43 protein-coding genes and 1 pseudogene (1 of these 44 running past the window's edge) are annotated in these 57,671 nt (G+C 60.9%); 33 read left to right on the top strand and 11 right to left on the bottom strand.

Annotation, left to right across the window (positions count from 1 at the left end):
• The 10 genes and pseudogenes from NKK47_RS23365 to NKK47_RS23320 all read right to left on the bottom strand — a co-directional run.
• Positions 1 to 77: the 5' portion of a nuclear transport factor 2 family protein gene (locus NKK47_RS23365; RefSeq protein WP_352578387.1), read on the bottom strand. Its footprint begins 361 nt before the window's first position; only the first 77 of its 438 coding nucleotides appear in the window; the start codon lies at positions 75 to 77; the stop codon falls past the left edge of the window.
• 66 nt (positions 78 to 143) lie between these two features.
• Positions 144 to 1,127, bottom strand: coding sequence for a VOC family protein (locus NKK47_RS23360; RefSeq protein WP_352578386.1), 984 nt, complete (start codon positions 1,125 to 1,127; stop codon positions 144 to 146).
• 60 nt (positions 1,128 to 1,187) lie between these two features.
• Positions 1,188 to 2,988 (bottom strand): annotated as a pseudogene (locus tag NKK47_RS23355) (FAD-dependent oxidoreductase).
• A gap of 57 nt (positions 2,989 to 3,045) precedes the next feature.
• Positions 3,046 to 3,903 (bottom strand): fumarylacetoacetate hydrolase family protein, encoded by an 858-nt coding sequence (locus NKK47_RS23350; RefSeq protein WP_352578385.1) that lies wholly within the window; start codon positions 3,901 to 3,903, stop codon positions 3,046 to 3,048.
• A gap of 717 nt (positions 3,904 to 4,620) precedes the next feature.
• Positions 4,621 to 5,139, bottom strand: a complete 519-nt coding sequence (locus tag NKK47_RS23345; RefSeq protein WP_352578384.1) for a Dps family protein — start codon at positions 5,137 to 5,139, stop codon at positions 4,621 to 4,623.
• 113 nt (positions 5,140 to 5,252) lie between these two features.
• Complete coding sequence (locus NKK47_RS23340; RefSeq protein ID WP_352578383.1) at positions 5,253 to 5,933, bottom strand: YoaK family protein; 681 nt, start codon at positions 5,931 to 5,933, stop codon at positions 5,253 to 5,255.
• 184 nt (positions 5,934 to 6,117) lie between these two features.
• The gene (locus NKK47_RS23335) at positions 6,118 to 6,567 is read right to left on the bottom strand and encodes a DoxX family protein (protein WP_352578382.1); all 450 of its coding nucleotides are present in this window, start codon (positions 6,565 to 6,567) and stop codon (positions 6,118 to 6,120) included.
• A 15-nt stretch (positions 6,568 to 6,582) separates the two neighbouring features.
• Positions 6,583 to 8,472: an amidohydrolase gene (locus tag NKK47_RS23330; protein ID WP_352578381.1), complete on the bottom strand. Its 1,890-nt coding sequence runs from the start codon at positions 8,470 to 8,472 to the stop codon at positions 6,583 to 6,585.
• Positions 8,473 to 8,498: 26 nt separating this feature from the next.
• Complete coding sequence (locus NKK47_RS23325; protein WP_352578380.1) at positions 8,499 to 8,786, bottom strand: XapX domain-containing protein; 288 nt, start codon at positions 8,784 to 8,786, stop codon at positions 8,499 to 8,501.
• A gap of 72 nt (positions 8,787 to 8,858) precedes the next feature.
• Positions 8,859 to 9,506 (bottom strand): hydrolase, encoded by a 648-nt coding sequence (locus NKK47_RS23320; RefSeq protein ID WP_352527368.1) that lies wholly within the window; start codon positions 9,504 to 9,506, stop codon positions 8,859 to 8,861.
• Between the two features lie 581 nt (positions 9,507 to 10,087).
• On the opposite strand from NKK47_RS23320, the gene NKK47_RS23315 reads away from it, so the two are divergent.
• The 23 genes from NKK47_RS23315 to NKK47_RS23205 all read left to right on the top strand — a co-directional run bounded on the left by NKK47_RS23315 (position 10,088) and on the right by NKK47_RS23205 (position 46,910).
• Entirely contained in the window at positions 10,088 to 11,329 is a 1,242-nt protein-coding gene (locus NKK47_RS23315) for a patatin-like phospholipase family protein (protein ID WP_352578379.1), read from the top strand.
• A 79-nt stretch (positions 11,330 to 11,408) separates the two neighbouring features.
• The gene (locus tag NKK47_RS23310) at positions 11,409 to 12,578 is read left to right on the top strand and encodes an HlyD family secretion protein (RefSeq protein ID WP_352578404.1); all 1,170 of its coding nucleotides are present in this window, start codon (positions 11,409 to 11,411) and stop codon (positions 12,576 to 12,578) included.
• Positions 12,578 to 14,920 carry an ABC transporter permease gene (locus NKK47_RS23305; RefSeq protein ID WP_352578378.1) on the top strand — a complete coding sequence of 781 codons (2,343 nt, stop codon included), beginning with the start codon at positions 12,578 to 12,580 and terminating at the stop codon, positions 14,918 to 14,920. The genes NKK47_RS23310 and NKK47_RS23305 overlap by 1 nt, the downstream gene beginning before the upstream one ends.
• Complete coding sequence (locus NKK47_RS23300) at positions 14,910 to 15,887, top strand: HlyD family secretion protein (protein ID WP_352578377.1); 978 nt, start codon at positions 14,910 to 14,912, stop codon at positions 15,885 to 15,887. The genes NKK47_RS23305 and NKK47_RS23300 overlap by 11 nt, the downstream gene beginning before the upstream one ends.
• A gap of 311 nt (positions 15,888 to 16,198) precedes the next feature.
• Positions 16,199 to 17,713 (top strand): cyclic nucleotide-binding domain-containing protein, encoded by a 1,515-nt coding sequence (locus NKK47_RS23295; protein ID WP_352578376.1) that lies wholly within the window; start codon positions 16,199 to 16,201, stop codon positions 17,711 to 17,713.
• A gap of 179 nt (positions 17,714 to 17,892) precedes the next feature.
• Positions 17,893 to 18,252, top strand: coding sequence for a hypothetical protein (locus NKK47_RS23290; RefSeq protein WP_352578375.1), 360 nt, complete (start codon positions 17,893 to 17,895; stop codon positions 18,250 to 18,252).
• Between the two features lie 31 nt (positions 18,253 to 18,283).
• Positions 18,284 to 18,865 carry a MotA/TolQ/ExbB proton channel family protein gene (locus NKK47_RS23285; protein ID WP_352578374.1) on the top strand — a complete coding sequence of 194 codons (582 nt, stop codon included), beginning with the start codon at positions 18,284 to 18,286 and terminating at the stop codon, positions 18,863 to 18,865.
• Positions 18,858 to 19,445 carry a DUF2135 domain-containing protein gene (locus NKK47_RS23280; protein ID WP_352578373.1) on the top strand — a complete coding sequence of 196 codons (588 nt, stop codon included), beginning with the start codon at positions 18,858 to 18,860 and terminating at the stop codon, positions 19,443 to 19,445. Before NKK47_RS23285 ends, NKK47_RS23280 begins: the two co-directional genes overlap by 8 nt.
• Positions 19,442 to 19,927: a hypothetical protein gene (locus NKK47_RS23275; protein WP_352578372.1), complete on the top strand. Its 486-nt coding sequence runs from the start codon at positions 19,442 to 19,444 to the stop codon at positions 19,925 to 19,927. Before NKK47_RS23280 ends, NKK47_RS23275 begins: the two co-directional genes overlap by 4 nt.
• A gap of 523 nt (positions 19,928 to 20,450) precedes the next feature.
• Positions 20,451 to 21,212, top strand: coding sequence for a sensor histidine kinase (locus NKK47_RS23270; protein ID WP_352578371.1), 762 nt, complete (start codon positions 20,451 to 20,453; stop codon positions 21,210 to 21,212).
• Positions 21,213 to 22,093: 881 nt separating this feature from the next.
• Entirely contained in the window at positions 22,094 to 23,449 is a 1,356-nt protein-coding gene (locus NKK47_RS23265) for an NAD(P)/FAD-dependent oxidoreductase (protein ID WP_502905032.1), read from the top strand.
• 301 nt (positions 23,450 to 23,750) lie between these two features.
• The gene (locus NKK47_RS23260; RefSeq protein WP_352578369.1) at positions 23,751 to 24,191 is read left to right on the top strand and encodes a hypothetical protein; all 441 of its coding nucleotides are present in this window, start codon (positions 23,751 to 23,753) and stop codon (positions 24,189 to 24,191) included.
• Between the two features lie 428 nt (positions 24,192 to 24,619).
• A complete protein-coding gene (locus tag NKK47_RS23255) occupies positions 24,620 to 25,840 on the top strand; it encodes an acyl-CoA dehydrogenase family protein (RefSeq protein ID WP_352578368.1) in 1,221 nt (406 codons plus the stop codon).
• 61 nt (positions 25,841 to 25,901) lie between these two features.
• Positions 25,902 to 26,705, top strand: a complete 804-nt coding sequence (locus tag NKK47_RS23250) for an enoyl-CoA hydratase-related protein (RefSeq protein ID WP_352578367.1) — start codon at positions 25,902 to 25,904, stop codon at positions 26,703 to 26,705.
• Positions 26,706 to 26,746: 41 nt separating this feature from the next.
• The gene (locus tag NKK47_RS23245; RefSeq protein ID WP_352578366.1) at positions 26,747 to 27,973 is read left to right on the top strand and encodes a CaiB/BaiF CoA transferase family protein; all 1,227 of its coding nucleotides are present in this window, start codon (positions 26,747 to 26,749) and stop codon (positions 27,971 to 27,973) included.
• A gap of 54 nt (positions 27,974 to 28,027) precedes the next feature.
• Positions 28,028 to 28,813 (top strand): enoyl-CoA hydratase, encoded by a 786-nt coding sequence (locus NKK47_RS23240; RefSeq protein WP_352578365.1) that lies wholly within the window; start codon positions 28,028 to 28,030, stop codon positions 28,811 to 28,813.
• Between the two features lie 69 nt (positions 28,814 to 28,882).
• Complete coding sequence (locus tag NKK47_RS23235; protein ID WP_352578364.1) at positions 28,883 to 29,827, top strand: 3-hydroxyacyl-CoA dehydrogenase; 945 nt, start codon at positions 28,883 to 28,885, stop codon at positions 29,825 to 29,827.
• Between the two features lie 2 nt (positions 29,828 to 29,829).
• Entirely contained in the window at positions 29,830 to 30,810 is a 981-nt protein-coding gene (locus tag NKK47_RS23230) for a 3-hydroxyacyl-CoA dehydrogenase NAD-binding domain-containing protein (RefSeq protein WP_352578363.1), read from the top strand.
• A gap of 102 nt (positions 30,811 to 30,912) precedes the next feature.
• On the top strand, positions 30,913 to 32,562 hold the full coding sequence (locus tag NKK47_RS23225) for a fatty acid--CoA ligase (RefSeq protein WP_352578362.1): 1,650 nt from the start codon (positions 30,913 to 30,915) through the stop codon (positions 32,560 to 32,562).
• Positions 32,563 to 32,847: 285 nt separating this feature from the next.
• The gene (locus NKK47_RS23220; RefSeq protein WP_352578361.1) at positions 32,848 to 33,402 is read left to right on the top strand and encodes a helix-turn-helix domain-containing protein; all 555 of its coding nucleotides are present in this window, start codon (positions 32,848 to 32,850) and stop codon (positions 33,400 to 33,402) included.
• Positions 33,403 to 34,155: 753 nt separating this feature from the next.
• Positions 34,156 to 37,017 (top strand): ATP-binding protein, encoded by a 2,862-nt coding sequence (locus NKK47_RS23215; RefSeq protein WP_352578360.1) that lies wholly within the window; start codon positions 34,156 to 34,158, stop codon positions 37,015 to 37,017.
• A gap of 858 nt (positions 37,018 to 37,875) precedes the next feature.
• Positions 37,876 to 41,391 carry a PAS domain-containing sensor histidine kinase gene (locus NKK47_RS23210; RefSeq protein WP_352578359.1) on the top strand — a complete coding sequence of 1,172 codons (3,516 nt, stop codon included), beginning with the start codon at positions 37,876 to 37,878 and terminating at the stop codon, positions 41,389 to 41,391.
• The gene (locus NKK47_RS23205) at positions 41,388 to 46,910 is read left to right on the top strand and encodes a trifunctional serine/threonine-protein kinase/ATP-binding protein/sensor histidine kinase (protein WP_352578358.1); all 5,523 of its coding nucleotides are present in this window, start codon (positions 41,388 to 41,390) and stop codon (positions 46,908 to 46,910) included. The genes NKK47_RS23210 and NKK47_RS23205 overlap by 4 nt, the downstream gene beginning before the upstream one ends.
• Here NKK47_RS23205 and NKK47_RS23200 read toward each other — a convergent pair.
• On the bottom strand, positions 46,873 to 47,265 hold the full coding sequence (locus NKK47_RS23200; RefSeq protein WP_352532602.1) for a response regulator transcription factor: 393 nt from the start codon (positions 47,263 to 47,265) through the stop codon (positions 46,873 to 46,875). The two genes, NKK47_RS23205 and NKK47_RS23200, sit on opposite strands and share 38 nt — an antisense overlap.
• 346 nt (positions 47,266 to 47,611) lie before the next feature.
• Here NKK47_RS23200 and NKK47_RS23195 point away from each other — a divergent pair, with 346 nt between their 5' ends.
• The 10 genes from NKK47_RS23195 (at position 47,612) to cyoD (ending at position 57,569) form a co-directional block, all read left to right on the top strand.
• The gene (locus tag NKK47_RS23195; protein ID WP_352578356.1) at positions 47,612 to 48,247 is read left to right on the top strand and encodes a response regulator transcription factor; all 636 of its coding nucleotides are present in this window, start codon (positions 47,612 to 47,614) and stop codon (positions 48,245 to 48,247) included.
• Between the two features lie 239 nt (positions 48,248 to 48,486).
• Entirely contained in the window at positions 48,487 to 49,041 is a 555-nt protein-coding gene (locus NKK47_RS23190; protein ID WP_352532598.1) for a helix-turn-helix domain-containing protein, read from the top strand.
• Positions 49,029 to 50,405 carry a glucoamylase family protein gene (locus tag NKK47_RS23185; protein ID WP_352578355.1) on the top strand — a complete coding sequence of 459 codons (1,377 nt, stop codon included), beginning with the start codon at positions 49,029 to 49,031 and terminating at the stop codon, positions 50,403 to 50,405. Before NKK47_RS23190 ends, NKK47_RS23185 begins: the two co-directional genes overlap by 13 nt.
• A 170-nt stretch (positions 50,406 to 50,575) precedes the next feature.
• The gene (locus NKK47_RS23180) at positions 50,576 to 51,601 is read left to right on the top strand and encodes a thiamine pyrophosphate-binding protein (RefSeq protein ID WP_352578354.1); all 1,026 of its coding nucleotides are present in this window, start codon (positions 50,576 to 50,578) and stop codon (positions 51,599 to 51,601) included.
• 39 nt (positions 51,602 to 51,640) lie between these two features.
• Positions 51,641 to 52,288 carry a thiamine pyrophosphate-dependent enzyme gene (locus tag NKK47_RS23175; protein ID WP_352578403.1) on the top strand — a complete coding sequence of 216 codons (648 nt, stop codon included), beginning with the start codon at positions 51,641 to 51,643 and terminating at the stop codon, positions 52,286 to 52,288.
• Between the two features lie 372 nt (positions 52,289 to 52,660).
• Positions 52,661 to 53,692 (top strand): heme o synthase, encoded by a 1,032-nt coding sequence (locus NKK47_RS23170; RefSeq protein WP_352578353.1) that lies wholly within the window; start codon positions 52,661 to 52,663, stop codon positions 53,690 to 53,692.
• Position 53,693: 1 nt separating this feature from the next.
• Positions 53,694 to 54,572, top strand: a complete 879-nt coding sequence (cyoA, locus tag NKK47_RS23165) for a ubiquinol oxidase subunit II (protein WP_352578352.1) — start codon at positions 53,694 to 53,696, stop codon at positions 54,570 to 54,572.
• A 2-nt stretch (positions 54,573 to 54,574) separates the two neighbouring features.
• The gene (gene cyoB / locus NKK47_RS23160) at positions 54,575 to 56,554 is read left to right on the top strand and encodes a cytochrome o ubiquinol oxidase subunit I (protein ID WP_352531445.1); all 1,980 of its coding nucleotides are present in this window, start codon (positions 54,575 to 54,577) and stop codon (positions 56,552 to 56,554) included.
• Positions 56,551 to 57,177 (top strand): cytochrome o ubiquinol oxidase subunit III, encoded by a 627-nt coding sequence (cyoC, locus tag NKK47_RS23155; protein WP_352578351.1) that lies wholly within the window; start codon positions 56,551 to 56,553, stop codon positions 57,175 to 57,177. The genes cyoB and cyoC overlap by 4 nt, the downstream gene beginning before the upstream one ends.
• Positions 57,174 to 57,569, top strand: a complete 396-nt coding sequence (cyoD, locus tag NKK47_RS23150) for a cytochrome o ubiquinol oxidase subunit IV (RefSeq protein WP_352578350.1) — start codon at positions 57,174 to 57,176, stop codon at positions 57,567 to 57,569. The genes cyoC and cyoD overlap by 4 nt, the downstream gene beginning before the upstream one ends.
• Positions 57,570 to 57,671 lie beyond the last annotated feature (102 nt).

Raw genomic sequence — 57,671 nt, 5'->3', positions numbered from 1 at the left:
CGTTCGTCCGAAGTCGAGCCACGATCGAGGGACTTCAGATACTCAAGAGCTACCGACTTTCGCTGCTCGTCGGTCATTGTCGTGTGAACGGCTTCTCCTGCGAGTTTTCTGACGTCTCAAGTCGAACACGTCTGCCTGCCCATTCAGACGGGCAGTCTAGCGTCCGAATCCATCTCGTAGTTATGGACGAAATCCGCCGGTGGCTGCGGCCCCCAAAAGGCGAGCCCGTCCTCGTCGGCGAAGTCGCGCGCATCCCAAAGATAGCCCTTGGGGATGTAATCGATATCGCAGGAATATTCGGAGAAGCCGCCCCACGGATCCTGGACGTAGTGGAAATAGTTGGAGCCGATCGTGTGACGGCCGACACCCCAGCCGCGCTTGTAGCCCTTGTCGGCCATGTAGAGCGCGCCGCGACCGATGTCGTCGATGCTGCCGACATCCCATGAGCAATGGTGCAGGCCGGGGCCGCTGGAACGCGCCAGCGCCAGCAGGTGATGATCGGAGCCGTGAACACCATGCATGAAGGCGACATTGCCGCCGGAGTGATCGGAAAGCCGCAGCCCGAGCACTTTCTCGTAATAGCCTATGGCGCCGTGCACATCGCTGGTGAAGATCAGGCAGTGCGCGAGCCGCGTCGGCAGGATCTGCTCCAGCTCGATGTGGCCGAGCCCGCTGCCGCGACGTCCGGCCGGAACCGAATTGAAATAGGCCGCGGCCTTTTGGTCGGGTGAGGTCTTCAGGGCGACCTTGATCTCGGTCAGCACGCCATCGTGGCCGACGAACCACAGGCCGTTGGATTCGAAGCCCGGGGGTGCGTCGATCAACCGGATGCCGAGACCTTCGAGATGCGCCTTGAAGCGTGGCAGATCCTCTGCGTAGGCGCCGAAGGACAAGTGCTGCATCCTGCGACGCGGTCCTTCCACGACGTTCGCCCAGACGTGATCGTTGCCGAACGTTCTAAGCGTCAGCGCGGATCCTTCTTCGCGGACATCCAGGCCGAAGGAGACGAAAAAGATCTGCGCCTGCTTGAGGCTGGGAACCTGCAGCACAAAGGTGTCGAGCGAATGGATGCCGAGGTCGCCGGTTTTGCTTGCCTCGACGAAGGATCCCGTTGCGATGCCGGTCATGGTTGCATCCTCTCAAGAGACAGGAGCCTGGGCTCCGATGTTGCGAAGAAGAGCGCGCGCCTAGTTCACGCTCTCGACAGTCCGTGCCTTCGTGCTTGCGAGGCGCCTGGAACGGCCCAGGATCTTGGCAAACACATCGACGAGCGCGTCCTGAGGATCCTGCAGTATCGTCGCTGCTCGCCATGCGACGTGCTGGTCCGGCCGCACCAGCACGCAGCCGTCTTCCTCGACCTCGCTCCGCCAGTACCAGTCAGCGTAGATGTCGAGCGCGTCGCACCCCGAGGGTCCGACCGAGAGGACCTCCACGGCCACGCCAAATCGCTTTTCAATCGTCGTCGCGGCGTCGCGCCAGGCTTCGCCGCCGATTCCGATCAGCAGCGTGAACCGTCCCTTGCCGCAGAGGTCGAGCGTCGATTTGCGAACCCGATCGTGCTCGACCCAGACATGCGGCACGGTCGCACCCGGCCAGGTTGTTGCGTGGTAGTAGAGTTCGGGATCACGGGCATAGGCCGGTTCGGGACTTCCGTCCGAAACCACCGCGGCTGACCGATAGCGCTGATTGAGTTCGACGCCGTGCGTGTTGAACTCGTAGTTCTTTTTTGCGATTGCTTCGTTGAGCTTGCGCCGTCTGGCCTTGCCCTCAATGGTCGCATCCTTGCGGCCCGCGATCGCGGCATTGGCCTCTTCAGGGTTGGTCGACGCCAAAAGTCCTAACGCCTCGAAGATCGGCGGATAATCCGCGATGCTCTTGTTGGCACGCGTCACGATCTGCTTGCCGATCGGCTGGCGCTCGACGCTGTACGTATCGAGCAGGGACTCGTCCGCCTTGTTGTTAAGCACGAGCTTCAATTTCCAGGCGAGGTTGTAGGCATCCTGGATCGACGTATTGGAGCCGAGGCCGTTGAGCGGCGGATGGCGGTGGACGGCGTCGCCCATGCAGAACACGCGTCCCTCGGAATAGCGGGTGGCGTAAACTTCATTGACCGTCCAGGTGGATGTGGAGCGAATTTTGATCGGCACATCGACGTCGCCGATCAGGTTGCGGACGATGGTTTCGGCCTTCTCCCCGGTCAGCTTCAACTCGCCGCCACTGATGTCGTAGCCCCAGATGGCGAGCCGACTCATTCCACGGCCGCACCATCCGCAGAACGCCGGCGCCAATACCACCAATGTTGGCGCCCGGCTGGAGCACCCAGTAGAGCACGCTCGGCCGATGCGCGACATAACGCGACAGATCCGCCTCGAACAGGATGTTCATGGAGCCCGAAAGTCCCATCTGGCCTTCCATCGGCAGACCGATCGCCTCGGCGACCTTGCTGCGGCCGCCGTCGGCGCCGATGAGATATTTGCAGCGGATCGGATATGTCTCGCCGGTAAGCCGGTCCTTGACCGTGGCGGTCACACCGTCCCCATCCTGAATGAGCTCGAGGAACTCAGTGTTGAGCCGCAACGCCGTGCCGCGACTGACCGCTGCCTCGATCAGGATGGGTTCCATGAACGTCTGCGGCAGGTCGCAAATCTCGGTTGGGCTGGCGAGCTCATAGTCAGCTTTGCGCGCGGGATGATTGCCCCAGGACAGGATGCGGCCGAATTCCTCGCCCGTTAGGCTATAGCAGAAGACGTTGTTGGCCATCAGGTGCTGGTGGCTTGAGAATTGCTTTGCCTTGTCCTCGAGGCCGAGATCACGCAGCACTTCCATCGTACGCTGGTTGGTGATGTGGGCGCGCGGCGTATCCGACAGCCAGCCGTATTTTGTGATCTGGACGTTCTTGACCCCGTAGCTCGACAGCAACGCCGCAGCGGCCGAACCCGCTGGACCGCTACCGACCACAAGCACATCCGTCTCCAAGATCTGCGGCATCTTATTCCTCCCGATAGCCAACCCACTATGCGTGCTGTTTCCTCGCGGCTTCGCATGTCAGGCTGCAACGCCGATGACGCGCTCTTCATCGATCACCGGATTGCGCAGCAATCCAATCCCTTCAATCTCGACTTCACAGATGTCGCCATGACGCATCAGCAAGCGTGGTGTACGCGCCCAGCCGATGCCGGCCGGCGTGCCGCTGACGATTACATCGCCCGGCTCCAGCGTGATCGCTTCGCTCACGACCGCGATCACCTCGCCAACGTCGAACAGCATGTCGTCAGTCTTTGCCGACTGGACGACGACGCCATTGAGGCGGGTTTCGAGGCGCAGCCCCCTGCCGCCAGCGGGCAGCTCATCGCTGGTTACAAAGACCGGGCCGAACGCGCCTGTTCCGTCGAAGTTCTTGCCGACGGTCCATTGCGGCGACTTGAACTGGTATTCGCGCACCGAGCCGTCGTTGAAGATCGAATAGCCAGCGACATGCTCCAAGGCGCGTGCCTGCGAGATGTGCCGTCCCCCACGCCCGATGACGGCGACCATTTCTCCTTCGAAGTCGAGACTGTCGGAAACCAGCGGCCGGACAAGTGGCTGACCATGCCCGATCAGACTGGTGGCGAAGCGTGGAAACAGGGTCGGGTAGTCCGGCTGCTCGTAGGGAGATTCCTTGGTGTGGTCCGCATAGTTCAATCCAACGCAAATGATCTTGGCTGGATTGGTGATCGGAGGCATGTAGGCGATTGAGGCCGGATCGACCACAGGCGCATTGGCGAGCATCCTGCCGACACGTCGCAATTCGTCGTCGCCCAATGCGATCAACGCACTCAGTTGTGTCGGGTGCTTCGCGCTGGACCCTAGGCTTCCGCGCAGTTGTCCGTCGATCTCGACTGCGAGGCCGGATTCTTTACCCATACAAAAACCAACGAAGCGCAATTGATTCACCTTCCCTGAGCCTATCGACCCTAAAACTACGACGAACGATGCAGGCCTACTTGTCCGTGAAGCACCGGATTTTTGTCAGGTCGGAATCGATTTGGCGGCATTAGGGCTTTTGGTCGTTGATCTCTCCGGGCGCAGGTGAACTCCCCGCGGGAAGCGGCCGAAATGAAATGACTGTACGGCGCGAGCAGTCCCGGTGGCAGTTCCTTCCGGGCCCACCATTATCGTTATTTATCAATGCTTACCGGTATATTTTGGTTCGTCAGCCAATTCATAACTGGCGAACCTCCGTCCATATCGGCTCCCGAGGCCGCCCTGCGCGCCGCCGCATGGGCTATCGTGGTGCATTTAAAGCTTGTACGGCAGGCCGTCGCTGGCGACACGGCGGCCAATTGGACCAGCCGAGGTCCCATGAACCGGAGCCGCAGCCTTCTTGATTGGCATGAACGCTGCTTCGGCGGCCATCAACGGATTTGGCGGTCGGCGCGGGAGGTTGCCACTGGTTCATCCTGCCCGAAGACGACACATGCCTCCAGCCGGCGTCTTCGGGGCTCGCGACACCGATCTGCCGGGCTTCACAGGTGTGTCGTCGGCGTTGATGTTGGGCGGCATCTCGTGTTGCGCCCGCCGACGTTACCATTGCGGCGAGCTTCGGTCGGTGAAAATCTGACATCCATTGAGTTCCGACTGTCATCCGTTGGTGCCGCGCAGCGTCTCGAATAGAAACCAGACGCGCTTCTCGCTCTCGTCGATCCAGTTCTCCAGCAGGCTGCCGGTGGCCACGTCGCCATATTCGTCGCAGAGATCGTGCATCGGGCGCATGCTCGCGACGAGTGTTGCATTGTCCTGACGCAGTTCGGCGAGCATTTCGTGCGGGTGAACGAAATCCGCGTCGTTGTCCTGGAGCCGCTGCCGGCGGGAAATGTCTCCGATCGACTTGATGGTGCCGGCGCCGAGAGCGCGGACCCGCTCTGCCAGCGGATCGGTCATCGCAACGATCTCCGCGCTTTGATCGTCGAGCAGACGGTGGTAGTCGCGGAAATGCGGACCCGACATATGCCAGTGGAAATTCTTCGTCTTCAGATAGAGAGCAAAGATGTCGGCGAGTAGCACCGTCGCGGCGGCGCCGATGTCTTTCGTCGCGTTCGTACAGAGGCCGGTCGGTGTCTTCAGGTCGTAAGCTGTGTGTGACTTTACGGTCGTGTTCATGAGGCAGTTCCTGGTGTTGCAAGGGCGGACGTCCGGTCCGCCGTTCGGGGGATTGATGCGAAAACCGCTCGGTCCTTTGTTTTGCACGGCGTGCTTCCTTGAGGTTGTCGGGCTCACGCCTGGGAAGGTTGGCCGGAAGGGGTCAGCAAGCTGAGGCCGACCAGCACCGGAGGCACGACGAAGCACCAGGTCGGAGAGGCGACGAAGGCGAGTGCTGCGGCAGCGCATCCAATCGCAAAGCTGAGAAGGCTGGTTGCCATGCGCTTCAGCCGCTGCTTGACCTCGCGCGAGTGGTCGGTTGCCGTGCCGGACATGAGGTCGGCGAGATCGATCATGATCTGCGTCGTCGTGCCGGTCATCAGCGTCGTCGGCGGCAGCTTGGAAAGATAGGCTCGATGCAGCCCGTTCTGGATCGCCATGGCCGTTACGAGGATCATCCCGATGGTGATGGCGGCAGGCGAGTCGCCATTCGAGACAGGGCCGTGAACGAAGGCGGCGATGGCGGCGATCGTGAAGAGCATAAATTTCAGGGAGAGGAGCGTGACGATGGCTCTTCGTCCGGCGAGCTTGAGGCGCAAGGACAGCACGCTCGTCAGCAGGATGACGATGCAGAAGACCGGCAATGCGAGCAGCTTCGCGATAATCCCTGTCGTTCCGAAGACGAGCGCTGCCCCCAAGGTCACGAAGTTCCCCGTGACATGGGCAGTAAAGAGGCCGGCAAAGGCCAGGAAGCCCATCGTGTCGACATAACCGCCGTTGAAACTGAGGAGCACGCCGAGCGACGGTCTGGTCATGAAGATCTCCGCTTACCTTATGTTCCCTAGGCGATTCACACCGAACTCAGGGCGTGTGCAAGGACAACGATCACCCCTCACGATCCTTATCATCTGAAGCGCGCTATCCTTGATCGACGTCCGTAATAGAATCCCTTCCGAAAGAAGGGATTATAGGGAAGCGGCCCGCCGCGGGTCGGCTCGTTCATTCGGCTGGTCCTGACATCCGGCGACTGGCAAGGTCGTTTCCGGCAACAAGGACAAAGGCTCCAGCAAGCCCGACATGCTCGAAGAACGCATTCATGGCCATGGACTGCGCGAGGCCGGGCGGCAGTTCCCAGTAACGCAGGGCGATCCGTGTCGCGGCGAGGGTGAAGGCGGCAAGCGCCAGCGCTCCGATCCAACGCCAGTATCCAGTCAGAATCAGCGCCGACATCGCGAGTTCGAAGACGATAACGACGGCGGCGAAGAACGGTGCTGGCAGAAGTCCGAAATGCTCCATCTCGGCGATAGCGCCGCCGAAATCGAGGAGCTTGACGAGCGGCCCCTGGATATAGGCCGCACACAAGGCGAGCAGCGCGAATATGCGCAGGGTAGGTGCGGTGAGCAGTCTGCCGGCGAGTCCCTGTTCAATCGCGATAGTATTCGTGTTCATGAATGGCTCCCTGGATCAGACGGCCCAGCAACTGCAGCCGAGCGCGCCGAAAAAACCCTTGAGGTCGGACACCGGCAGCTTCGAAAGCCTGGCGCCGGCATGATCGTGACCGTGCACGCCGCATGCGGATGAACAGCCGCACGAGGTGATCGCGGTTCTTCGCAGCGAGTGGCGCCCGATACCGTCCGCCTCGCCCCAGGCGCCATAGCCGCCGAAGACGCGGACCGGTGACCAGTCCGGCATCGCGGGCGGAACGGCGCTCTCGTCGAGATCGGCGAAATCACCAACGCCATAGACCACCTTGCCTCCAACAATAGTGAGTTCCGAAGTAAGAAACGAAATCTCTTCCTCGGCACAGGCGAAGAAATCCTTGTCGGGGACGATGAGGTCGGCGAGATGCCCTTTTTCGATCCGGCCTCTCTTGCCCTCGTCGTTCGAGAACCAGGTGACATTCTCGGTCCACATGCGAAGAGCCGTCTCGCGGTCGAGGCAGTTGCGGCGCGGATAGATCCGCATGCCACCGACCGTGCGCCCCGTGACCATCCAGGAGAGCGAGACCCATGGGTTGTAGGAGGCGACGCGGGTGGCGTCGGTGCCGGCCGAAACGCGGACACCCCTCTCCAGCATCTTTGCGATCGGTGGTGTCGCCTCGGCGGCGCCCTGGCCGTAGCGTTCGACGAAATATTCGCCCTGGTAGGCCATGCGATGCTGAACGGCGATACCGCCGCCCAGCGCCGCGACCCGGTCGATCGATTCCTCGGAAATCGTCTCGGCGTGGTCGAAGAACCAGTTCAGGCCGTCGAGCGGAATATCCTGGTTGACCTTCTCGAAGACGTCGAGCGCCCGGCTGATGGTCTCGTCATAGGTGGCGTGCAGCCGCCAGGGCCAGCGGTTCTGTACAAGGACTCGGACGACTTCCTCGAGTTCGCCTTCCATTTCCGGCGGCATGTCCAGACGTGGCTCGCGGAAATCCTCGAAATCAGCAGCAGAGAAGACGAGCATCTCGCCCGCGCCGTTGTGACGGAAATAGTCTGTCCCCTGTTTGTATTTGACCGAGGAGGTCCAGTTGAGGAAATCGCTCTTCTCCTCCTTCGGCTTCTGCGTGAACAGATTGTAGGCGAGCCGCACCGTCATGAGTCCGTCGTCGGCAAGCTTTTGGATAACCGCATAATCATCGGGATAGTTCTGAAAGCCGCCGCCGGCGTCGAGGACGCCGGTCACGCCGAGACGGTTGAGTTCGCGCATGAAATGGCGGGTGGAATTGATCTGATAGTCGAAGGGCAGTTTTGGACCTCTGGCAAGCGTCGCATAGAGGATGCCGGCATTCGGCTTTGCCAGCAGCAGGCCGGTCGGATTGCCGGCCGCATCGCGGGCGATCTCGCCGCCGGGTGGGTTCGGCGTTTCCTTGGCGTAGCCGACGGCGCGAAGGGCTGCGGCATTGAGAAGAGCACGGTCGTAAAGATGGAGAATGAAGACCGGCGTGTCGGGGGCGATAGCGTTGAGTTCCTTGATGGTCGGCAGGCGTTTCTCGGCGAACTGGTGCTCGGTGAAGCCGCCGATCACCCGCACCCATTGCGGCGGCGGGGTGATTTCCACCTGCCGCTTCAGCATCGCCATGGCGTCGGCAAGCGATCGGACGCCGTCCCAGCGCAGTTCCATGTTGAAGTTCAGGCCGCCACGCACGACGTGAGTATGGTTGTCGATCAGCCCGGGCAGCACGCGCTTGCCCTTGAGGTCGACAATCCTGGTCCTGGTGCCGGCCAATGCCATGATATCATGGTCGCGGCCGACGGCCAGAACCTTGCCGTCCTCGATGGCGACGGCGCTCGCGGCCGGATTGGAACGGTCAAGCGTAGTGATCAGCCCATGATGCAGGATCAGGTCTGCCGTGGTATTTTTGTCCATGATTCATTGTCTCGCAAATTTGGAAATCAGCCCTGCGCGCTCGTGTCCGCACGTTGGCTTCCCGCCGACTCGGATGGCAAGCCGCCTTGCGGCAAATGCCCGAATACATGGGGGCGCACCTGATGCAGCCATGAAAGAGCCGCGGGCTCGCTGCGCCACATGTTCTTAATCAGCGGCGGAAGCTGTTCGCCGATGAGAATGCCAAGAAGACCGACAAGTGCGATGATGGGTGGGGCCGGAGAGCGGACGTTCAACAGTCCATAAATGATGCCCACCAGAAGGCCGGCGGCAAGCGAGATGACATAGGCTTTCATGGGGCGCTCCAGGAGAACGGAAGGGATTGTCGGAGTGCCGCCGGGGAAATCGCCGGCACCACTCCGGACGGTTCAGCCTTCGTGGGCGCCGAGCATGGTCTTGGCATAGATGACGCCGAGGCCGTAAGCGCCACCAAACGTCTTGGCGATGCCGGTCGTCAGGCCATAGGTCTCGCCGCGTGCCCAGTCGCGCTGCAGCTCCAGCAGGTATTGGAGCGATGTCATAGGCCGCACGCCGGCCTGGATCATCCGTTGCATGGCGCGCTCATGCGCTTCGTCGGAGACATCGCCGCAAGCGTCTGCAATCACGTAGACTTCGAAGCCCTGATCGAGCGCGGACAGCGATGGGCCGACGATACAGACGCTAGTCCAGAGGCCGCACATGACGAGACGATTTTTGCCAATCGCATTGACTTGCTTGATGACGGCGGCGTCCTCCCACGTATTCATAGAGGTACGGTCGAGCAGCGCCTGGCCGGGAAAAGTAGCTGTAATCTCGTCGAACATCGGTCCCGAGAAGGTCTTCTCGGCAACAGTGGTTAGGATCGTCGAAACTCCGAAACCGGCGGCGGAATGGGCGACCAGCGCGGCGTTGTTGCGCAGCAGGACGGCATCGATCGACTTGGTGGCAAAGGACATCTGCGACTGGAAATCGATCATGATCAGCGTGTGGTCTTTCGGCGAAATCAGCTCTGAACCGGGTGTCGGAGTGGCATTCATCGGCATGGTCGTCCTTGTCTGAAATGGATTGACGTTCGGTGCAAAGCCTGACCGGCAGAGCATTCTGCGCTTGCGCCTCTCCCTCGAGAGCGTCGGGAAGCTTCGTTTTCCGTAAGGCACATTTGATCACGGCTCGAAATTCAAGGCTTGTAGGAAGCCTCCGCGCTTTTGACGTTTCTCGCAGGATTGCCGACGGTTCAGCAGAGGCTGCTTCGAGGCATCGAAGCAGCGCGTCGCTCAAACGGCAGCGAGCTGCGCCTGCGCCCGATGACGTCAAGGCCGCTCGCCGCGGTTGGCTGGTTCAATCGCATGGGCGTTAATTCACATGTCGATCATGCATGAGACGTCAAAATGCCCAGTGCTTTGTACAAGCACCGAGCGCCGGCCCGTGATCAAAGCATGCTCTCGTAAGCAGCGCCCAGCGTCGGGAAGGTTGAACTCGCCGCAAGTCCCTCTCGCCATCTCGCAAGCTGCTTGAGAGAGGAAGATTCATGACGACAGTCCGGACCCCATGGTCACCGCAAAGCAGATTGTCTCGGTCATTCCGTCCCTGCCTTGCTCGTGCAGCCTGTTCTGCCGCCGTGCACATCCTTCTTCGTGTGTGCAACTCGATACGGCTCTCCAGGAGAGCAGGGGCGCTCGCGCGAGCAATTGCGCTTGGCCTGTTCGCAAGCCAGCTCACTGCATGCATTGCAGCCTTTCCGCGGGACAGCGTCCCACAGCAATTTGCGTCGGCGGCCGAGCCGCCCGGCTATCAAAACAACATCCGGGTCTGGGGCGATTCCTATGCCAGCTATCCGGCCGGCCGACTTGTCAGGCTGCGCGACGAGAGACTGAAAGCGTCGAAGGCCGATCCGTCCATAAAGATGAGAGAGCTCAACGCTCTTACTTTGTCGGGCGGTGGCAGCAGCGGCGCCTTCGGAGCGGGGATTCTTGCCGGCTGGGCTAAAGCTGGAACCAGACCAAAGTTCGACATCGTTACCGGGATCAGCGCAGGTGCGCTCATAGCGCCCTTTGCTTTCCTGGGGCCAGCCTATGATGGCGAGCTCAAGGATGGCTTCACCGAGGTCAGCGACGCCAATATCTATACAAAGCACAGTTTGCTCGGAGCGCTCTCCAGCGGCTCATTCACCAGCAATGCGCCGCTCGCCAAGATGCTCGACGAACACATCACCGACAACATGCTTGCGGCGATCGCCAGCGAGTACGCCAAGGGACGCCGCCTGTTTATCGGCACGACCAACCTCGATGCCGACCGGGCCGTCATCTGGGACATGGGAGCCATTGCAGCGAGTGGGCGGCCGGATCGCAGGAAGCTGTTCAACGAGGTCATCCTCGCCTCAACGTCCGTTCCCGGCATCTTTCCACCCGTCAACCTGGAGGTGACCGCAGCCGGCAGGACCTATCACGAGATGCATGTCGACGGTGGCACCGCCAACGAGGTCTTCCTGATGCCGGCCGGACTAACGCTCGGCGAACTCGACAAGACCTTCCACACCAGGGTCAAGGGGCGGCTGTACGTGATCCGCAACGGTCGAACCACACCGGAGTACAGCTCGGTCAAAGCCGGCCTGCCGAATATCGCCGAGAAGGCTGTCTCGTCGCTCATCAAGACGCAAGGCATCGGCGACCTCTATCGGCTCTACGCAGTCGCCGAACGGGATGGGATTGACTTCAACTCCATAGACATCCCCGCAGACTTCACTGTCGAAGCGAAGAGCCCGTTCGACAACAAGTTCATGCGGGCGCTGTACGCAAAAGGCTACGAAATGGGCCGCGACGGCGTCCCGTGGAAAAAGACACCGCCTGGATTTTCCAGATGAGCCTGCTGTTGAAACGACCCGATGACAATCGCCATCAGGCATTGTCCAGACCAGATGATTGGAGACCCAGGTGTCGGACATGTCGCGTGACCCGATAAGCAAGACATCGGATTCGAGTGACGAGTCATTGTCGCCCGGGACCGGCGCGCCGGTGGCGCGTCTTGACGGTCTTGGAACTCCGGACCGAAGCCTTGGAAGCCCTCAAGCTGAATTGCACCAACCGGATCTTGGCGCGTCAGTCCAACTCGCCGCCGCTGAGCCGCCCAGAACCTCGAAAATAGCGGCGATTATCGTTGCGCTCACCGCGCTGGCGACCATCGGTCTGTCCTTGTGGTATCTCGTTCAGCCGCAGCCGCTGCTGGTGCAAGGCGAAGCCGATGCCACGCGCGTTGATATCGCGGCTCGTATCGATGGCAGGGTCGGACAGCGACCGGTCTCGCGCGGCGACAATATCACGACCGGGCAATTGCTGGTGGCGATCGACAATCCGGAGCTGTTGATGAAGCTCAGCGAGGCGGAGGCAGCAAGGGCCGTCGCTCAGGCGGACTTCACGCGTATCCAGGTCGGCACGCGCGCCGAGGAGGTTGCGGAACGCAATGCTGAGGTCGCGTCGGCTCAGGCCAATTTGACGCTTGCCCAGCAGACCTACGACCGGGTCAAGCAGGTCACCGAGGGCGGCTTCGAGTCGGTCGCAAAGCTCGACGAGGCGACCGCGTCGCTGGACGTGGCGAAGCGAACACTGGAGCAGGCAAAGTTCGCCTATCAGGAAGCTGTCGCTGGCCACACCGCTGAGGAACGCGGCGTGGCACAAGCTGCCGTCGCCAAGGCCGAGGCCGCCATCGCGACCCTGCAGGCGCAGGTCAACGAGATGACCGTCAAAGCGCCGATTGCCGGGCAGGTCTATCAGGTCGGCGCAGAGGTCGGCGAATATGTCTCACCCGGAGTGCCGTTGCTCTCGCTTGTGGATCTCAGCGATGTCTGGGTGGGCTTCGATCTCCGCGAAGACCTGATCAAGGGTCTGAAGGTGGGAGACCGGTTCACGGTCAAAATCCCTGCACTTGGCGACATGCCCGTCACCGTCGAGGTGCGGACCATTGCCACACGTGGCGAGTATGCCGGATGGCGCGCAACGCGTGCGACAGGCGACTTCGATCTCAGGACCTTCGAGGTGCGGGCCTATCCGGTCGAAAAGCTCCCCGACCTCAGGCCCGGCATGAGTGCTTACGCGGATTGGAAGGGGGCGCACTGATGCCGACTGTGCGTCGTTTCGGCATTGTCGATGTCGCTCTCCGTGAGGTGGCCTGGATCCGTCGCGACAAGGTTGCCCTGCTGCTCGTCATCGTCATCCCGTTGATTGCCTTTGCGATCCTTGCCGCCACATTCAGCAATGCGGTCATCCGTGATCTTCGGGTCGACGTGGTCGATCAGGACAGGACGAAGACGTCCGAGACCTTTGTGCAGGCGATCAGCGCGGCACCGGGCGTCACTGTGGCGAGACGTTCCTCCGATCTCAATGGCGCCATGCATGCCGTTCGCTCCGGCGAGGCCATTGCCACGGTCTATATCCCCGAGAATCTCGAACGCGACATCGCAGGGGGGCGCCGGCCGCAGGTCGTGGTCTTCTTCAACAAGCAGTTCTTCACGCCTGGCAACGTCGCCTCGAGTTCGCTGCAGGCGGCGCTATCGGCAGCCATTGCCGACCTGCCGGCAGGACCACACACCGCCGCCTTCACGCTCGGTCCGCTTGTCGTCGAACAATACGTTCTCACCAACCCCGCGCTGAATTATGCGCAGTTCCTTTTGCGAGCGATCCTGCCGACGGTGCTCCATATCGTGATCGCAATCTCCGCCGGCTATGCGGTCGGCTCCGAGTTCGGGTCGCGCAACATGCGGGAATGGCTGGCGACGGCCGGCGACAGCATGCTCATCGCGCTCGTTGGCAAGCTGGCACCTTACTTCGGCATCTTCCTCGTCATGATGGCTGTCGGGCTCGGGATCATTCACGGCATTTTCGAGATACCCTTCCGCGGCGACCCTGTGCTGGTGGCCACCGGCGCTTGCCTGCTGATCATTGCCTATTTGTCGTTGGGCGCGCTGCTGCAGCTTCTCGTCAGGAATCTTGCATTCGGTCTCAGCCTGACCGGCATCATCTGTTCGCCGGCGTTCGGCTTCGCCGGCGTCGGGTTTCCCGTCTTGGCTATGAACACCTTCTCCCGCGCCTGGGGGGCAATGCTGCCGCTGCGCTGGTACATCCAGATCCTGTTCGACCAGGCGGCCCGTGGCGTATCGGCAGCGGATTCCGCCGAGCCTTTCATGATGCTGGGCGGATTGGCGGTCATCTATTTCAATCTGACCTGGCTGACGTTGCGATTTGTTGCTCGGCATCCGAGGCCAAAGCCGGTCGAATCCCCCGAACAATACAGGTCGGAAGGAAGGATCGGCATTGTTCGAGCATTCACCGACGAATATGGCCGGATTATCCGTAACCGCATGGCCTTCGGTCTTATCGTTATGGCGCCTATCGTTTACGGTGTGTTCTACCCGCAACCCTATTTAGGCCAACTTATCAAGGACATCCCCATTGCCGTCGTGGATGACGATTCCTCCGACGTCAGCCGTACGATCATCCAGGCAGTCAATGCCGACGAAGCGGTGAAGGTGCTGCTTCGGCCGACGACGTTGGCCGAAGCGCAGGCCGCGCTCGCACGCCGGGAAGTGTTCGGCATCCTGGGTATTCCGGCAGGAACTGAACGCGACATCCTGAAGGGCGATCAGACCAGACTGCCTGCCTATGTCGATTCAGCCTATTTCCTCCTCTACAATCGGACGCTGCAGGGTATTCAGGAAGGCGTGGGCGCGGTCACAGCAGATCTTGCGGCGCGCAGCGCCCGCTCGAATGGCAGCCTCTACCGCGCGGCTCTCGTGCAAAGCTCGCCTGTAGAGATTTTGAACCAGCCGCTTTTCAATCCCACCGGCGGTTATGGCAGCTACATCGTTCCAGCCGCCTTTCTGTTGATCCTGCAGCAGACGCGACTGATGGGCTCGGCCTCGGTGGCCGGGATGGCCTATGAGCAGGGCGGCCGCAGCGCTCGCCGCCGTCGTGGAACTGTGGCAGCGGTGATCGGTCAAAGCCTCGTGCATCTGCTGCTTGCGCTGCCGGGCCTGGCGCTGTTCCTCATCGTGCTGCCGAGGGCCTACGGTTTCTCGGCAAGCGATCATGTGCTCGACCTGATCGTTCTCGCCATCCCCTTCATCCTATCGGTCAGCCTGCTCGGCCAGTTCGTTGGGAACTGGTTCAAGCGGGGCGAAACGGCGGTCCTCCTGTTCGTTGCGATCAGTCTTCCGATCTTCTTTCTGGTCGGCGTCGCATGGCCGCTGGAAGCGATCCCGCCGATGCTTCGGACGGCCAGTCTTATTCTTCCAAGCACCTTCGGCATCGATGGCCTGGTGCGGGTCAACCAGATGGGAGCGACTTTGACAGACGTCTGGAAAGACTGGATGGGGCTGTGGGTGCTGACAGGCGTTTACGCTGTCCTTGCTATCGCCTCATCCAGAATCGCCGCGGGTTGGAGGGTGCCCGATGCTCGCTAGACCGCGATATGGTTTTGCAATCGCATTGGCCGCGGCAGGCACGATACTATGCAGTGCCTGGCAAGCGTCGGCAGAGCAGGCAAAGCCACCGATCGCCGGCATGGTCCGGCAGACCGAGATTCGCATCGCACCCGAGACGACGGGGCGACTGGCGACGATAGTCGTCATTCCAGGCCAGCGTGTCCACAAAGGCGATCTTCTTGCCGTGCTTGACAACCCCGAACTGACAGCAGCCGTTGGTGAAGCCAAAGCCGCTGCGTCGAGCGCCAAGGCAGAGCGGGATCGGGTGTATTCGGGCGTGCGGGCAGAAGAGGTGGCAATCGCCACCCAGGCCGTCCAGACGGCGCAAGCCAATCTTCTGCTCGCCCAGCAGCGGTATGACCGCGCATCGGCACTTGCGGGCAAGGACATCGCCAGCAAACAAACGCTCGACGACAGCACGGCCTCGCTTGCAAAGGCGAAAGCTGACCTTGATCTCAAGCAGGCGCAAGTCGCCGAAGCAACCGCGGGTCCCACCGCCGAGGAGCGTGCTGTGGCCGATGCCCAAGTGGTGTTGGCCGAGGCGACAGTCGCGGAACTCCAGGCCCAGTTGGACAAGACCAGACTGACAGCGCCGACGGACGGCACAATAGGCATTCGCGTTGGCGAGCCCGGCGAGATTATTGGTCCGGGAAAGCCGGTGATGACGATGGAGGCGGAGGGTCAGGCCTGGTTCGCTTTCACGCTGCGTGAAGACGATCTGAACGAAATGACGCTCGGCAAAACGGTAGCGCTGACGGTGCAGGGCGGGCGCCAGATCGAGGCTCGCGTAACGGAACTGCGCCCACTGGGAGAATTCGCAACCTGGCGCGCGGCCCGCGCCGTCGGGGGCCATGATCTCAATTCCTTCCGACTGCGCCTTGATCCAAACGGCAGTGCTGGAAGGCTGGAGCCCGGCATGACCGTTTGGCTCACCACCCAACCGTAAGACTTGAAGGGTCGTCGGATGAGGTCGGTCGTGGCCGCGACAAGAAGACCCGGAAAGCGGCCGTCGGCTTTGAGCGCCATATTCAGAAGGGCAATCGTCTGCGACCTTCCCATAGGGGTGGTAGATCGGAACGGATCAAAGGTGTCCGCCAGGCTCGTCTTCTTCAACAAGCAGTTCTTCGCAACCGCAATGTGACCTCCAACTCGATTCGGTCGGCAGTTTCAGTCGCCGCCGACCTCAGTGTAGGTCCGCACAGCGGCGCTCTCACACTAGGTCCTCTTGTCGTCGAACAATACGTGGCTCCCAATCCCATGGTTACCTACGCACCCCTATCCGAAATCATCGCGGATCCCATCGTCCAGACTGGCGTGCTCACCACGCTGGGCGCATTGGTTACGCGCATTCTGCTCCGCAACCGACCGACCCTCCGCTTGGTCGGCCAACTGGCGTTCTTTTTGGCGCTCACTGCGCTGCTGCTATACCACGGGATCATCCCGTATGAGGTTGATCCGGCCGACATCTCTAGGGTGCAGCGCGTATTCACTGGCATCGTCAAGGTGATCTGGTGGATCAATGCCGCATGGTCGCTGATCGGCGTGGTCCGCGTATTTCTCATCCTCGATCACCAGCCCCGTGAGGGACGGCTTCTTCAGGATCTTGTCGTAGGCATCATCTACGTGACAGCGGTCCTCTCGATCATCGCTTACGTATTCAACGCCCCGGTCGGAACACTGATAGCCACATCTGGCGCCGTCGCTATTGTCCTCGGCCTTGCCTTGCAGAACACTCTGGGGGACGTCTTCTCGGGCGTAGCGCTCAATCTCGCCAAGCCTTACGGAATCGGCGACTGGCTTGTGCTGAGCAATGGCTTCGAAGGCAAGGTTGTGGAGATGAATTGGCGGGCCACCCATCTTCTGACCGGTGCAAACGACCTAGTGGTTGTCCCCAACAGCGACCTCGCGAAGGCAAGGTTGACCAACCTCAGCAGTCCCGAGCGGAGCCACGGGGTAACACTGACGGTCCGGTTCCGGCCAACCACAGCGCCGTCCACGATGGCCGATGTGATGCACTCGGTTCTCTTGAGCAGCAATTCGATCCTGACACGACCGGAGCCGAGTGTGCAAATACTGTCGCTGGACGGAGGTGCAGCGGAACTGGAGCTTGCTTTCAGGGTTGCGGACAGGGCCCTCGCCGGCAAGGCAAAGAGCGAGGTCTTCGACCTGATTTTCCGTCATGCCAAGGCGGCCGGGCTCACTCTTGCTGCGCCCACGGAAGCTGTTGGCTCCGCATTCCCGGAATCGAACGGGGTTGAGATGCCGTTCGGTTTCCATACCACGCCACGGCGACTTCTGGACGCGATCCCCCTGTTTGCCCCGCTGACCGAGGATGAGAAGGAAGCGCTCGCTTCGACGATGACACGCCGGACCTTCCGAAAGGGAGAGGCCCTCGCAAAGCAGGGGGAGGTGCTGAAGTCGCTGATGATCGTGCGCAGCGGCGTCGTAGCCGTAAATCGGCGCGAGGGCGCGCGCGAGATGGAACTGGAGCGTCTTGCGCCGGGTGACTGCTTCGGCGAAGGCGGTCTTCTGACGGAAGCCGGCGAGTTCGGCGGCATCAAGGCTCTCACTTTCGTGGTCGTTTATGAGATCACACAAAAGAGCCTGGCGCCGCTGATGCGGGATCGCCCCGCAATCGCCGACGAGCTGGCCTTGCTTCTCTCGAAGCGGAACGCATCAGAGCTGCTTCGGCTCGGCCGAGGCGACGGGGCGAATGCCACGACGACGATGCCGCCGCTGCGGGCGCGTATCAGGCACCTGTTCAATCTCTGACTTCGACCAACCAATCCTTGGTAGATGGCGCGTCTAACCTCAAACAGCAGCAATCCTGCGAGAAGTGTCCAAAGCGCAGACGCTTCCTACAAGCTTTGAATAGTTTGCCGTGATCAAATGCTACTCACGGAAAACGAGACGGCCGAAAGGCCTGCCTTCGCACAAACTCGGAGGTCCCAATGTCCAATCAAGGTTTCAAACTGGTTAAGTCACGTCCTGATTTGGCGCGCATCAAAGTGATTGGGGCGGCACTCGTACTAGTCGCCATGTTCTCCATACCCGCGGCGGCGGAGGCTGGATCGCCTCTGTGCGCCTCGCGGCCGGAAATTCTGAAGCAACTTTCCACACGATTCAAAGAAGCGCCCGTTGCCCTCGGTCTGGCTAAAAACGGCTCAGTCGTCGAAGTGCTGACCAGCGACGACGGCGAGACCTGGACGATCATGGTCAGCCAGCCGAACGGCCCAAGCTGCCTAGTCGCGGCCGGCGAAGGCTGGGAAGAATTGAAGCGGGTCGGCGCCAAGGGCGAGCGCGGCGCCTGATCGCGTGGATCGCAAAAGAAGGAACGCTAAGATGGTTGACGTCTATTCCCGCGAAAGCGCACCGCGACATAAGTCGCGGTGCGGTATCGTCCCGATTGCTCAGCAGCTTTGGTCAGAGCAGGCATCTGACCTTGGATCGCACGCCGTTGCCCGCAGGGTGCGGGCCACGCGCCCTGACGACGCGCACGGCATCCCGCTGGCATTCCTGTCGCGGTTCATCGTTCTTCAGGCAATTGGCGCCGCCGCAATCGCCGGCCTGTGGGTCGTCGGCGTTGCCGGCAAGCCGTTCGCTGGCAACAACGGGTTTCTGTGCTGGCTGATCGCAGCCATCGGCGCCCTGGGCATTCTGTGCGTTTTCCTCCGGCGCTGGCGCGACGTCGATTGGCTGGCGACCCATGTGGTGCGGATCGGGCTGCTTGGAACCGTGGTTGGGCTCATCGTCGCCTTCTCCGCGGCGCGTACCGGCGGCTCGGCCGACCCCAATGCAATCCGGCCGATGATCGCGTCGGTCATCGACGGCATGTATGTCGCGCTCTATGCGACGCTGCTGGGCATAGCCACGAACCTGTGGCTCAAGATCAATCTTCGCCTGTTGGGGAACTTCGATGGATGAGGAAACTCTCACTGTCTGGCTCGACACCGCTCTCCTGATGCTCGGCGGCTTCGTCCTCATGACCGTGCTCATGATGACGGTGATGAACCCGCCGGCCAAGGCAAGCGAGACCGATGGCATCACGGCGCCGGGAAACGTCACCGTCGAGACGCAATGGCCCGACAAGCTCGACGCCGATGTCGATCTATGGGTCCAGGCGCCCGGCGATGTGCCGGTCGGCTACTCCAACAAGAGCGGCAAGGTGTTCGATCTGCTGCGCGACGACCTCGGCATGGCGCAGGACATGACCGACTCCAACCACGAAGTGGCCTATTCCAGGGGCGCACCCGCGGGCGAATACGTCGTCAATGTTCACATGTATCGCGGCGTCAACGTCACATATCCCGTCCCGGTGAAGATAAGCGTCAATGTAAAGCGCGACGCCAAGTCGTCAGCGCCGGTGGCCACACCGACGGTCCAGCTACGCAAGCCCAACCAGGAGCTTACCGCCTTGAGATTCCGGCTCGATTCGACTGGCCAACTGGTGCCGGGCAGCATCAACAGCATCTTCAAACCCCTACGCGTGGCGGCCTCCCAATGATGATCGCTCCCGTCATCTTCGCGCTGCTGCTCGGCGCGTTCATCTTCGTCATCCTGCCGCATGCAGGCATTGCCCGCCGCGCCCTCTCGGTCGGCATCTTCCTGACGCTGATCGCCGTCGTCTATGTCGGCGCCAGCGAGCTTCTTGGCCGTCCGAAGCCGCTGACGCTTGAGTGGCGCGACACGGCAAAAGCTCAAGTGGTGGGCGCCGTCCCGGTTGAGAACGAAGCCATCTACGTATGGCTCACCACGCCCGCCTCGACTGAGCCGCGCTTCTATGTGCTGCCATGGAGCCAGCAAGCCGCGCAACAACTTCAGGATGCGATGGGCAAGGCGGAGGCCGACGGCACTGGGGTTGAGATGAAGATGCAGACCGCCGACGCGGGTCTCGAGACCCGCGAACCGATGTTCTACGCCCTGCCGCAACCGGCCCTGCCGGCAAAGGACTATACGAGCGTCGCTAGCCCACTCGTTTCCAAGTGAGCCATTGACACGATCTCGGCGGCAAACATTCGAGCTAGGTGTTCCGCGAGTTCGTTCCGTGCGCGTGCGTCGCCAAGGCATTCAATCATATTGACGTTCAGGTCCTGCCGGAGCCGGCAGTATCGAGTAGCCAGCGGGTCCTGTTCGACTCGTGCGATGATGTCGACGCGGAGGCCGAGGTTCGCAAGATCATCGAAAGGACCTTGGCGGGCTCGAAAAGGGCGGACCACTGGCCGGGCTACCGTTCGTTCACTTGCGGCCACCAATTTCATCAAGATCCTGACGGTCAACGGTGTCGGGCCAAAGCTCGAGATCGGTCGGCCTCGGGCGCCTGTTGGCACTCCAACGGCGGGTGCGAGCTCGCCATGGGATGCTGAGGTAGGCCGAACTTGCCGAACGGCCAGAAAGATCCTGCGAGAAACGTCAAAAGACCAGATGCTTCGTACAAGCCCTGAATCTTGAGGCGTGATCAAATGCAACTCTCGGAAACCAGACTTCCCGAAGCTCTCGATGGAGAGAAGCCATGGCCGACAATCTCGATATGACGACCGGGCAGCGCGTCACTGATGACAATATTGCCCTGCCGCCAGTTCCTGACCCGCGCGTGTTGCTTGCTTCCATTGTTCACGATTTCAACATATTGCTGACGCCGATCGTGTCCGTCCTGGAGGAGATGCAAAATCGCGGGGTCGTAACTGCACGGCAACTGAAAAGGATTGACGGAGCGATTTATTGTGCTTTTCGCGCCAAGACGTTGGCGCGGCAACTGCTCGATTTTGCGAGCCCCCGACCACTCAATCTTGCTGCGGTCGATGTCGGTCGGCTTCTGGAACGGCTCGAGGCACCGTTTGCAAGTTTGTTGTCGACGCATTTTCGTCTTGACCTCGACATCGCTGAGGGTCTCCCCAAGGCTTGCATCGACCAGCAGCTGATCGAGCGGGCGTTGCTCAATCTCGTTTTGAACGCCCGTGACGCGATGCCGGCCGGCGGACGTGTGACGATCGCTGTTGCGCAGGATTGCCCGTCCAGCAGTCGGGCGTGGGGAAGCGGCTCGATGATCCGTCTGACAATCTCAGACTGTGGCATCGGCATGGATGAGGCGACCCTGAAAATGGCGGGGGAACCCCATTTCTCGACCAAAACAGACGGAACAGGCCTCGGCCTGGCGACCGTCAAGCAACTCATGGAACGCCAAGGTGGCGGGCTGTCGGTCGCCAGTGCGCCTCATTGCGGCACCACCATCGATCTGTGGCTGCCGGTGATGTCAGCGTCATTCGCCGATTAGCCTTGTCGATCAGCCGGCCTAAAGGAGACGTGCGATGGATGTCCGCATTCTAATCACCAAAGTTGCTTCGAGCACTCGTGATTTCTTCTGGCCGCGCTACCGACCAGAGCTGTACTACATGCGGGGCGCCGGGCCGGCTACTGCTCGCCGTGCCGTCATGGTTCGTTCGGGCCAAGTGCTGCCAACGCTGCGCGAAGAGCAGCGGCAGTCTCTCCTGGCGGCGCGCTGCTACTCGCCTGGACAGGGCTGCGCTTGGACCATCGGGCGCTACCCTGCGGACATTCACTTTGATCCTAGGATCCGTTGAGCCCGCCACCGTCGGAAGGCCGCAAGTGCGTTCCGCTCGATCGTGACCCAATCATTCCAAACACAAAACCAGCATTGGAGGAATAAAATGAGAATCACCACTCTTGCTGTCGCAACCCTCCTCCTTTCAGACGGAGCTGTCCTTGCTGCAAGCGATCACTAGGGATCGCAAGAAGTGCAAAGACCTGCGACAATGTCCGACCCGACATATACCTTCTCCAACGAGATCGGCATTGCTGGCGGCCAGAGCCTCCGGCAACCAAGGACGGATACGGCCGCGGTCCTTGGGGCAGGTAATCTTGAACGAACCTGAAAGGGCCGGTCACCATCGGCCCTCCTCGCCGAATAGACTACGCAAGCACGCCAAGGTACCTCGTTGGCCCCGCTAGCATCTCGTATTCCGGGGCCGCCCGCCGGGCGAACGACTTTTTGGACGGGCGCGACCGAACGCGGCAGGCCGCTTCGGGTCGCAGCAAGTCTTTACAAGAAACAGGGCATCCCACGAGCTATTCGATTTGCATGGTCGTCAGATCGGCCAGCTGCAAGATCCCCGGCTAATCATGAGGTGATGAGCGATGTTGGCTGAGACTGGTCCCGCCGAAAATGCCGCCGACGGTGGTGGCTCACGCACCATGCGGCCGCGGGTCGTTATCCTAGGCGCCGGTTTTGCCGGAGTGGCAGCGGCGCGGGCCCTTAAGAGATCCGATGTGGACGTGGTTCTGATCGATCGCCGCAATCATCATATTTTCCAGCCGCTGCTCTATCAAGTAGCAACCGCAGTGCTTGCACCATCCGAGATCGCGGCGCCGATCCGGCAGTTGGAGGCGAGGCAGGCAAATTTGAATGTGATGCTCGCCGACGTCGTTGATGTCGATACGACCCATCGTACCGTCGATGCCCTCTTTCCCGGGATTGGCATCCGCAAGGTGCGGTTCGATCTCCTCGTCGTCGCCACGGGTACGCGTCCGAGCTATTTCGGCCACGACGAATTCGCAGCCTTTGCACCGGGGATCAAGAACCTCACCGACGCCGAGGCGATCCGAACCAAAATCCTCAGCGCGTTCGAAATGGCCGAGGCGACCGACGATAAGAACGAGCGCGCCCGCCAGATGAACTTTGTGCTCGTCGGGGCCGGACCGACCGGTGTCGAACTTGCGGCATCGATTGCACAAATGGTGAGGGTCACGCTGCGTCGGAATTTCAGGAAGATCGATCCGGCAACCAGCACTATCACCTTGATCGAGGGAGGAGATCGGGTTCTTCCGAGCTTTGCTCCGTCACTGTCGAAAAAGGTCGCCAGACACCTCGCCAAGCTCGGCGTGAAGGTTGTGACCGGCGTCAAGGTGGATCGTGTCGACGCCCAGGGTGTGATCGCGGGCGGCGAAAGAATTCCAAGCGCGACCGTTTTGTGGACGGCAGGCATGGCCGCATCGCCGATCATCCAGCTGCTCGGCGCCAAAACGGACCGGGCGGGCAGGGCGCTGGTCGAACCTTTCCTCAATTTGCCGGGCCAGCCGAACTTATTCGTGGTCGGCGACGCCGCGTCCATACAGCAGGATGGGCGACCCGTGCCCGGCGTCGCGCAGGCAGCCATCCAGCAAGGGCGCTATGTGGGACGAGTGATCTCCGATCAAATCAAAGGGCGCGAACCAAAGCGGGCGTTTCGATACCGAGACAAGGGCAACATGGCGGTCGTCGGCAAGAACTTCGCCATCCTGGAGGCCGGTCATCTGAAAACGGCTGGGTTCCTGACCTGGTTTATATGGGCTTTCGTCCACCTGTTGGCTCTCCCCCAACTTCAGAACCGTTGGAGGGTTCAATCGCAGTGGCTGTGGTCGTATCTGACCGGCCAGCGCAGCTCGCGGCTGATCTCTGAACCGCCGCGACCCACAAATGCCGCGGTCACGACCAAGCAAACCACGGCGCCGTGATCCGTCTGGCGCGCGAAAGCGACGATCTCTCAAGTCAGCCACGCCGCTGTCGGACGTGACTTCGCCTGGCCAACGGCGACTTCTTTGCCTCTGCGCTTGCGGGGGTTTGCGAGGGAGTCGCGCTACCGTGTGTTTGTCGAAATCAAGCGAATTGCTGGTCGCTATTCCTTGCCATTTGGCAGTCTTACTTGCCGCCGAGACAAACAAGCCGGCGCACGTCGATCAAATCCAGCGACGACCGGTCCCGATAAGCTCCTGCTGCAACCGATTGAAGTGCGAGGCAGCTGGCAGGAGCGCGGCAATGACCAAGAAACCCACGACCGACGATGGTTCTGATCGAGCGACGCTCAGGGAAGCCGCCAACCATCTGACGAATGGCCTGATTGATCAACTGCACGACATCCTCGAACACACCGCGCAGGAAAATCTGAGAAGCGCACGAGAATGCGGCCAGACGGCGCTCAATGTGATGCAGGCCGCGGCGGTGCTCAGGACGGTCCACGGCTATGCCTGCATGACATCCAGGCGGCTCCAGCAGATCGCGTCACTCATGCAGTTGGGGGAGGGGGCGGGTGACAGACCTGAGTACCTCGAATTCTGTGACCGCGAAGGCCCCGGCTGCGCGTGCGAGATAGTGTGCAGATACAAGCCGAAGCACCTTCGTACGGAGGGCGAGAAGGCATTCGCCGACGCCGAGCGACAGAGCCGTCAGTTCTTTCAGAACCAACCGCCGAATGGATAGCGCGAACCAAGCTCACGTTTCGAGCGTGAAAACATGGCCTTGCCGGCAAGCAAGCTCCGTCCGTGAGGGCCAGCCGTCTAACCGATGTGATTGTCGGAATTTACGGCACCCCGCCTCGCGACCTGACTACTTGGAGCGCGGACGCCATCGGCCGACATGGCGCGATGTCATCGGGATGTTGCCTTCATCCTCACTGCCAAACCGTGCTCCCGGGCGTTGCAAAGTCACTGGATCAACCTGATTTTTGATCCCGTTCGTGGGCGGCAGTTCACGCCGCGCCCACGTACAAATCAACGCTGGAGGCGCGCCAAATCGGGCACAGGCGTCCTACCCGCCGCAGAGTTCTCCAAGAAGAAGCCGCCGGCTGAAGCCATAGTCCTGCTGACATTTCATTCCGAGAGATCGGACAATCGAGCAGGAGAGCGAGAATGGCAGTGGCAATCGCAACCAAGGAAGACAAGCAGGCCAAGCCTTTGCCGGCGCCAAACAGCGACTTCTACCAGCTTGTCGATGTCCTGACCCCCGACGAATTGGCGGTGGTCAAGAAGGTGCGGGCCTACATGGAGAGCAAGGTCCAGCCGATTATCAACAAATACTGGTCCGACGATGCGTTTCCCTTCGAACTGCTGCCTTCGTTCAAGGAGCTGGGACTCGGAGGCCTTGGATACGAGGGCTATGGCTGCGCCGGCGGCAGCCAGAAGCTGTTCGGCTTTGTCGCAATGGAGCTGGCACGTGTCGACGCTTCGTTCTGCACCTTCTTCGGCGTGCACAGCGGCCTGGCCATGGGCTCGATCTATCTCGACGGCTCTGAGGAGCAGAAGCAGAAGTGGTTGCCGCCGATGGCGCGCTGGGAAAAGATCGGCTGCTTCGGCCTTACCGAGCCACTGGTCGGTTCGGGCACGAGCGGAGGGCTGACTACGACTGCCAAGCGCGAGGGCGACACTTGGGTGCTCAACGGGCAGAAGCGCTGGATCGGCAACGCGACGTGGTGCGACGTTTCGATCATCTGGGCGCGTGACCTCACCGACAATCAGGTGAAAGGCTTCATCGTCGAGAACAAGACGACGCCGGGATTCAGCGTCGAGAAGATCGAGCACAAGATCGCGCTCAAGGTCGTCCAGAACGGCGTGATTACACTGAAGGACGTCCGCGTGTCGGAAGCCAACCGCCTGCAGGGCGGCAACTCGTTCCGAGATACCGCGCGCGTGTTGCGGATGACGCGATACATGGTCGGCTGGGCATCGACCGGCATCCAGATGGGCGCGTTCGAAGCAACACTGAAATATACGCAGGAGCGTCTGCAGTTCGGCAAGCCGATCGCTTCATTCCAAATGGTGCAGGATATCCTCGCCAAGATGCTCGCCAACCTGACCGCGTGCCAGTGCCTGATGGTCCGCCTGGCGCAGATGGATGACGAAGGCAAGCTTGCCGACCATCACGCCTCGCTGGCCAAGGCGTTCTGCACGGCAAAGTCACGCGAGACGGTTGCATGGGGGCGTGAACTGCTCGGCGGTAACGGCATCGTCGCCGACTACAATGTCGCGCGCTTCTTCAACGACGCCGAAGCTCTCTACTCATACGAAGGCACCTACCAGATGCAGAATCTGATCGTCGGCAAAGCCATTACCGGCCTCGGCGCATTCGTGTGAGCAGCGGCGAGCCAGGGTCGCTCCCCCCACCCTGGCTCGCCCCCTGAACAGGAGATTCATCATGGCCGTGGAAACGGCGGGCCTGGCGCTCGCAAACGTGCTCTATGCGAAGAAGGGCAGCATTGCCTACGTCACCGTCAATCGCCCAAAGGTCCTCAACGCGCTCAACACGCCGACATGGTCGGATTTGAGAAAGGCCTTCGAGGACGCTCGCGACGATGCCACGATACGCGGCGTCATTCTGACGGGTGCCGGCGACAAGGCTTTCATCGCGGGCGCCGACATCAGCGAGCTCGCGCAGGTATCGGCATTCGAGGCTGAACAGTCCAGTCGCTTCGGGCAAGGGGTACTGGACCTCGTCGAGAATCTTGGCAAGCCGGTGATCGCGGCCGTGAACGGATTTGCGCTCGGCGGCGGCTGTGAGACGGCGATGGCCTGTACCATCAGGATCGCGGTGGAAACGGCGCGGTTCGGCCAGCCGGAAGTCGCACTGGGCCTGGTGCCCGGTGGTGGCGGAACGCAGCGACTGCCACGGCTCGTCGGCAAGGGCCGCGCCCTTCAGCTCATCCTCTCGGGCGAGATGATCACGGCGCAGGAGGCGTATCGAATCGGGCTGGTCAACGAGATTGTTCCGGCCGCCGAGTTGATCACACGCGCCGAGGCCGTCCTGCACAAGATCGCCTCCAACGCTCCGATTGCCATCAGGTTCGCGCTCGAGGCGGCGAACAAGGGGATGGAGACGAGCCAGGGCGAAGGCCTGCTGCTCGAGGCCTCCTACTTCGGGCTCTGCGCCGCAACCGAGGACAAGAAGGAGGGCACGGCCGCCTTCCTCGAGAAGCGCGCGCCACAGTTTCGTGGGCGCTGAAGACATCCGACGTACACGGCAATTCAGAAAGGACAGCCCATATGGCAACCGACAACATTTTCGCCGGACTGAAGGTGGTGGACCTGGCCAGCTTCATCGCGGGGCCAGCCGCCGCGGTGATCCTGTCCGACTTCGGCGCCGACGTCATCAAGGTCGAGCCGCCAACCGGCGACACGTGGCGGATTGGATACAAGGTTCCGCCGCAGCCGCGATCAAAAGACAACTATCCATGGCATCTCAACAATCGCAACAAGCGCGGATTGGCGCTCGATCTGAAGTCGCCCGAAGCGAGTGACGTTCTGCGGCGGCTGGTCGAGTGGGCGGACGTCCTGATCGTCAATACGCCGCATCCGGCTCGCGAAAAACTCAAGCTCGGCTATGACGATGTCGCGGCGTGGAATCCACGTCTGATCTATGCGGACGTCACCGGCTATGGCGACAACGGGCCTGACGCCCAGCTCCCGGGATTCGACCTCACGGCGTACTGGGCCCGAAGCGGCCTGCTGTCGCTGACGCGAGATGCGGGTGCTCCGCCGACGTTCCCGGTCACCGGCAGTGGTGACCATGCAACGGCGGTCAGCCTTTATTCGGCAATTGTCACCGCACTCTACCGGCGCGAACGCACCGGAAAGGGCTCGTACGTCACCACCTCGTTGCTCGCCGCTGGCGTCTGGGCTTCTGCGGTCATGGCACAGGCCGCGCTTGCCGACGCCACGTTCTTCCCCTTGCATGATCGCGCCAATCCGCCGAACGCGACCTTGAATGTCTATCGGGCGGCCGACGAGACATGGTTCTTGATCGTGCTGACACCCGACAAATGGCCGGCTCTGGCCAACGGAATAGGCCGTCCGGACCTCTTGACGGATGCCCTGTTTGCCGACCCTGCAAAGCAGGCCGCGAATTCAGGGCAGCTCACCGCGATCCTGGATCAGACGTTTGCCGCGCAGCCAATGGCGCATTGGCGCGAAGTCTTTGAGCACGCCCATCTCACCTTTGGCGTGGTGCAGGCGCCCGCCGAGGTGATCAAGGATCCGCAGCTCAGGGCGAATGACATCGTCGTGCCACTCGATGGCGCCGGTGGGAACCTCAAATTCACGATTGGCAGCCCCCTGCAGGTGCATGGCGTCGCCAAGGCTCCGGCCCGACGCGCGCCAGAACTCGGCGAACACAGCGAGGAAATCCTCGAGCAGCTCGGCTTCGACATCAGCGATATAGACGCTCTGCGCACCAGCGGCACGGTTCCGAAGGCACCGGGACGCGCCGCCTAGAGCGAGGTTCGCACCATACCGAGGTAGACGATCATTGGACGGAAATTGAAGACGATGGATGACATAGTTACGGAGCGATCCGAAGGCATACTTCGCGTTGAACTCAACCGGCCGGAAAAGAAGAACGCGCTGACTTCGAGCATGTACGCGAAGCTCGCTGATATCTTCAATGAGGCGGGCAAAGACGACAGCGTACGTGTCGTGCTTTGGCACGGAGCAGGAGATGCATTCAGCGCCGGCAACGATATTCAGGACTTTCTGAAGAATCCTCCGGGCCGGGGAGAATCCCCCCAGGCCCGACTCATGAATGCGCTGGTCGATTTCGACAAACCGATCGTTGCGGCCGTGCGCGGCGCCGCGATCGGTAGCGGAACCACCGTGCTGTTGCACTGCGACTTCGTCTATGCGGGCGAAAGCACCAGATTTCAGATGCCCTTCATCAACCTGGCTGTGGTGCCGGAATTTGGGTCGAGTTACGCCGTTCCGGCTACGATCGGGCACATTCGCGCGGCCGAGCTGATTCTGCTGGGATCGCCGTTCGATGCCAGGCACGCCGCGGAATTGGGATTCGTCACGCAGGTCGTGCTCGATGAGAACCTACTGCCGGTGGCGACCGAAACGGCGCGGAAGCTGGCAGCGAAACCGGCTGGTGCGCTGCAAGCGTCCAAGCGACTTTTGAAGCGCTCCTCTCGTGAACAGATCAAGGCAGCGATGCAGGCTGAGAACGAGGCATTCAGCGCGCATGTTCGCTCCGAGGAGGCGAAGGAAGCACTGACGGCCTTCCTGGAAAAGCGCCCGCCTGACTTCACCAAAACCAGCAATCCTGCAGCGGCCGCGTAGAGCCGTTGGCGACGATCGAATGTGCAGGATGCCGCACTTCGGCATCGAGGCCCGTGAAAGGAGAGAGCTATGAATGAGGCTTTCGCGACGAAGTCGAAACCAACATCGGACCGCAAGGACGCGGTTGGCCGACTGTTCGTTCTCGAGCTGAGTGGTGACCGTATCCACTCGATGAGCCCGGACGGTTCTGACCGGAAGGTCATCGTCACCGATTGTCATCTGCCCGACGGCATCGTGGTCGATGTCGAGGCCGGCCATATCTACTGGACGAATATGGGGGTGCCCAACCTCAATGACGGTTCCATCGAGCGTGCCGACCTCGATGGTAGCAATCGCAAGGTCATCGTCCCCCAGGGCATCACACACACGCCAAAACAGCTTCACCTGGAGAAGCGGAGCGGCAAGCTCTACTGGTGCGACCGCGAGGGCATGCGGGTGATGCGCGCAAATCTCAACGGCACGAATGTCGAGACGCTGGTCCAGACGGGCGAGGGCGAAGACGATAGCCGCGACGCCACCAAATGGTGCGTCGGTATCACGGTCGATCCCGTGCGTGGGCAAATCTACTGGACGCAGAAGGGTCCGGACAATGCCGGCCTCGGCTGCATCTTCCGGGCGGGCATCGAGGTACCCAAGGGCGAGGATGCCGCCAGTCGAACGGACATTGAAACATGGTTCGACGACCTGCCCGAACCGATCGACCTCGAGCTCGACCTCGAAAGCCGCTTTCTTTACTGGACGGATCGCGGCAATCCGCCGGCCGGCAATACCGTCAATCGTGCCTCGATCGATGCGCCGGCCAGGAATGGATACGCATCGGAGCCCGTCGTCAGCGATCTGATGGAAGGCATCGGTATCGCGCTCGACGTTGCCGGCGATCGGATGTTCGTCACCGACCTCGGTGGCTCGGTCTATACCGCAAAGCTCGATGGCTCCGAGAAGCGTACGTTTCTCTTCGCCCAAGGCAATCTGTCCGGCGTCGCATACGCCGAAATTCCCTCGAAGGAGAAATGACCATGGCTGGCAGCAAGCAAATCTCTCAGGTCGCCATTATCGGTACGGGTGTCATCGGCGCCAGCTGGGCGGCACAATTCCTGGCAAAGGGCCTCGATGTCGTTGCGACAGATATCGCCCCCGATGCCGAAGCCTCATTGAGACGCTTTATCGACGCGGCCTGGCCCGCGCTCGACAGGCTGGGTCTTGCTCCGGGCGCCTCTCCAATGCGGCTGGCATTTACCGCCGACATGTCGGAGGCCGTCAAGGGAGCCGATCTCGTCCAGGAGAACGGACCGGAGCGGATCGACTTCAAGAAAAAGCTGTACGGCCAACTCGACGAACTGCTGCCATCCGATGTGATCATCGCCTCGAGTTCATCGGGCCTGACAATGAGCGAGATCCAGTCCGGTTGCCCGTTCCATCCCGAGCGCTGCGTCATAGCGCATCCGTTCAATCCGCCGCATCTGGTCCCGCTGGTCGAGATCGTCGGCGGCGCGAAGACGTCCGAAGAGACCATCCGGCGCGCTTCGGAATTCTATACGGCTCTGGGCAAGAAAACGGTCCGCCTGCACAAGGAAGTGCCGGGGCATGTCGCCAATCGGCTGCAAGCTGCCCTTGCCCGGGAGGTGTACTATCTGGTTAGCGAGGGCGTCGTCAGCGTCGCCGACGTCGACACTGCGGTCTCCTGGGGACCTGGACTGCGCTGGGGCATCATGGGCCAGGTCCTCCTCAATCACCTCGGTGGCGGCCAAGGCGGCATGGAGCATTTCCTGAAGCAATTCACCGGTCCGATGACGGCCTGGTGGAAGGTCCTGGGTTCGCCGGAACTGACACCGGAGCTTCAGCAGAAGCTCATCGATGGCGTTCGCGCCGAGGTGGGCGCGCGGTCGATCGACGACCTGGCCGCGGAGCGGGACGAGGTTCTTCTTGGACTTCTGGAATTGCGGAACAAGGCGGTTGAGGAAGCGGCGCAGCCGAGAAAAGCCGATCGCGTCGCCTAGAAACGAGGCGGGTCAAAATGAGACCCGTCGTCATCAACGCCACTTGGCCGGCGTCCTCGCCATCGAGCAGCTGACGCGTGACATATCCCCGAGGACGCCGCCATGGCCGGAAGACCTATAGAAGTCACCAAGTCCGCATATCAGTATCCGCTGCTCATCAAGCAGCTTTGGCATACCCCCCTGCTGCAGGCGCTCGATCAGGAGATCGTCTATCGTGACCTGAGACGCTTCACCTACCGCGAGTTGCGCGAGCGCATTGGGCGGCTCGCGTACAGCCTCGACAGGCTTGGTGTCCGCGCCGGCGACACGGTCGGTGTGCTCGACTGGGACAGCAACCGGTTCCTGGAGGCCTACTTTGCCGTTCCAATGATGGGAGCTGTCTTGCAGACAGTGAACGTCCGTCTGCCGCCGGAACAGATCGCCTATACGATCAATCACGCGGGCTCGTCGGTGCTTCTCGTCAACGACGACTTCGTCCCGGTTCTGGAAGACATCAAGCAGCAATTGCCCAAGGTGAAGACCTTGGTCCTGATGTCGGATCGGGCGGTTCCCCAAACAGGCGGGCTTTCGTTCGCCGGCGAATATGAGGATCTGCTGCTCGGCGCTTCACCCGACTACAGCTTCCCGGACTTCGACGAGAACACCCTTGCCACCACCTTTTATACGAGCGGGACAACGGGTTCGCCGAAGGGTGTCTACTTCAGCCATCGTCAACTGGTTCTGCATTCACTCGCCGAAATGGCTTTCCTGGGTAGCGCCGCAAAACAAGGCCGGTTTTGCCGCGACGACGTCTATATGCCGATCACCCCGATGTTCCACGTGCACGCCTGGGGCTTTCCGTGGACGGCGACGCTTTCCGGCGTCAAGCAGGTGTATCCTGGGCGCTACGATCCCGCTTTTCTCCTCAAGCTGATCAAAACCGAGGGCGTGACCTTCACGCATGGCGTGCCGACGATCCTGCAGATGCTGCTCGGCGCCGCCACGGCGGCAAACACCGATCTCGCCGGCCTGAAGATGGTGATTGGAGGTTCCGAACTGCCGAAGGGGCTTGCCAAACAGGCGCTTGCGCTGGGCGTCGATGTCTTTGCCGGCTACGGCATGTCGGAGAGCGCACCGCTGCTTTGTCTGGCGCAGGTGAAATCCGCAGACCTCACGGGCGACGAGAAGGAGATCGATATCCGAACCAAGGCCGGCATGCCCGCGCCACTGGTCGATATCCGTTTGGTCGGCACGGACCGCAGCGAACTGCCTCATGACGGAAAAACGCCTGGCGAAATCGTCGTGCGCGCGCCGTGGCTCACGCAGGGCTATGTCGACAACGCCGAAGCGTCCGAGCAGTTGTGGGCGGGCGGCTATCTGCACACCGGCGACATCGGCGTCATCGAGCCTGGCGGATACGTTCGGATCATCGACCGCATCAAGGATGTCATAAAAACCGGCGGCGAATGGGTGTCATCGCTCCAGATCGAAGATCTCATGTCGCAGTGCAAGGGTGTATCGGAAGCCGCCGTCATCGGCGTCAAGGATGACAAATGGGGAGAGCGGCCGCTGGCGCTCGTCGTCAGGGACGCCCACGCAGGTGACGATCTCAGCGACATGCAGATAAAGGCGCATCTGAAAGCCTTCGCCGATGCCGGGGTGATTTCGAAATTCGGAATCCCCGACAAGATCCTGTTTGTCGATGCGCTCCCCAGGACGAGCGTCGGAAAGTTCGACAAAAAGAAGCTCAGAGAGAGGTACGGCCAACGCTAGCTCATAACCGCGCCAGGGATGCCCAAGGGCGCCCGCTTCAATCCTCAGCGCGGGTTAGGCTCGCCTTGCCCGCCTTGCTGTGGAATAGACATGCCGGAGCATGCCATCAAATCAGAGATGTAAGCCCACCTGTGGCCGACCACAACAAAGCTGGCGCTTTGGAACGCAGCGGCAGCCGCAGCGTAAAACGATTAACATTTCAGAACGCCTCTTAACAAGCCAGCCAAGGCCTTTCGGATCATCTTCTCCCGCATACGACTTCGGAGCGTTTGTCGAGGGTTCGATATGGATAGGCCGTACAGCGATGTGGCAGATGTTTCGTCGTCAACCGATCTCGAGTTTGGCTCCCTTGCAAACAGCCTCGTGCTGCTCCTTGAAGCAGCCAAGAGCGAACTAGAACATGACCAGGAGGCGGCAAAGACATCTCTGGCCGTCGCGTCATCCATCCTCCTGTCGGAGATCGAGCGCCGTTCAGGCGCCACGGGTTCCAGAATGGGCGGATTGGCGGGTTGGCAGATAGCGCGTGTCCGATCGTTCATCGACCGGAACCTGCACCGAACCATTCACGCGAATGACCTCAGTGCTGTTGCACGGCGGAGCACGGCGCACTTCTCACGTTCGTTCAAACAGGCATTCGGAGAACCGCCGCACGCCTACATCGTAAGGCGGCGGCTCGAGGTAGCCTGTCACCTGATGCTGACCAGCTCAGCTTCGCTGAGCGAAATTGCTCTGAGCGTCGGGTTTTCCGACCAGGCACATTTGTCCAAGCTCTTCAGGCACGCGTTTGGCCAAAGCCCGGCTTACTGGCGGCGCGAACGTGAGACCCTCTGGCGCCGTTGACTTCCATGCGCGCGGCGCAGTAGCACGGGCCAGATCGGAAAAGCCTATACCGCAACCGGGCCGGGCGGATCTGCGTGTTTGCCCGGCAACCGCGTCTGAAAGCACCTGCGCACCGATTGGCATGTCGTCCCGACAGCAGCGCCGCCGAGCAGGGAGCTCTGAGCTTGGGTCCCGTTTGGAATTGTCGGTGCGCCTCACTCCGACACATTGACGCGCTGCGCAAGCGGACGCTCTTCGGTTGATGCCCTGACGGAGTGGTCTGTGCTAACGATTCTCCGGTAGTGCATCCACCGCCTTGGGCAAACGCTCGACAACTGAACAGTTGCTCACTTATCCTCCACTCGGTGCAGCATATTGAAAAATGCCCGCGCGCGCCAAGCTCTCTAGCCGGCTTAGATGCTAAATGGATTATGTGCCGCAGCACTGCGACGATTCCGGATTGACGCAAACCCATAGTTGTGAGTAATTGCTCATTTGCTAAGCAAGTGCTCACATCACGTGCACGGTCGCGGCAGATGCCAGCTTCCACGCTGCCAGATGCATTGTCCATGTTCTGAAAGGAGCTGCACCATGTCGAACGAGACCGAGCACTATCTTTTGCGTGGCATCTGGGCCGATGGCTCACGCTTCAACGAGGGTTCCCTGCCTTTCAAGGTAGTGGCCTGGTACGGTTTTGATTGACACTCATGGGCTAGGCGCCTGTTGCGCCAGACGGACGACGAGTCTAACGCCCAGGTCTTGGTGGGGCCAATCATGGCGATTGAGCAGCAAGGCTCAGCGAGCGTAGCCAAGGTTCTGTTCGGTCCATTCGAGCTGAACCTGAGTGAGCGCTCTCTCAAAAAGGCGGACGAAGTCGTTCCGCTCGGAGCGAGAGCATTTGACGTTCTTGTAAGCCTCATCGACCGAGCCGGCGAGGTTGTCGGCAAGAGCGAGCTGATTGCCAAGGCATGGCCGGACGTCACTGTCGAGGAAGGCAGTCTGCGTGTTCATTTGTCCGCGCTGCGCAAGGCGCTAGGCGACGGGCAGTTCGGTCGCAAATACATCATAAACGTGCACGGGCGCGGCTACTCCTTTGTTGCACCTGTCGCGCGTCAGCGAGCCGAGGACCAGCAGACGAACTCACTTGCCCCGGGTTCGAACCTGCCAGCTTCGCTCGTCGCGATGATCGGTCGTGACGACGTCGTTCTCCAAATCCGCACCCGTCTCCGGGCGGAGCGCCTGATCACAATTCTAGGCGCAGGCGGCATCGGGAAGACCACGGTCGCCTCGGCCGTCGGACATGCTGCCACGGCTGACTTCTCGGGCGCGGTCTTCTTCCTTGATCTCTCAGTGCTTAGGAGCAAGGACCAGGTCGTCGCGGCCATGGCTTCCACGATGGGGCTGGCTGGGCGCGGCGACCCCGAAGCGGCAGTGTTGGAGTATCTGCGCTCCAGAAGGGCTCTCCTTATCCTGGACAGCTGCGAGCACCTCATCGAGCAAGCCGCAGAGATCGCCGATCGCATATGTCAATGTGGGCCGAACGTCTGCTTGCTGGCTACCAGCAGGGAGGCGTTGCAGACCGCAGGCGAGCACGTGTTCCGACTTCAGCCGTTGGATTGTCCGCCCGAGCAATCTGGACAGACTGTCGTTGAGATTCTGTCCTATCCGGCTACACGGCTGTTCATGGACCGGGTCAGCGCGCGGGGTGTTGAACTTGCGCTCGGCGCGGACGATGTGCCCTTTGTGGCCGAGATATGCCGCAGGCTCGACGGCATCCCGCTGGCGATCGAACTCGCCGCCGGGAGGGTCGCAGTCTTCGGCGTACGCAATACTGCGGCGAGACTGACTTCACACCTTGACCTGCTGAAGCTCGGTCGACGAACAGCAAGCCCACGGCATCAGACGCTGAGAGCGACGTTGGACTGGAGCCACGACCTCCTCTCTGACGTCGAACGCGCTGTTTTGCGGCGCATGGCGATCTTCACGGGGCGCTACGCGCTGGAGGCGGCGTTGGCTGTCGCGGAGCAAGAAGGCACTGGCCAGTCAGACATCGCTGACGCGGTGGGCAGTCTCGTTGAGAAGTCGCTGATCGAAGCCAGCATCGACTCGCAAGGAGCGTCCTATCGACTGCTCGACACAACGCGTTCCTATGCTTTGGAAAAGCTAATCGCGAGCGGTGAGCACGACTCGATTGCGACCCGGCACGCGAACCATTCAATCCAGATGCTAGAGGCCAATAGCACCGCCTCGAAGGATACGCAGCTCATGAAGGACTATCTCGGAAATGTCCGAGCCGCCCTCGAGTGGAGCTTCGGTCCTGGCGGAAGCGACGAATTGGCCATCAGGCTGGCGGCGGCTGCCGGGCCGTTGTTTCTGGCCATGTCGCTTCTGACCGAATGCCGAGAGTGGATGGCGATAGCCGTCAAGCGGTTGGACGTCGCGAATTTGGGCACTAGGCGAGAAATGATCATTCAGTCGGCACTCGCCAGCTGTCTGATGTTCACCGGCGGCATGACTGATGAGTCGTACGCTGCTTGGGCAAAGTCGCGCCTGCTTGCCGCCAGCCTCAAGGATATGGAGCATGAGCTGGTCTCTCTGCTCGTCCTTTGGGCACACCAAGTGCGCCTTCCGAACTACGCAGAAGCGACCAAACTTGCGGATTGCCATGGTGATATGGCGGGGCGGATTGGCGATCGAGGTGCCATCGCAACGGCCAATTACATGCGCGCGGTAACCTACCATCACACGGGACGACTGTCGGAGGCCGAAGGCCACTTCGAACTTTCGCTGCATCACGATGATGAAACATCGAGACAGGCCATGATTGAGCGATTTGGCTATGATCGCAGAGTGGACGCCATGGCCGTCTTGGCCAATCTGAAGTGGTTGCGCGGTCGTCCCGACCATGCGCGGCGGCTCAATCGGACGGCCATCGCCGAGGCGCGCCAATTCGACCAGGCTGTGCCGCTCTGCGTGGCGCTCACCTGGGCAAGCTTCAGCATGTATTTGACGAGTCCGGATGACCACGAGACCCTGTCACTCGTCGACGAGCTTGTCGAGGTCGCAGGAAAACACGGCGTGCAGAGCTACCATGGTTTCGGGCTCAGCATGCAGGGGCTCTGCAGAATGCGGCAGGGAGCAACCGATGTTGCCTCGGGACTGCTCTACACCGGTTTGGAGAAACTCTCGGCATCTCGCTACGGAGTTTTCAACGGAATCTTCCAAGCGGAATTCGCGAGGTTGCTCGCCGCGACTGGCCGCGCACGGCAAGGACTTGAGATGTTCGAACGTGCACAAATTCGGCTTGATGTGAACGAATGGTACACCCCCGAATTGAACCGCATCAGGGGCGAACTGGCTTTGAGCAATGATGAAGGGCTCGCGGCGTCCAGGGAGTACTTTTTACGTTCATTCGAGTTGTCCGCTCGACAAGGGAGTCTGTCGTGGACCCTCAGGGCCGCCACAAGTCTCGCTCTAGCGGAATGGTCGGTTGCCGAACTGGAGGGTGCGCAGAGGACGTTGCGGGCAACCTGTGCAAAGTTTCCCAAAGGACTCGACACGTTCGACCTCAGGTTGGCTGAGCAGGTCCTAAGCGGGTCATATGGGCGTGATCACGTTACCCAGGCGATGCGGTAACGGGCTCGTGCTGGTAAAGGCCCATTGGTCGATGTCCGTTTGGTCGACACCGACCGCAACGAAGTACCTAACGACGGAAAAAACGCCTGGCGAAATCGTCGTGCGCGCGCGGTGGCTCACGCAGAGATATGTCGACAACGCCGAAGCGTTCGCCGTAGAGCGCCGCCGCATTTTACCGCAATCCGCTTTCCTCCATATGCGAGGGCGACTATCTGGCTCGCCTTTCTCTTTGCGATAGAGTGCGCAGAAACAACCAAATCGCAGCACGCCGATGCAAGCGACGGGCATCCTTCCCGGCTAGGCTTCTCGCTAATATACCAATAGCGGACAGGCGTCTTTGTGGGCCGTCTTTCCGCCAAGGGCTTGGAAATGCTGAAGGGTTTTGCGTCCCGCTGTCTCCGCTGAGGTTTGCCGCATTGACATGCCGCCGTCATGGCATTTCGCGGGTGACGTCCCGGCGGTCAGGTTCCGGAGTGACCCGGAACTATCGGCCAATTGTGAGGCGGGGTATTCTTTCGCAACTCCCCGCAGGCACGGACGGCAAGCCAGCGTGGATGAACTGGTTCGCAGCATTTCGGATTTGCCCCTCATCACAAACATATATGGATTGGCGAGGGCGAACTCGCCTGTCTCGGGCGCATTCGCATAATCTTGCAGATACCGGCCTTGCAGAGCGTCTGTCCCGGAGGATGAGGCGAGTCTCGCGGAAAGTTTCGGCAATCGTCCGACCAAGGCGAGGGGATATGGTCCGTCTCTAGCGCAGGGGGTAAGATGCCCGCGCCACCTTTGCCGGGTCGTCAGCGATCCTCTGCGACATGGCGTCTCCGACAAAGGCAGGTCCAGATCTGGAGGCCGGCCATGGAGCGACGTGTGTCAAAGGACGGTAACGGAGGCGAGGAGGCACTTTTCAGCGGCGAGCAAGAGCTTCGCTTATTGGTGGAAACGATCCCGACGTTGGTGTGGCGGGCTGAGCCCGAGGGTAATATCGAATACGTCAACAAGCGTGTGCTTGACTATTTTGGCGCGCCGCTTGGCGAAATCACTGGCTGGGGATGGGCGGAAAGAATCCATCCGGAGGACGTCGCCTTCAAGGTGAGCAGCTGGCTCGAAAATCTCGAAACGGAAAGTCCTCACGATGTCGTCTGCAGATTTCGCGGAGCCGACGGCCAATATCGCTGGTTCAATGTACGCGGAGCACCCCTGAAGGCCAGCGATGGGCGTGTGCTGCGCTGGTACGGCGTCCTGGTCGACATCGATGAAGCAAAGAAGGCAGAAGACCGGCTACGTCGCAGCGAAGCCCATCTGGCCGAAGCGCAGAGCCTGAGCCGCACCGGTTCCACGATCTATAGCGAGACCACGCTTCTCTATTGGTCGGAAGAGACTTACCGCATCTATGGGTTTGATCCGGCATTGGGCATTCCGAGCTTTGAAGCCGTGTTGGAACGGGTCCACCTCGACGACCGGGACCGGGTGCTCGCTGCGGCTGAGCGTGCGTACACCGAGAAAAGAGGCTATTCGATCGCGTACAGAATCATACTGCCCGATGGAACGGTCAAACACCTGGAATCAATCGGCCGTCCTGTTTTTTCTTCGAACGGAAGGATTGTCGAGTTTTTCTGCACAAACATGGATGTGACGGAACGCAAGCGGGCCGAAGAGGCCCTGCGGGAAAGCGAACACAAGCTCCGTCAGATCTTCGAAACGGTACCAAGCCTGCTGTGGTCAGCGGACCCCGCCGGCGAACCGACCCAGCTCAATCAGCGCCTGTTGGATTACAGCGGCATGCGACTTGAGGACTTCAGGCATGGCGGTTGGGAGACCTTCCTGCACCCCGACGATTTCCCAGAAACCGCAAAGGCTTTCCAGCACGCAATTCAGACCGGAACGTCGTACCAGGCTGTGAACCGTCTGCGTCGAGCGGACGGCGAGTTTCGTTGGCACCATACGCGTGGTGAGCCTCTGCGCGACCAGCAGGGGCGCATTGTCCAGTGGTACGGCGTGTCTGTCGACATCGATGAAGCCAAGAAGGCCGAAGACCGGCTGCGCCGCAGCGAAGCCCATCTGGCCGAAGCACAGAGGCTCAGTCACAGCGGTGCGACGGCCGCCAACAAATCGAAGGTCCTCTATTTTTCGGAGGAGGCTTACCGCATCTGGGGGTTTGATCCGACGCTGGGTATTCCGAGCTTTGAAATGATGGCCGAACGGCTTCACCCAGACGACCGGGATCGGGTACTTGCAGGGGTTCAGCTCGCATTCACAGAGAAAAGAGGCTACTCGCACGAGTACCGAATCCTACTGCCCGATGGCACGGTCAAACACATCGAATCAATCGGGGAACCTGTGTTGTCCGCAAGCGGGGAGCTTTTCGAGCTCGTCGCCACGCAGATCGATGTCACGGAGGGCAAGCGGGCTGAAAAGGCTCTTCGGGAAAGCGAATACAAGCTCCGTCAAATCTTCGAAACAGTACCAGGTCTCCTCTGGTCATTGGACCCCGCCGGCGAACCGACCCAACTCAATCAGCGCCTGTTGGACTATAGCGGCATGCGATTTGAGGAGTTCAAGCAGCGTGGTTGGGAGGCCTTCGTGCACCCTGACGACCTTCCACAAACTGCAAGCGCTTTCCAACACGCAATTCAGACCGGAACTTCATACCAGGCTGTGAACCGTCTGCGTCGGGCGGACGGCGAGTTTCGTTGGCACCATGCTCGTGGTGAGCCCCTGCGCAATCGACAGGGACGCATTATCCAATGGTATGGCCTGTCTGTCGACATTGATGGAGCCAAGAAGGCTGAAGAGCGGCTACGCCGCAGCGAAGCCTATCTGGCGGAAGCACAGAGGCTGAGTCACAGCGGTGTGTCGGCCTTCAACGAGACGAAGATTCTCTATGGGTCGGAGGAGACTTACCGCATCTGGGGGTTTGATCCGGCGCAGGGGGTTCCGAGCCGCGAAGCCGTGTTCCAACGAATCCACCCAAGCGACCGCGACCGGCTGAACGCAGAGGTTCAGCGCGCGGTGGGCGAGAAGAGAGGCTACTCGATCGGGTACAGAATCGTACTGCCCGATGGAACGGTCAAACACCTCGAAGTAATCGGCCAAACTGTGTTCTCCGCGAGCGGGGAACTTGTCGAGATTGTCACCACACAGATCGACGTGACAGAACGCAAGCGCGCCTCGGAAGCATTGCAGGAGAGCCAAGCGAAATTCCGCGACTACGCCGAAAGTGCCTCCGATTGGTTTTGGGAAATCGGCCCGGACTACAAGTTCACGCTGCTGACCGAGAATGCATTTGGTTCAGACTCGGCTGATCGAATTGGCACGGCGTGCTGGGATGGCGCTCTCGATCTCGAAACGGAGCCGGAGAAATGGCGGCTTCTCCAGGCAACTCTCGATTCCCGTAAACCATTCCGTGACTTCGTATATCACTCCGCTCGCCGCCACGGCTCGTCCATCCATGTGAAGGCAACTGGCAAGCCAGTGTTTGACGCCGAGGGAGAATTCCGTGGCTATCGCGGCACCGGCACCGACGTGACAGCACTCATGCGCGCGCAGGAGGAGCATGAGAGGCTGCGCCAGCTGGAGTCGGATCTTGCACACATGAACCGCCTGAGCGTAATGGGAGAACTGACCGCCTCGCTGGCACACGAAATCACGCAACCGATTGCGGCGGCGCGCAACAACGCCCGTGCGGCCATGCACTTTCTGGACAGAAATCCACCGGATCTGGGCGAAATCCGAGAAGCGCTCGCCAGCATCGTCGACGATGCCGACCGAGCCGGAGACATCATCGACCGTATCCGTGATCACATCAAGAAAGCGCCTCCTCGAAAGTCTCGTCTCGACCTGAACGAGGCGATCGACGAAGTGATTGGGTTGGCGCAAAGCGCGATCACCACGAATGGAGTCTCGGTCCGAACCCGCCTCGCGGAGGGGCTGTATCCCGTCGAGGGGGATCGTGTTCAACTGCAGCAAGTCGTGCTGAACCTGATCCTGAACGCTGTCGAAGCCATGAGTACGCTCCAGGCCGAGCCACGGGAGATGTCGATCAGCACCGAGCAAACGCAGACCGGTGGCGTTCTCGTGTCTGTGCGCGATTCAGGTCCGGGCATTGATCCGGATAATCTCGATCGAGTTTTCGAGGCTTTCTACACCACGAAGTCAAATGGCGTCGGGATGGGACTGTCGATCTCCCAGTCGATCATCGAAGCCCACGGGGGCCGGCTGTGGGCAGACATGAATGCATCGGGTGGGGCCGCACTTCGGTTCTTCTTGCCCGGCGCGGGCAAGGCACTCACGAATTCTCGTCGCTCGGCCGCCCAGACTGGAGAGCCTCACGAAGACGCCGTGATGGCGACATCAAAGAGGCCCGCGACGTGACGACTCCGTCCGGACATGCACCTGAGACCGTTTGGGAGGACGGGGAGTTCGTCCTGTCCCGTGGCCTGTGGGATGGCGAATCCTTGCCGCTCCTCGCAGCCATGCCCTCATCGGCGCAGCCCTCGCCAGAAACCCTTGCGCGGCTGCAGCACGCCTATGCCCTGAGGGATGAGCTCGACCCTGTCTGGGCGGCCCGACCCTTGAGGCTGGAGCTTCACCAGGGGCGGCTTACGCTCTTCAGCGAGGACCCCGGCGGCGAGCATCTGTTGCGGCTCCTGGAGCGGCCCTGGGAGATTACAGCGTTTCTACGCCTCGCCATCGGCGCGGCTACAGCGCTTGGTCAGCTTCACCAGCACGGCCTCATCCATAAAGACGTCAAGCCGGCGAATATGCTGGTGAATCCCGTCACCGGCCAGGTATGGCTCATGGGCTTTGGCATCGCCTCGCGTCTGCCACGCGAGCGCCAGGCCCCCGCGCCGCCGGAGGTGATCGCCGGCACACTCGCCTACATGGCGCCCGAGCAGACCGGCCGGATGAACCGCTCGATCGACGCTCGCAGCGATCTCTATTCGCTCGGCGTCACGTTTTACGAGATGCTCACCGGGACATTGCCGTTCACAGCCTCCGATCCCATGGAATGGATCCACTGCCACATTGCCCGCCAACCGCCACCGCCCGACGAGCGGGTCGCGGGCATCCCGGGGCCGGTCTCGGTGATGGTGATGAAGCTTCTCGCCAAGACGGCCGAAGACCGCTACCAGACCGCCGCGGGGCTCTCGGTCGATCTGCGCAAGTGCCTGGCGGAATGGCAGTCGCATCGTCGCATAGAGCCGTTTCCGCTCGGCATTTGCGACGTGTCGGACCGACTGATGACGCCGGAGACGCTTTACGGCCGGGAGCATGAGCTCGGGACGCTGCTTGGCGCCTTCGACCGGGTCGTGGCGAATGGCGCAACAGAGCTCGTGCTCGTGTCCGGGTACGCCGGCATCGGCAAGTCTTCGGTGGTGAACGAACTCCAGAAGGCGCTCGTCCCGCCGCGGGGCCTGTTTGCGTCGGGCAAGTTCGACCAGTACAAACGAGACATTCCGTATGCCACCCTGGCGCAAGCCTTCCGGAGCCTCGTGCGGCCCGTTCTGGGCGAGAGCGAAGCTGAGCTTGGCCGTTGGCGAGACTCCCTGAGCGAGGCGCTCGGCCCCAACGGCCAGCTCATCGTCAATCTCATTCCCGAATTGGAGCTCGTGATCGGGAAACAATCGCCGGTCGCGGACTTGCCTCCACAGGATGCAGAGAACCGCTTCCAGATGGTTTTCCGGCGCTTCCTCAGCCTGTTCGCGCGGGCGGAGCACCCACTGGCGCTGTTCCTCGATGATTTGCAATGGCTGGATGCCGCGACGCTCGACCTCCTCGAGCATCTGGTCACCCATACGGAAGTACGGCATCTGCTGCTGGTGGGGGCTTACAGGGACAACGAAGTCGGCCCGGCGCATCCGCTCATACGAACGCTCGGCGGGATACGCGAGGCGGGAGCAAGAGTCGAGGAGATCGTGCTGACCCCTCTTGGACTGGACGATATTGGGCGACTCGTCACCGACGCTTTGCATTGCGAGCCGGAGCGCGCGCGGCCCCTGGCGCAACTGGTGCACAAGAAAACCAGCGGCAATCCGTTCTTCGCGATCCAGTTCCTTACGGCGCTGAACGAAGACGGGCTTCTCGTTTTCGATCCCGTCGCTCCAGCCTGGCGATGGGACATCGATCGCATCCGCGCCAGGAGTTACACCGACAACGTCGCAGATCTGCTCATCGAAAAGATGAGGCGGCTCTCCGTCCCCGCCCAGGAAGCGATGAAACAGCTCGCCTGCGTTGGTAATGTCGCCGACGTCGCCACTCTGACTCTGGTTTACGAGGAAACGGAGGAGGCGATGCACGCAGCGCTCTGGGAGGCCGTCTGCGCCGGGCTCATCCTCCGATCGGGCAGCACCTACACATTTCTCCACGACCGTATCCAAGAGGCTGCTTATGCGCTCATCGCCGAAGGCGAGCGTGCTATGGCGCATCTTCGGATTGGCCGATTGCTCGCGGCGCAGACCACGTCGGAAGAGCTGGAAGACAGCATCTTCGACATCGTCAACCAGTTCGACCGCGGCGCGGCGCTGATTACCGCGCCGGAGGAGCGCGAGCAGGTCGCCGAGCTCAACCTCATGGCGGGCAAACGTGCCAAAGCGGCAACCGCTTATGCCTCAGCGCTGCAGTATTTTGCCGCCGGCCGCGCTCTGGTGGCGGAGGACGAATGGGAACGGTGCTACCGGCTCACGTTCGACCTCGAACTCAACTGGGCTGAGTGCGAGTATCTATCCGGGGAGTTGGCCTCAGCGGAAGAACGTCTCTCGGTGGTGTCAACGCGCGCACGGACAACTGTTGACTCTGCTGCCGTCACCTGTGTGCGTATCAACCTCTACACGAACTTGGACCAGAGCGGCAGCGCCGTGGCCGTCGGCCTGGACTATCTCCAGCGGGTTGACGCCCAGTGGTCGCGGCACGCGACGGCGGAAGACGTCCGCCAGTCCTATGATCGATTGTGGCAGCGGCTCGGGTCTGGCTCGATCGAAGCACTGCTTGACCTGCCGCTGATGAGCGATCCGGATCGGCGCGCAACCATGGACGTGCTCACGGTGCTCACGTCGCCGGCCTTGTTCACCGACTTGAATCTTTTTCGCCTCGTCGTCGGTCGGATGGCGGCCCTCAGCTTGGAACATGGCAACAGCGACGGATCATGCCTCGCCTATGCGTGGCTGGGCGGTATCCTCGGCACGTACTTCGGAGATTACCGGGCAGGGTTTCGCTTCGGCAGGCTTGGTTTGGATCTGGTCGAGAAGCGTGGGCTCGATCGCCTCAGTGCCCGCGTCTATCTGGTCTTCGCTGTCCACGTCGCGCACTGGACGCAGCAGTTGACGATCTGCCGCGTCTTCCTGCGACGCGCCTTCGACGCGGCGCAGAATGCCGGCGACCTTACTTATGCGGCATATAGCTGCATCGACGTGATCACGAATCGTTTCGCCTCTGGAGATCCGCTGGGTGAGGTCGAGCGAGAGGCCGAGAATGGGCTCGAATTCGCGCGGAAGGTGCGGTTCGGTCTGGCCGGCGACTGCATCACCGGGCAACTCAGGCTCGTCCGGATGCTCCGTGGTCTGACACCAGAGTTTACCTCGTTCAATGATGCGGAGTTCGACGAGGGCCGCTTCGAGCAACGTCTGGAGAACAATCCCGGGTTGGCCATTGGCGCGTGCTGGTATTGGATTCGCAAGCTGCAAGCGTGCGTCTACGCCGGCGACGGCGCATCTGCAGTCGCGGCTGCATCGAAGGTTGCGCCGCTGCTTTGGACGGCGCCGACGCAATTCGAGTTGGCTGAATACCATTTCTACGGGGCACTTGCTCGGGCGGCGCGTTGCGATACGACCTCAGCCGAGGAGCGGCAACAGCATCTGGAGGCGTTGGTAGCTCACGACAAGCAGATTGCGCTTTGGGCGAAGAACTGTTCGGAAACCTTCGCAAACCGCGCGGCACTGATAGGCGCAGAGATTGCACGCCTGGAAGGGCGCGAACTGGATGCGATGCGCCTCTACGAAGAGGCCATCAGGCTGGCTCGCGAGCACGGCTTCATCCAGAACGAGGGCTTGGCGCACGAGCTCGCCGCGCGGTTTTGCACGGCGCGCGGCTTGGAGACGATAGCTCACGCCTATCTGCGGAACGCAAGGTACTGCTATCTCCAATGGGGCGCGCTCGGCAAGGTCAAGCAACTCGAAGAACGCTACCCGCACTTGCAGGAGGAAAGGGTCCCGACCTCACGCGCCGCGACCATTGGCACGCCCGTCGCGCAAATGGACGTCGAGACGGCGATCAAGGCTTCGCAGGCCGTGTCTGGTGAGATTGTCCTCGAAAATTTGATTAAAACACTCATGGTGATCGCGGTTGAGCACGCGGGCGCTGAACGGGGCCTCCTGATCCTGCCGCGGGGTGATCAGTTATGGGTCGAGGCGGAGGCGATCACCGGTCGAGAGGATGTGACCGTGCGTCTGTTGAACGGCGCCCACACGACTGCCGGGCTGCCGGATTCGCTCGTTCGCTATGTAATGCGCACCCAGGAAACCGTAATTCTCGATGACGTATCATCGCAGAATCCATTTTCTGCCGATCTCTACATCGTTCAGCGTCCCTCCCGTTCCATTCTTTGTTTGCCATTGATCAACCAGGCCAAACTCATCGGTATTCTCTATCTTGAAAACAATCTGACGCGATACGTTTTCACTCCCGACCGCGTCACGGTCTTGAAGGTAATTGCGTCGCAAGCAGCAATCTCGCTCGTGAATTCGCGGCTTTATCGCGATCTCGAAGATCGCGAAGGGAAGATTCGGCGCCTGGTCGACTCCAACATCATCGGCGTCTTCGTCGGGGACTTCGATGGTCGGATTCTCGAGACCAACGACGCGTTTCTGCGGATCGTCGGATACGATCGCGAGGACCTCGCGGCGGGCCGCATCAACTGGAAGGATCTGACCCCCCCGGATTGGCGCGAGCGCGACGCACAATGGATCGAAGAGCACAAACGGACTGGAGTGCGGCTGCCGATCGAGCAGGAATACTTCCGGAAAGACGGCAGCCGCGTCCCCATTCTGCTGGGCTCGGCGACCTTCCAAGAGGGAGGAAACCAATCTGTCGCTTTCGTGCTCGATTTGACCGAGCGCAGGCGGGCGGAAGAGGCGCTCCGTGAATTGGAGTCAGATCTCGCCCACATGAGCCGCCTGAGCGTAATGGGGGAACTAACCGCCTCGCTGGCTCACGAAATCATGCACCCGATTGCCGCGTCGCGAAACAATGCCCTTGCGGCCCTCAATTTTCTAGGCAAGCAACCGCCAGACCTGGACGAAGTCAGGGACGCGCTTCACTCTATCGTGGGTGATGCCGATCGAGCCGGAGATATCGTCGACCGCATCCGTGATCACATCAAGAAAGCGCCTCCCCGAAAGTCCCGTTTCGATCTGAACGCGGCGATCAACGAGGTGCTTGTATTGACGCGAAGCGCATTCGCCAAGAATCGAGTCTCGGTCCAGACTCGCCTTGCGGAGGCACTGTTTCCCGTCGAGGGGGATCGTGTTCAACTGCAACAGGTCGTGCTGAACCTGATTCTGAACGCCGTCGAAGCCATGAGCACGGTCGAAGCGGGGCCACGGGAGTTGTCGATCAGCACCGAGCAAACGCAGACCGCTGGCGTTCTCGTGTCCGTGCACGATTCTGGGCCGGGCATTGATCCGGACCATATTGAGCGCGTTTTCGACGCTTTCTACACGACGAAGTCCAGCGGAGTGGGGATGGGACTGTCAATCTCCCGGTCGATCATCAAGGCCCATGGGGGCCGGCTGTGGGCCGACATGAATGCATCACATGGTGCCGTACTTCGGTTCTCCTTGCCCGGCGCAGGCAAGGAACTCACGACTTCTCGTCGCTCGGCCGACCGGACTGGATAGCCTCACCGAGACACCGTATCAGATGCCGCTCATCAAACGGCTTACGAAGGTAACAAACGACCCCATCGTTCAATGCGCGGGCCTGGTCAAGGTCGTTGGGATAGGCCGTAACGAGGATCGTTGGAATCGCATAGCCCGCCTCGATGAGATGGTCATAGAGCTCGAGTCCGGTCATCGCCGGCATATTGACGTCAGCGATCAGGCAGGCGGTTTCGGCGAGACGAGGCGATGCAAGGAAATCGCCTGCCGACGGGAAGGCCGCGACGTCGTAGCCAAGCGATCTCATGAGCCTCCTCATGGATTCGCGAAAGAACTGATCGTCCTCAACGACCGAGATCAACGACGCCACCGGCATATGTGCTCCGGAAGTGCGCACAAACTGCGACGCAGGCGCTCCGACAACGCCACCGTACCCGCCTGCGATGGGTCAGCCTGCGCCCAAGAGTGAGGCTGGAGCAATACCGGTGTTCGTAAACTTTGGCTTATGCCAGGACGCGAATTCCGCAGTTGCGCGGCAGGGGGGCCACCAAGCGGATGGTAGAGCGCATAAACTTTCGTTTACACCTGCGCGCGTCCTCCTATGGAGAATGAGACTGTTCACGCCCATCGGTCGGGACTAAACTTTCGGCAGAGGAGCCACGCGAACTTTGCAGACCGAGACAAAGGCTCATTTGACCGCCCTTTGATCGTGAGCAGCAGCGATGTCGGACGCGAACCCTACCATCCTGGTCATCGACGATGATCCAGCCCTGCGAGCCTCGATCGGGCGTCTGTTGCGATCGCTCGACCTGGAGGCTCGGCTTTTTGCGTCCATCTCCGAGTTTCTCGAGTCGGACCCGCCGAATGGTCCCACTTGCATGGTACTCGACGTCAGATTGCCGGGACGAAGCGGCCTTGATCTTCAACGTCAGCTCGCCATGGCGAACCGGGAAATCCCGATCATCTTCATCACAGGCCATGGCGATATTGCCATGTCGGTGCAGGCGATGAAAGGCGGCGCCATTGAGTTCCTGACCAAGCCGTTCCGCGACCAGGAGCTCCTCGACGCCATTCAGCTCGGCCTCTCTCGCGATCGTGCCCGGCGGGAGAATGAAGAGGCTCTGGTCGTTCTCAGGGAGCGCTTCGCGTCGCTGAGCCCCAGGGAGCGCGAGATCATAATTGAGGTCGCGCGCGGCCGCCTCAGCAAACAGATCGCCGGCGACATCGGCATCGCCGAAGCCACGGTGAAGGTGCACCGCAGCCGTCTGATGCGGAAGATGAAGGCCCATTCGCTTGTCGCACTCAGCCGAATGGCGGAAAAGCTGCAGTTGGTACCCGAGGAGCCGCAACACCGCTGAGCCGAAGCCGCACTGGCGGCGGTGGTTCCACTCGCATTCGATCTTCCGTCCTTCGCGTGTAATCCAAAGTTCAGCACAGTGAAACCATGACGCTACTCCGCGCCACCCGCGTGCAATAGATCGCGGCATTCCAAATCATCACACTGTAGGTCACCGCAGCGAGACCGTGGTTTGTCGCTCCTTGAGAGACGGCACACGAAGTTCGTCTCGGCTGGCACGGATGTTTGTGAGGTTTCGATATGGAAAGGCCATACAGCGAGGCTGCAGCGGTTTCGTCTCCAACCGATCTGGAGTTCGGTTCCCTGGCAAACAGCCTGAACCTACTTCTTGAGGCTGCCAAGAGCGAGCTCGAACATGATCAGGAGGCGGCAAGGACATCGCTGGCCATCGCGTCATCCATCCTTCAGTCGGAGATGGAGCGCCGTTCAGGCGCCAAGGATTCCAGAACGGGTGGATTGGCGGGTTGGCAGATAGCGCGTGTCCGATCCTTCATCGACCGGAACCTAGACCGGACCATTCACGCGAGTGACCTCAGTGCCGTCGCGCGGCGGAGCACGGCACACTTTTCGCGCTCGTTCAAACAAGCGTTCGGAGAACCGCCGCACGCCTATATCGTGAAGCGGCGGCTCGAGGAAGCCTGTCACCTGATGCTGACCAGTTCAGCTTCGCTGAGCCAAATCGCTCTGAGCGTCGGGTTTTCTGACCAGGCACATTTGAGCAAGCTTTTCAGGCAAGCCCTTGGCCAAAGCCCATCTAATTGGCGGCGTGAGCGCGAGACCCTGTGGCGCCGCTAACCTCCACGCGCGCGGCGCTCCGAGTGGAGAGCGATTTGCTGTCCCCCGATCGAGGGCCGAACTCGCACGGGCGCGACCGCGGGGACGCGCACGTCCCCGCGGTCGCGATCGAAACGCTGCCCAGAATCTATGTCGGCCGCGAGCACTGCGCCCCTCGCTCGGACGCGTGTTCGGACGCGCTCCTCGATACCGTGGAGCGACAGACGCTCCGATATTTCTGGGATTTTGGCCATCCGACGAGCGGCCTCGCGCGCGAGCGGAGCAACGCCACACCCCATGTCGTCACGACCGGCGGGTCCGGCTTCGGCATCATGGCGATCCTTGCAGGCGTCGAGCGCGGGTGGATCGCGCGGCAAGCTGCTCTCGACCGCCTGATCACAATGGTGTGCTTTCTCGGCGAGGCCGAGCGCCACCACGGCGCCTTTCCTCACTGGATGGATGGCGACAGCGGCCTAACCATACCCTTCAGTCGCCGCGACGACGGCGGCGACATCGTCGAGACGGCATATTTGATGGCGGGGCTGCTTTCGGCGCGGCAGTATTTCGGAGGTCCGGAAGCCAAGGAGCGCATCTTGCGGAGCCTCATCGATACACTTTGGCGGGACGTCGAATGGGACTGGTTCACCCGCGACTCTGACTCGCTCTTTTGGCATTGGAGCCCGGTGCACGGATGGGCGATGAACCACGCGATCCACGGCTGGAACGAATGCCTGATTGCATTCGTCCTCGCCGCCTCCGCCCCACACCACCCGATCGAGCCGAGTGTCTACCACCGCGGCTGGGCGACCGGCCAGGCCTTCGCCAACGGGCGAAGCTTCCATGGCATATCACTTCCCCTTGGACCCGATCATGGCGGCCCCCTCTTCTTCGCGCACTATTCATTCCTCGGGCTCGACCCCAGGCGGCTTCGCGACAGCTACGCCGACTATTGGCGGCAGAACGTCGCCTATACGCGCATCAACCAGGCGCACTGCATCCGCAATCCCGAGAGATTCGACGGCTATAGTGCTGAATGTTGGGGTTTGACCGCGTGCGACAGTGTCCACGGCTATGTTGCGCACGCCCCCGACCGCGACCTAGGCGTGATTGCTCCGACCGGTGCCCTCGCCTCCCTCCCTTACGCACCCTCTGAGTGCAAGCGGGCACTGCGCCATTTCGCTTCGCGCGGCGACCGGCTCTGGGGCGAGTATGGCTTCAGGGACGCATTCAACCCGGCGATTGATTGGTACGCGGACTCCTATCTCGCCATCGACCAAGGGCCGATCGTCGTCATGATCGAGAATTACCGGAGCGGGCTCCTGTGGCGCCTGTTCATGAGCTGTCCGGAGATCCGGGTCGGCCTGGCGAAGCTCGGCTTTTCTTAGCGGGCAAAAGCCTCCGCTGTAATTTCACGAGAAAGATGATGAAGGGACGAGCGGGGACAATTCGCCGAACTATCGCGGCAATCCGATACAAGTCCTCGCAGTCCCAACCAAGATCAGCCAGCAGGGAAGCCACATGTTGAGGCCCTGAAACGATCTAGGTGTTAGGCGGCATGAGCAAGCAGGTAGCAGATATCATCGTTGAAACCCTGCAGAGCGCAGGCGTCGAACATTGTTACGGCATCGTGGGCGACACGCTCAATCTGATCGCGCGTTCGCTCGAGCGAAGCAAGATCGAGTGGGTGTCAGTGAGACACGAGGATGCCGGGGCTTTCGCGGCACAGGCCGAAGCACAACTTACGGGTCACTTGACGGCTGTCGCCGGAAGTTGCGGCCCTGGCAGCCTGCATTTCATCAACGGGATTTTTGAAGCAAACCGAAACCGCGCGCCGGTCATTCTCATCGCAAGCCAGATCATTCGCGATGAGTTGGGCTTCGATTTCATCCAGGAGGTCGATTTCAAGCAGATCTACAAAAGCTGCAGCGTCTTCTGTGACATGATCTACACGCCGGAGCAGGCGCGACGCAAAACCGTTATCGCCTGCCAAACCGCCTTGTCGAAGCGGGGTGTCGCCGTTCTCATCGTCCCGGCGGACGTTTCCGCCTCAACGGTGCACGATGACATTCCGTACGCAGTTCACGTTTCAGAGCCCGTTGTTCGTCCGAGTGATGCTGATCTCAACGAAATCGCAGGGATACTCAACAAAAGCGGGAACCTTGCCATTTATGGCGGATCCGGCTGCCAGGGGGCGCATCAGGAAATCCTCGCCGTTGCCGAGAGGCTGAAGGCCCCGATCGCTCATACCTCGCGCGGGAAGGACTTCCTGGAGTTCGACAATCCCTACAACATCGGCATGACCGGGATGCTTGGCAATGAGGCCGGCTATCACGCCTTGCTCAACTGCGACACGCTGCTGCTTCTGGGGGCCGATTTTGCGTGGCGGCAATTCTATCCCGACAAGGCGAAGATTGTGCAAGTCGATATCGACCCGACACATCTCGGCCGACGGCATCCGGTCACAAAAGGTGTTGTCGGCGACGTGAAAGCAACCCTGGAAGCGTTGCTGCCGAAGCTGGCGGAACGCACTGACGCCTCCTTCCGTGACCAATACGTGCGGCGCTATGCCAAAGCCAGGTAATCGGAAAAGACAAAGGCTGTCGCGGGTCACGGTGGGTGTATTCCTGGAACCTACCTCACCGAGGCGATCAACCGCCATGCCGCGAAGGACGCGGTATTTTCTGCGGACGATGGCACACCGGCCGCTTGGCTTGTTCGCTACATCGAAACCAATGGTCGGCGCCGCACGTTCGCCAGTCTGCTGCATGGAACTATGGCTGGCGGTTTGCCATCGGCCCTTGGGCTGCAGAAGTCTCAGCCAGGCCGCCAGGTCATCTGTCTGGCCGGCGATGGCGGGCTCTCAATGCTTTTCGGGGACCTGATGACCGTGGTGCAGGAGGAATTGCCGATCAAGATTGCGGTGTATGACAACGGCAAGCTCGGCTTCGTGGAGATCGAGCAGAAGGCCGAGGGGATGCTCGATACATTCACGCGGCTAAAAAACCCGAACTTTGCCGAAGTTGCGCGAGCGTTGGGCCTCTGGGGCCAAACGGTTTCCAAGGCCGACGACCTTGAAGCGAGCGTCAAAGACTGGCTTGCGCAACCGGGGCCCGCGCTGCTGCACGTGCACGTCAGTCCATTGCAGCTGGTCATGCCACCATTCATGGCCGCGGCACCAGCAGTTGGCATGGCGCTTTATTCAGCTCGCGCCGTTTTGCACGGTCGGGGAGGGGATGTTTGGGAAATGGTGAGGGAAAACTTCCTGTGACCCGGCATCGTCGTGTCGAACAGGCAAATGCGGCCCTGCGGCTGCAGGCGATGCTGTCGCCAGGCCAACCATTTATCGAACTGGGCGTAGGGCTTCACGTCAGTGTCCGATCGGATCGTGATCGTGCTGACCCGTATGACCGAAGCGAGGAGGCTTCCCCGAGACGTGAATTGGATGCGCCTGTCTTGCTGAGGAATTCACCTCTCTGAGGGGAAAGGCAGAATTGCAACCCAATCTTTGAGCATGATCGGTACCGGTTCAGCAGCACCGTACAAGCATAACTCCCCTGGAAGATGCAAGCTCGAGGAATAGTGACGACCTCGATGACGACGCTTCAATGGCCTTTATTCGAATGAACTCGGAGCAGCAGAAATGAGCGTCAAGACCATTGCTTATCAGTTTAGCCAGACTCGGGGCGAGGCCGGTTTATTGCACACCCGTGCAATTGATTTCTGCATGCTCATGAAGCCACGAGTGATGGTGCTTGCTGTCTTCACCGCGTTCGTTGGATTGGTTATCGCCCCGGTTGACCTGCATCCCCTCAACGCGTTCGTCGCAGTTCTCGCGATCGCTGCGGGGGCCGGCGCCGCCGCAGTGCTCAATATGTGGTACGACGCCGATATTGACGCCGTCATGGCGCGTACTGCGAAGCGGCCAATCCCACGCGGCAAGGTCTTGCCGATCGAAGCTCTCGTATTCGGGATTGTTCTTGCGATGGCTGCGATCGCGGTACTTGCCCTGGCGACCAACGTCGCAGCGGGCACACTGCTCGCGCTCGCAATCCTCTTCTACGTCATTGTGTACACGGCGTGGCTGAAGCGGCTCACGCCACAGAATATCGTCATCGGCGGCGCTGCCGGCGCACTTCCGCCGGTCATTGGCTGGGCAGCTGCGACTGGCCAAATCGGGATCGAGCCGCTGGTCCTGTTCCTCATCATCTTCCTCTGGACGCCGCCCCATTTCTGGGCACTGGCCCTCAACCGCACGGATGAGTATGCCCGTGCCGGCGTACCAATGCTGCCCGTCGTTGCAGGGCGCGCCGCAACGACGCGGCAGATCCTGATCTACTGCGCGCTCTTGTCTGCGGCTTCCGTGCTGCCCTGGGCGCTCGGGTTTGCCGGCCCAATCTACGCTGCGGCAGCCATCGGATGCGGAGCAAAACTTGTCGTGCTCGCGATCCAGTTGCGCATAAGCGACGAGGCCGACCGCCGCGCTCCACGCCGTCTGTTCGCTTTCTCCATTTTCTATTTGTTCGTGTTGTTTGCAGCGCTCCTGATCGACCACGCCGATCAGCCGCAGCGCTCCACGCCTGTGTTCAGTTCCCGGACTGTCCACGCCGAAGCTCTGCCCAATGCAGCCCGAGCCGCAGGCATTTCAATCACCACCGGCACAGATGAGGTTTGATATGCGGCTCAGGTTGCTCGCTACCAGCTTGATCGGCGTAGTGACGCTCGCGGGCTGTTCGGAAGGTGTTCTCAGTCCGCAAGGACCTGTTGCCGCCGCCGAACGACTGGTTCTGTTCAACTCGCTCGGCATCATGCTGGCGATCGTGATCCCAACGATCCTCGCCACACTCGGTGTCGCCTTTTGGTTTCGGTCCTCGAATGGGCGCGCTCGCTACTTGCCCGATTTCGAGTATTCGGGTCGTCTCGAACTGCTCGTCTGGTCGATCCCTGCCATGACGGTACTGCTGGTTGGTGGCGTTGCCTGGGTCGGCGCGCATGACCTCGATCCGCGCAAGCCAATAGCTTCCGCCGTCGACCCTGTCAGGGTTCAGGTGGTCTCGCTCGACTGGAAATGGCTGTTCATCTATCCCGACCAGGGCATCGCAAGCGTCAATCGATTGACCATCCCGGCTGGCACTCCGGTCAGCTTCGAGTTGACCTCCTCAGGTGTGATGAACAGCTTCTTCGTCCCGCAGCTCGGCAGCCAGATCTATACCATGGCCGGGATGGTGACACGCCTTCACCTTCAGGCCGACCATCCCGGGACCTTTCGAGGGCTATCGGCCCAGTATAGCGGCGAGGGTTTCGCCGACATGCGGTTTGCCGTTGATGCGGTGCCAGCCCCGGCCTTCTCGCAGTGGGTGAACGCAACGCGCGACGCCGGCCCGATGCTCGACGCACAAGCCTATGCCGATCTGGCCAGGCCAAGCGAAGCCGTATCGCCTTTCACCTACCGCGACGTCGCTCCCGACCTGTTCAACCACATCCAGAGCTTTGCTGCGCAGCCGAATGATCCTGCGCGGCTCGCAGTTCTGACGTCACAGAGGACAGACAAATGAACCTGCTCGGCAAGCTCGACTGGAGCGCCATCCCATTCGACCAGCCGATCATCATGGGGGCAGGGGCCTTCATGGTCCTGGCCATCGTCGGCATCCTGTCATGGGTCACGCTGAAAGGATATGTCCCCTATCTGTGGCGCGAATGGATCACGTCCGTCGACCACAAGCGGATTGGCGTCATGTACTTCCTGCTGGCGCTGGTCATGCTGCTGCGCGGATTTTCCGACGCGATTATGATGCGGGCGCAGCAGGCCGTCGCTGCCGGCGGCTCCCAAGGGTATCTGCCGCCGGAGCATTTCGATCAGGTCTTCTCGGCACACGGCACCATCATGATCTTCTTCGTGGCGATGCCGTTCGTCATTGGCCTGATGAACTTCGTCCTGCCGCTGCAGCTTGGCGTCCGCGATGTTGCTTTTCCGACGCTGAACTCGGTGAGCTTCTGGTTGACCGCCTCGGGCGTCCTGCTGATCAACGTCTCCCTGGTTGTCGGTGAATTCGCCAAGACGGGATGGATCGCCTATCCGCCACTCAGCGAGCTGCAATTCTCGCCCGGCGTCGGCGTCGATTACTATCTGTGGTCGCTGCAGATCTCGGGCGTCGGCACTCTCCTGACCGGGATCAATTTCGTCACCACAATCCTGAAACTGCGGGCACCGGGAATGGGCTACATGCGGATGCCCGTCTTCTGCTGGACTTCGCTTGCGGCCAACTTTCTCATTGTCGCGGCCTTTCCGGTTCTGACCGCCACGTTGGCGATGCTGCTGCTCGACCGGTATCTCGGCTTCCACTTCTTCACGGTCGACGGACAGGGCAATGCGATGATGTACGTCAACCTGTTCTGGGTCTGGGGTCATCCGGAAGTCTACATCCTGATCCTTCCGCCGTTCGGCATCTTTTCGGAAGTCGTCGCAACTTTCTCGGGCAAGCCGCTGTTCGGCTATCGCTCCATGGTGGCTGCTACAATGGCGATTTGCATCCTCTCCTTCCTCGTCTGGCTGCATCACTTTTTCACGATGGGCGCGAGCGCCGACGTCAACGGCTTCTTCGGCGTCATGACCATGATCATCGCCGTGCCGACAGGCGTGAAAGTCTTCAACTGGCTGTTCACGATGTACGGCGGGCGCATCCGCTTCGAGGTGCCGATCCTGTGGTCGGTGGGATTTATGGTGACCTTCGTCATTGGCGGCATGACCGGCGTGTTGATGGCAGTGCCTCCGGCCGATTTCCAGCTCCACAACAGTCTCTTCCTAGTCGCGCATTTCCACAACGTCATTATCGGCGGCGTCGTGTTCGGCGTCATGGCGGGCTACAATTATTGGTTCCCCAAGGCATTCGGCTTCAAGCTGGACGAGCGCTGGGGCAGGGCATCGTTCTGGTGTTGGCTGATCGGCTTCTACGTCGCCTTCATGCCGCTCTACGTGCTGGGCCTGATGGGCATGACCCGGCGCATGCAGCACTATGACAATGTCGCCTGGCAGCCATGGCTGGTCGTGGCGACGATCGGCACCGTGATCATTCTGGGCGGGATTGCCTGCCAGATCGTGCAGCTGGTTGTCTCGATCCGCGACCGCGACCTGCTTCGCGTGACCGGCGATCCTTGGAATGGCCGCACGCTGGAATGGTCCACGGCCTCGCCGCCGCCGGCCTGGAACTTTGCGGTCCTGCCGCAGGTGGCCGAGCGGGACACCTACTGGGTCACGAAACAACGCGCCGGCGAACAGCAGGCTCAACCCGAGCCACCGCCCCAGTACGAGCCGATTGAAATGCCAAAGAACAGCCCAGTCGGGTTCGTCAACGCCTTCTTTGCCGTCGTCATAGGTTTCGCCCTGATCTGGCACATCTGGTGGATGGCCGGGCTGGGACTATTCGGCACGTTCCTGACGATACTCATCTTCGCCTTTCGCGATGGGGACGAAACCGAGGTGCCGGCAATGCAGCTCGCCCAATTCGATCGGCTTTACCGGGCGGGGGTGGCGATATGAACGTCACCGTTGCCGTTGAGGCTGGTAAACCTTTGCTGAGCGCGAGCGAAGCCGGCCCAGCGCCAAAGCGCGTTGTCGTTGCTTACGGCTTCTGGATCTTCCTGCTGAGCGACATCGTCATGTTCTCGGCGCTCTTTGCCGGCTACGCAGTGTTGCGGCATGCCACCGCGGGCGGACCGACCGGCGCCGAGTTATTCAGTCAGGGTAGGGTCGCCATCGAAACCGCTTGTCTTCTGGCGTCCAGCTACACATGCGGGCTGATGGCATTGGCGGTCAACTCGCGACGCCGCCACGGCACATATCTGGCTGCCTTGCTCACCTTCGCGCTCGGCGCTGCGTTCCTCGCTCTGGAGATGCGCGAATTCGCCGACATGATCGCACATGGCGCGAGCCCCCAACGCAGCGCATTTCTCTCATCGTTCTTCGCCCTCGTTGGCTGTCACGGAATTCATGTCGCCGCCGGTCTGATCTGGCTGGGGGTGATGATGGCGCAGGTCGCGGTGAAAGGGCTTCAGGCACCCGTACTGCGTCGGCTGCAGTGCTTTTCACTCTTCTGGCATGCGCTCGACATCATCTGGATTGGGCTGTTCACGGTGGTCTATTTGATGGGAATCGCTCCATGACTGCAACACGTTACGATCGCGCTCCCGGCGACCGGTCGATAGTGACCGACAAGGATGAGCCAATCTCCTCCGGGGTGCTCGTCTACACCATCGGCCTGCTTCTGGCGGTGATACTGACAGGCCTGTCGTTCTGGGTGGCCAACACATCACTGCTCTGGGCAGCCGGAATTCCTCTCGGCCTTGCCGTCCTCGCGATTGCCCAGATGGGTGTCCACCTGGTGTTCTTCCTGCACCTCACGACCGGCCCGGACAACACCAACAACGTGCTCGCGCTCGCCTTTGGCGTGCTCATCGTGTTCCTGGTGATGGCCGGTTCCCTTGTGATCATGGCCAACCTGAACGGCTCAATGATGCCGCCTGCCGGCCCGATGGATATGCAAATGCACTACTGACCCTTTGAGCGGGCAGCCTAGCACTACTTTGGCAGATTTTTAGCGGAGAGGGTTCCGCGGCAGTGGGGACAACGGATTGGGGGCGGCTGCGCGAGCGCGGTG

It is taken from the genome of Mesorhizobium sp. M0019 (assembly GCF_040323975.1).
In the GTDB taxonomy this organism is placed as follows: Bacteria; Pseudomonadota; Alphaproteobacteria; order Rhizobiales; family Rhizobiaceae; genus Mesorhizobium.
Note: the sequence above shows the minus strand (reverse complement) of the source record. Positions and strands in the feature narration are given on the sequence as shown.

What these genes read in the sequence shown, in the direction of transcription:
- NKK47_RS23220 (WP_352578361.1), top strand. Translation starts at nt 32,848, where the DNA reads ATGGATAGGCCGTACAGCGATGTGGCAGATGTTTCGTCGTCAACCGAT.
- NKK47_RS23340 (WP_352578383.1), bottom strand. Translation starts at nt 5,933, where the DNA reads ATGACCAGACCGTCGCTCGGCGTGCTCCTCAGTTTCAACGGCGGTTAT.
- NKK47_RS23200 (WP_352532602.1), bottom strand. Translation starts at nt 47,265, where the DNA reads ATGCCGGTGGCGTCGTTGATCTCGGTCGTTGAGGACGATCAGTTCTTT.
- NKK47_RS23190 (WP_352532598.1), top strand. Translation starts at nt 48,487, where the DNA reads ATGGAAAGGCCATACAGCGAGGCTGCAGCGGTTTCGTCTCCAACCGAT.
- NKK47_RS23180 (WP_352578354.1), top strand. Translation starts at nt 50,576, where the DNA reads ATGAGCAAGCAGGTAGCAGATATCATCGTTGAAACCCTGCAGAGCGCA.
- cyoA (WP_352578352.1), top strand. Translation starts at nt 53,694, where the DNA reads ATGCGGCTCAGGTTGCTCGCTACCAGCTTGATCGGCGTAGTGACGCTC.
- NKK47_RS23335 (WP_352578382.1), bottom strand. Translation starts at nt 6,567, where the DNA reads ATGAACACGAATACTATCGCGATTGAACAGGGACTCGCCGGCAGACTG.
- NKK47_RS23310 (WP_352578404.1), top strand. Translation starts at nt 11,409, where the DNA reads ATGTCGCGTGACCCGATAAGCAAGACATCGGATTCGAGTGACGAGTCA.
- NKK47_RS23230 (WP_352578363.1), top strand. Translation starts at nt 29,830, where the DNA reads ATGGCTGGCAGCAAGCAAATCTCTCAGGTCGCCATTATCGGTACGGGT.
- NKK47_RS23290 (WP_352578375.1), top strand. Translation starts at nt 17,893, where the DNA reads ATGTCCAATCAAGGTTTCAAACTGGTTAAGTCACGTCCTGATTTGGCG.
- NKK47_RS23350 (WP_352578385.1), bottom strand. Translation starts at nt 3,903, where the DNA reads ATGGGTAAAGAATCCGGCCTCGCAGTCGAGATCGACGGACAACTGCGC.
- NKK47_RS23330 (WP_352578381.1), bottom strand. Translation starts at nt 8,472, where the DNA reads ATGGACAAAAATACCACGGCAGACCTGATCCTGCATCATGGGCTGATC.
- NKK47_RS23250 (WP_352578367.1), top strand. Translation starts at nt 25,902, where the DNA reads ATGGCCGTGGAAACGGCGGGCCTGGCGCTCGCAAACGTGCTCTATGCG.
- NKK47_RS23270 (WP_352578371.1), top strand. Translation starts at nt 20,451, where the DNA reads ATGGCCGACAATCTCGATATGACGACCGGGCAGCGCGTCACTGATGAC.
- NKK47_RS23260 (WP_352578369.1), top strand. Translation starts at nt 23,751, where the DNA reads ATGACCAAGAAACCCACGACCGACGATGGTTCTGATCGAGCGACGCTC.
- NKK47_RS23300 (WP_352578377.1), top strand. Translation starts at nt 14,910, where the DNA reads ATGCTCGCTAGACCGCGATATGGTTTTGCAATCGCATTGGCCGCGGCA.
- NKK47_RS23215 (WP_352578360.1), top strand. Translation starts at nt 34,156, where the DNA reads ATGGCGATTGAGCAGCAAGGCTCAGCGAGCGTAGCCAAGGTTCTGTTC.
- NKK47_RS23360 (WP_352578386.1), bottom strand. Translation starts at nt 1,127, where the DNA reads ATGACCGGCATCGCAACGGGATCCTTCGTCGAGGCAAGCAAAACCGGC.
- NKK47_RS23195 (WP_352578356.1), top strand. Translation starts at nt 47,612, where the DNA reads ATGTCGGACGCGAACCCTACCATCCTGGTCATCGACGATGATCCAGCC.
- NKK47_RS23305 (WP_352578378.1), top strand. Translation starts at nt 12,578, where the DNA reads ATGCCGACTGTGCGTCGTTTCGGCATTGTCGATGTCGCTCTCCGTGAG.
- NKK47_RS23210 (WP_352578359.1), top strand. Translation starts at nt 37,876, where the DNA reads ATGGAGCGACGTGTGTCAAAGGACGGTAACGGAGGCGAGGAGGCACTT.
- NKK47_RS23235 (WP_352578364.1), top strand. Translation starts at nt 28,883, where the DNA reads ATGAATGAGGCTTTCGCGACGAAGTCGAAACCAACATCGGACCGCAAG.
- NKK47_RS23280 (WP_352578373.1), top strand. Translation starts at nt 18,858, where the DNA reads ATGGATGAGGAAACTCTCACTGTCTGGCTCGACACCGCTCTCCTGATG.
- NKK47_RS23325 (WP_352578380.1), bottom strand. Translation starts at nt 8,786, where the DNA reads ATGAAAGCCTATGTCATCTCGCTTGCCGCCGGCCTTCTGGTGGGCATC.
- NKK47_RS23170 (WP_352578353.1), top strand. Translation starts at nt 52,661, where the DNA reads ATGAGCGTCAAGACCATTGCTTATCAGTTTAGCCAGACTCGGGGCGAG.
- NKK47_RS23345 (WP_352578384.1), bottom strand. Translation starts at nt 5,139, where the DNA reads ATGAACACGACCGTAAAGTCACACACAGCTTACGACCTGAAGACACCG.
- NKK47_RS23265 (WP_502905032.1), top strand. Translation starts at nt 22,094, where the DNA reads ATGTTGGCTGAGACTGGTCCCGCCGAAAATGCCGCCGACGGTGGTGGC.
- cyoD (WP_352578350.1), top strand. Translation starts at nt 57,174, where the DNA reads ATGACTGCAACACGTTACGATCGCGCTCCCGGCGACCGGTCGATAGTG.
- NKK47_RS23255 (WP_352578368.1), top strand. Translation starts at nt 24,620, where the DNA reads ATGGCAGTGGCAATCGCAACCAAGGAAGACAAGCAGGCCAAGCCTTTG.
- NKK47_RS23320 (WP_352527368.1), bottom strand. Translation starts at nt 9,506, where the DNA reads ATGAATGCCACTCCGACACCCGGTTCAGAGCTGATTTCGCCGAAAGAC.
- NKK47_RS23240 (WP_352578365.1), top strand. Translation starts at nt 28,028, where the DNA reads ATGGATGACATAGTTACGGAGCGATCCGAAGGCATACTTCGCGTTGAA.
- NKK47_RS23245 (WP_352578366.1), top strand. Translation starts at nt 26,747, where the DNA reads ATGGCAACCGACAACATTTTCGCCGGACTGAAGGTGGTGGACCTGGCC.
- NKK47_RS23275 (WP_352578372.1), top strand. Translation starts at nt 19,442, where the DNA reads ATGATGATCGCTCCCGTCATCTTCGCGCTGCTGCTCGGCGCGTTCATC.
- cyoC (WP_352578351.1), top strand. Translation starts at nt 56,551, where the DNA reads ATGAACGTCACCGTTGCCGTTGAGGCTGGTAAACCTTTGCTGAGCGCG.
- NKK47_RS23285 (WP_352578374.1), top strand. Translation starts at nt 18,284, where the DNA reads ATGGTTGACGTCTATTCCCGCGAAAGCGCACCGCGACATAAGTCGCGG.
- NKK47_RS23225 (WP_352578362.1), top strand. Translation starts at nt 30,913, where the DNA reads ATGGCCGGAAGACCTATAGAAGTCACCAAGTCCGCATATCAGTATCCG.
- NKK47_RS23295 (WP_352578376.1), top strand. Translation starts at nt 16,199, where the DNA reads ATGGTTACCTACGCACCCCTATCCGAAATCATCGCGGATCCCATCGTC.